We start from the raw sequence: 40,376 nt of genomic DNA, 5'->3' as shown, positions 1-40,376 counted from the left end.
AAGCCGATGGCGTAGCACTTGCGCGTGGCATTTTATATAACCCGCATTGGCCTTGGCATGCAGCTGCAGAGCTTGGCGCTACAGTAACAGCACCTAAACAGTATTTACGCTCAAGCCCACATGGGCAGCCATCTCCAATTAAATAAAACACGCCCTAAGCAAAACCCAACCCGCGTTTGCGGGTTGGGTTTTATTATTTTTATAAAGTAGAGACACACATGACTCAAACAGGCGTTTCACCACAACCACTTAGCAATACACTCGTTACTATTATTGCTTTGTGTTGTGGCCTTATTGTTGCCAATATTTACTACGCTCAACCTATTATTGAGTTACTCGCCCCAGAGGTGGGATTAAGTGCGCACAGTGCTAGCCTTATCGTATCGCTTACACAAATAGGCTACGCTTTGGGGTTGTTTTTTTTAGTGCCATTAGCTGACTTAGTTGAAAATAAAAAGCTCATGTTGATCACACTTGGTGTGTCATTTTTAAGCTTAGTGGGGACTGCACTTGCTGACTCACCTAATGTAATGCTTATTTTATGTTTAATGATAGGTATTAGCTCGGTTTCTGTTCAGGTGCTTATTCCGCTTGCTGCACATTTATCGTCTGACGAAAAACGCGGGCAAGTCTTAGGCAATATTATGGCTGGCCTGTTGTTAGGTATTTTGCTGGCAAGACCTATATCGAGCTTAATAGCCGATCACTTTGGTTGGCGTGCTGTATTTTACTTTGCAGCAGGGTGTATGGTGTTTATTGCAGGCGTAATTTATTTTGCTATTCCAAGCAGGCAACCTACCCATAAAACAACGTATTTTAAGTTATTAAAATCGCTTAAACAGTTAATGATAAGCCAACCAGTGCTGCGCCAACGATCTCTTTTTCAAGCATTAATGTTTGCATCGTTCAGCTTATTTTGGACAAGCGTACCGGTTGTGCTTGCCCGTGAGTATGGTTTATCTCAATCAGAAATAGCACTGTTTGCACTAGTGGGTGCGGCAGGTGCTGTAGCAGCACCCATTGTTGGGCGTTTGGCAGATAAAGGCTATACACATCAGGTATCGTTACTGGCCAAAGTAATTGCAGCAGTGTGCTTTTTACCAAGCTTATTTGAGCTACCTTACGGAATTATAGTATTGGCATTAACCGGTGTGTTTATTGATTTTGCTGTGCAGGCCAATATGGTATTGGGTCAACGTGCAGTGTATGCACTAGAGCCACAAAGCCGTGCGCGTTTAAATGCTATTTACATGACTAGCATATTTGTAGGTGGCGCAGTAGGCTCGCTTATTGCCAGCCCATTATATGAAGCGGGTGGTTGGACAGGTATTGCACTGGTTGCTACGGGGATGCCGCTTATTTCGTTGATTGGCTATTTGCTTACAATTAAAAAGCAAACTAAGACGGTAAGCTAATTACGTTGCTACAAAAAAGCCACTGCTTATGCGGTGGCTTTATTTTTTAGGATTAGTCGATTACAGTTTTTACTTAAGCAACCTGCTTTTTTGCATTTGAAAACGAGCTACCAACAGATGCAACAATTACAAGTAAAATAGCGAGCCACTGCCATAAAGTAAGTAACTCACCCAGTATAATAAACCCCGCGAGCGAGGCTATTGCAGGCTCTAAGCTCATCATTACGCTAAACCCTTGCGATGGCATGTTACGCAGTGCAACCATTTCAAGTGTGTAAGGCAATGCGCTTGATAAAATAGCAATGCCAATACCCAATGGGATAATTTCCCATGTAAACGCGGCGCTTTGTAAAATACCGCCATAAGGTACTAGCACTATAGCGGCAACGGTCATTCCCAATGCGACAGTTGCTCCACCAGAGCTTTGTGTGCCCGTTTTTTTACCAAATAATATATAAGCAGCCCAGCAAGCACCTGCACCTAAAGCAAGTGCAACACCCAATGGATCAAGGCTGTCTTGGCCGCTCATATCAGGAAGTAAAAGCAAAATACCGGCAATAGCACAGGCAACCCAAAATAAATCACGTTTACGGCGCGATGAAAATAAGGCAACGGCCAGTGGGCCTGTAAATTCAAGCGCTACACCTATGCCAAGTGGAATGCGTTCAATGGCGTAATAAAACAAAATGTTCATGCCGCCTAAACTTAAACCATACACAATTATAGGAATACGATTACCCGTAGTAGGTAAGTGTTTCCAAGGTTTAAACACTAAGCAAAGTATTAGGGCAGAAAAACCAAGCCTAAGGGCAGTTGTACCTTCAGGGCCAACAATAGGAAAAAGCTGTTTTGCAAATGACGCGCCCGTTTGAATGGTCATCATTGCAAGCAGTACACACACGATAGCCAGTAAATAACTTTTTGAAGATGCTCGCATTTTTATCCTTGAGTTGAGTAACTCTATCAATTAGTTATGTAATGCAGGGAGTATAAAAGCTAAACCCGCCCAATATTAATGGCGGCATAGTATCTTTTTTTAAATTTATAGGTAAGTGTTTGCGACCAAAACAGCGCAATTAATATAATATTAAATAGGGTGGGTAAATAAAGTAAGAGGTAAAGTTAGCAAACAGGTGCTTGCTAACTTTAATCAATTGGTTAAAAGGCCCTAATGGGCACTTTTATTAACTAAGCCATCAAGAGAGTAAAGGCCTCGTTTTTCATTATTTTTGCGTTTAATTTCTTCAAGTGCGCGCGACTCTACGGCATCAAATAAAGCATTAATTAAGCGATTAAAATGTTTGTGCATTGCGCTGCGAGCTGCATTTGCATCATGAGACTTTAGGGCTGTATAAATAGCGGTGTGTTCATCCATAACGCATTCGTTATTGTTTTTACATACACTACTATAGTCAGCAACAATTTGTGGGTTTGTTAAACGTAAATCCCACAAGTTAGATACTGCAAATTCAAGTGCTTTATTGCGTGTTGCTCGCGAAATTATTTCATGGAACTCACGGTCAGCTTGCTCAACATAAAGGCCTTTTTCCATGGCGATTAATGTTTTATTTAGTTGCTCTAATTCTTCTTCTGTAATGCTTTGAGCAGCTAAAGCGGCAATTTCGCCTTCAATTAATGCACGCGCTTGCGTAAGTTCAAATGCACTGATCTCTTTTGATTTTATAGATGTATTTTTTTGTTCTACTACGTATACACCAGAACCGGTTTTAACTTCAACTCGGCCACGTACTTCTAATGCGATAATAGCTTCTCTAATGGTAGGGCGACTTACATCAAACATTTCTGCAAGTTCACGTTCAGGTGGTAAACGACTCCCAGCAGAAAATTCGCCTTGATTTATTAAAGACTCAATTTTATCAACTATGCGCCAAAATAAGCGACGATTACCCATACTTTACCTTCATTACCTTAAGGAATAATGGCCTCTGGGGCCTAAAAGTCAAAACCAACTGTTAATACCAGAGGTTACCTCAAAATTCACTATTATGTCAAAATTCTAACGCGATGTTATGGTTAAAAACCACTATACACCAATGGTTGCATTCTTGTATTACCAATTTAGTTCAAAATAATGCAATTGGCCAGCTTGATTGGTAATGTTTTTATGTGTTAGGTTAGCTTTAAGGTTATTGAATAATAAATATTGGTAATAAACTGAGTTTAGGTTGTCAGTGTTAAGTTTGTTGTAGAAGTATTTGATTGCCCACGGATGGGGATCGCTATTATTTAAAAGTGTTTTGTAAAATGTGTAGTTGTACGAGAGCTATTTAAGCTTTCTTCTGGGCGTTAACTGTCGTTGGTTAACGCCCATAATTTTATTTAATTAGTCGTTAGGGTACACAACCCCAAGCTGTTTGCGCGCTTCATCAAGAACGCTCATTACGTTACTGGCTAAAATATGTGTATTAACGGGTGACTCAAAAATATTTTGCTTCACTAATGACATAAAATGCTCAACTTCGTATTTCATAAACTGCTCATCAAATGGCTGGGATATAACCTCTACGTCACCATTATTAGCAATAAACTCCATCTTTTTTAGTTGCGATACAGCTTCTATACGTATGCGCCCAAGCTCGCCTTGTATTTCGGTTATGTTGTCGCCTTGCGATATTTTGGAGTAACTAATAACGGCTTGTTTATCTGCGTAGTTTAGTAATACATCGCCCGCACCATCTACACCTGTATCAAGTAATATGCCACTGGCACTCACGCTTTGCGGCGCTCCCCAAAGTGCAATTAATAAATACAGTGGGTAAATCCCTAAATCAACCAAAGCACCATTAGCAAACTCGGGTAAAAACGTATTTGGACGTTCGCCATTTTTGTATTTATCGTAACGCGATGAATATTGACTGTACTGGCCAATATATTTACGTGGTGTGCCAATTTTTTCCATTGCCTTTTGCAGGCCTGCAAAGTTAGGCAAGTGAGTGGTCATCATGGCTTCCATGTATAGGCGCTGATGCTTTTTTGCTGTAGCTATAATACTTGCAAGCTCTTTAGAATTGGCTGCTGATGGTTTTTCGCCAAGGGCATGTTTACCTGCTTCTAGGCACATAACAGCGTATTGTTTATGTAAGCTGTTAGGGGCGGCTATGTAGACAGCATCAACATTTTGATCTTGGCAAACTTGCTCGATTGAGGTGAAAATTTTTGCTTGTGTATTTTGTGGGTGTTTTGCTAAAAACGCTTCACCGCTTGATACTGCGCGCGAGCACACCCCATATAAATTAAAATCGTTTAACGTATTTGCAGCGGCTAACAGTGTGTCGCTAATAAAATTGGTGCCAACAATAACAAAGTTCATGCTCACTCCTTAGCTTAAATAAAAATAATAAGAGTGTTTAGTTTAACATTTTTTTAGTTCTATATGCTTTAGGGCGTGTTGATCTTTGGTGGTTGAATTTACAGCAGACTGTTTGGTTTTTAGGCAAGGCAGAGCCTATGTAGTGTGGTTATTCCCCATAAATAGGCGATAACGCAGCATAAAGGCCAAACATGCGCTGCCCTATGGGTTCTTTCTAGGGACGATTGACTCTTTGTTGCCTACATGGATGTAGGTAAGTGGCGTGAGCAGGACGCGGAAGCTTTGCTCGATTTTTACTTAGCCCACTAGGTTACAAACCTCGCGCCGCGATTAAATCGCCCCTAGATTGAACAAATTTCAATCCACAAAGTTCGACACGCCCTAGGAGAGCAACCAAACCAGCGTTTTACATTAACACTTAGCGTTGCTTGCTCCTGATACCCTAAAAGCTCAGATATAGTCGATATTGTAAATTGGTTTTGCGCTAAGTAGTGTTCAGCTAAAGCGCGGCGAGTGGCATCTTTAAGTTTTACAAAGCTCGTATTATGTTTGATAAGTTCTCGATGCAGAGTACGCGGGTGCATACCCAGTGCAGCTGAAATAGTTTGGTTACTGCATTGATAAATAGGAAGCATAGGCCTAATTAGTGCACTAACTTGGTTGGGCAATGGTTGGGTGTGTTCTTTGTTTTTTGCCAAGAAGTTTAGCGCTGCTTGTACTTTATTTAGTTCAGGGTGATCAAGCTCAAGAGTTAAATCACTTTTTGAGATTACAATACCAGCGCTGTTGCGATGCTCTATAACGTTACAACCAAAGTAAGTGTTATAGGCACGAGTATTAGTACTTAATTTTTTTGGTAAAAATATATTAATTGGTTTGCAGCGGTTATTACTCAGCTTTTTAATAACAGCCAGTGCTAAACCAATGGTGAGCTCAATTACTTGGCTTATGTGCGGTAATGGTTTTAAATTAATTTCGAATGATAAAAATACGCTTTTATCATTCTCTAATGGGTGTGAGTTTAAGCTAAGTGCAGGGCTGTGCAAATGAAGGTATTTAATAACCCAAGTAAGTGCATCACCTAAATTAGTACTGCTTTTAGCTGCTATTGCAATATGCCCTAAAATATCAAAATTTTGTCTACTTGCGAGCTTAAGGCCAAAACTAGAGCAATCGAACTTAAAAGCACAGTATTCTAATAGCCCAGCGTAATCTCGATAAGGTAAGTATTGGTTATCGAGATTTTTAAAGTCAACGTTATTAATATTACAGTTTTGCATTATTTCATGCGGATCGCCGCCAAATTCGCTAATTAGCGTATCTATACCTTGTAATGACGTGGCTCTGATTAGGCTGCTCATGGTTAACCTCAAATAAATGATGTCTAAAAATATCAAGTTTTGTTGGGTTTTTCTATGCACTATTACTATTAAGGCCATTTAACACTTTTATTAAGGTACACCATGAACAATACAACATTTGATTACATTGTGATTGGCGCAGGTAGTGGCGGCTGCGTTATGGCATCGCGATTGTCTGAGGATAAAAATGTAAGTGTGTGCTTAATTGAAGCAGGCGGTAGTGATAACAGTGTATTTGTACAAATGCCAGCAGGCATAGCAGCGAGTGTGCCTTATGGCATAAATAGCTGGCATTACAATACGGTCCCACAAAAAGAGCTTAATAACCGCTGTGGTTTTGTGCCGCGTGGCAAAGTGCTGGGTGGGTCGAGCTCGACTAATGCAATGGTTTATATAAGAGGTAATAAGTACGATTACGATAATTGGGCACAGCTTGGTAATGAAGGCTGGGATTTTGATAGTTTACTCCCGTACTTTATTAAAGCTGAGAACAATAAAGCGTTTATAAATAATGAGCTGCACGGAACAAAAGGCCCGCTACATGTACAAGAGCTAAATAATCCAAGCAATATAAACCAATACTTTTTAAATGCCTGTGCTGAGCAGGGCGTTAATTTAAGCGACGATATAAATGGCAAAGAGCAAAGTGGTGCGCGTTTATCGCAGGTAACTCAGCACAATGGCGAGCGTTGTAGTGCAGCAAAAGCATATTTAACACCGCATTTAAACCGCCCCAATTTAACGGTATTAACCAATAGCCACGTTAATAAAATAAATATAACCAATAACATAGCGCAAGGCGTGCAAATAGAGCGTAACAAAGAGGTTATTAATTTACGTGCTAAAAAAGAGGTAATACTTAGTGCTGGCGCTATTAATTCGCCGCAGGTATTAATGCTTTCAGGTATTGGCCCTAAAGCTCAGCTAAGCGCACATAACATTAAAGTTGAGCACGTACTTGAAGGCGTTGGCGCTAATTTACAAGATCACTTAACGGTAGTGCCACTTTATAAATCAAAAACAAATAAGGGTACCTTTGGTATAAGCCCACTTGGTATTGCGAGCATTATTAAAGGCTGCATTAACTGGTTTAGTAAGCGAGAAGGGCGATTAACCAGTAACTTTGCAGAGTCGCACGCGTTTATTCAATTATTTGAAGGCTCGCCAGCGCCCGATGTGCAACTAGAATTTGTGATTGGGCTGGTGGACGATCATAGTCGTAAATTACACACTGGGCATGGTTACAGTATACACAGCAGTATTATGCGCCCTAAAAGCCGAGGTACTATAACATTAGCCGACAGCAACCCGCGTAGTGCTCCACTTATTGACCCTAATTACTTAAGCCACCCAGACGACTTAGCTGTAATGATTGCTGGCCTTAAAAAAACACTCGCTATTATGCAAAGTAAAGCTTTTGATAACATACGCGGTAAAATGATCTACCCGCTTGATATAAATAATGATGATCAGTTAATTGAATTTATACGCCAAACGGCAGATACCGAGTATCACCCAGTTGGTACATGTAAAATGGGGCAAGATCCAATGGCAGTGGTGGATACTAATTTGCGAGTACACGGGGTAAGTAACTTACGCGTAGTCGATGCGTCGATTATGCCTACCATTATTACCGGCAACACAAATGCACCTGTAATTGCGATTTCTGAAAAAGCAGCTGATTTAATTAAACAGGCAAATGTTTAATTGAATCAACTTTAGTAGGGCTATTAATTAGCTATAAAATTCATTTAGCCATTGTTGCCAATCGCTTTCAAGGTGCAGCATTTGCTGATGCTTTTTAGCATTTAGATGCTTGATTTCGTCCTCGCTTGCCATATAGGGTCCAACGCGGCAAAGAGGGCAGTGGTTTGGTGTTAAGTATGCTGGCTTTGTGAGGCGTGAGCTTAATTCGCTAGTGTGTGTATTAATACCTTTTTGGCTGAAAACGTAAGTGATACCGCTGGTGTCTTTTACGTGTTTATCACGGTCAACATTACGAATTTTGTAACCTTCAAAATGACTAATATCAAATGGGATTTGGCCTAAATAATCAGCGTTTAAACCGTTATTTAAACTCCCTTCTATATTCCATTCTCGATAAGGTTTTACATCCTTTGAAGTGATGTAGCACAGCATTGGGCCATTTTTATCAAGCGCGTATTCGTTAGCATATTTAATAAATTGATGTAGTAAAGCGCGGTTTAATACGTTCATACTGGTTTGGCGCGTGTTATTTTCAAATGCTTCACGGCCAACAAACGCAGGTATAAGCGGAAACTGAAAAATAACCACATCAAAGCTGTGCTGGCTTTTACTTAGAGCTTGCCAACACGCGGGGTTTGTTATATCAAAACTATTAAGTACCTCAACGTTATGCGCTTTTAGGTTGCTAAGTGCATTGTGCTGATACTTTTGCTCAATAGTAGTTTGGTCATCGTAAGTGGATGCAACCAAAGCTTTTGGCGATAGATGAGTGTAAATAGCGTTCGAAAAAGATAAATCGCCATCGCCTACGGTGAGTATTCGCCATTGAGGATTTAAATACATAATTAAAGCGGTTTAGTTGGTGTGTTATCGGCATCAGGCGTACTTTTTTGAGACTGCGCTGCAAGTAAACGATGAAACGCAAGTCTGGTTTTTAACCCTTCAATGGCGATTTGTTTAATAATAAGATTAAAGGTAATTAAAATGGCAAAGGCAATATGAATAGGCCCGTGGGTAAATCCTGCATTTGTATCGTAAAGCATTAAACCGAATAGCAAAAATAAGACAACCAAGAAAATTTCGAGTAATTGACTTGAATAAAAACTCAAACGACCTTCACTTTTATGATCTTTTTTTATGCGGATAGCACAAAAAAAGGGGATCACTTTGATTTTAAATGCCGCGTTTTTTTCTACGTAGTTTTCGCCAAGTTCATCGAGTTGTTGGCGTAATTGGTCAATCATGGTGTGTCCTCAAATAACAGTGCGCGGATATTACCTTATTACTGTGCAACATTTAAGTTTACAGCTGCTATTTAGGATAAATACTCATACCAATAGTTAGGATGTGACAAACAAACACAACAGAGGTCAGCACAAAGCGCATTTTTTGATAATCTTTATGATAGGTTTGCCATTGCGGCGTGGCTTTTTCAAATAAAAGTACTAGCCAAAAACTAGCACCTAGCCAAGCCAGTGCCCACTCTACAGGTAAAAATGATAAAAATGGAACTGGGATAACAGGTAATACCGCTTTAATTGCATCGCTATAGCTTTGCTCTCCGGCACGCCACAAGTTACCTGACATAAATGCTAAAATGCCAATACTGTAAAAAGTAAAAAACTCTAAGTTAAGGCTATTACTGCCAAACATAAGCGGCCAACCCACACACCCTAAAAACGGGATTAAGCCTAAGTAACCTAGTTGTATGTGGTTAACAAATTTTTCCATTACAGCGTGCCTTATGTTTAATGACTTATTTGAAGCGCGGCTATTGTAGCAGTATTGCGATTAGCGATCTTAATAATTCGCCAGCGTTTACAATTCAAATAATGCTTACGGTAAAAGAGATTATATAGTTCAATCCAAAAAACCGATTGTTTTAATCTAAACAATCAATTTTATTTAATTTCTCATTAGCCTTATTGTATTAACCAAGCCAACGCAGAAGGTCGTTTTAAACGAAAGCGTTGATTACTTTTTAAATACATTAAATATAGATGAGGAAATACCATGAGCACTTCATTAATCAATACAAAATTACAACCATTCAATGCAACCGCTTACCACAACGGTGACTTTGTAGAATTGTCTGAAAAAGATGTTCTAGGTAAATGGTCAATCTTCTTCTTTTACCCAGCTGATTTTACGTTTGTATGTCCTACTGAACTTGGCGATGTTGCAGATCATTACGCACAACTTCAAGAGATGGGCGTAGAAGTTTACTCAGTATCTACTGACACTCACTTCACTCATAAAGCATGGCACGATACGTCAGACACAATTGGTAAAATTACTTACCCAATGATTGGCGACCCAACAGGACGTATTACTCGTAGCTTTGGCGTAATGATTGAAGAAGAAGGCTTAGCACTTCGCGGAACATTTGTAATGAACCCGGAAGGCGAAATTAAAATTATCGAAACTCACGATTTAGGTATTGGCCGTAGCGCTAAAGAACTAGTTCGTAAAGTACAAGCTGCACAATACATTGCAACTCACGACGGTGAAGTTTGTCCTGCATCTTGGCAGCCAGGTGAAGACACACTTGCACCTTCACTAGACCTAGTTGGTAAAATCTAAGTATAGATTTATTCCTACTATGAGGGCAGATAACTGCCCTTAAATCAACGAACATCCGTTTGTTGGTGCCTCCTATATCAATATACTTGTTTAAGCACATGCATTATTTGGCATGGGAGGCTTGCTGTTTAAATTTTCCTAAAAGGGTTAAGCCATGTTAGATAACAACATAAAAAATCAATTAAAAAGCCATTTTGAATCGCTTACTCAACCTGTTGAGCTGCTTATTGCCTTGGATGACAGCAAAAAATCAGCAGAGGTAGAAAGCTTAGCGAACGATTTAGCTTCACTGAGCGATAAATTTACGGTAATAAACAACCCAGATACAAGCGCGCGTCGCCCGTCGATGGTTGTACATTCACCTATTAAAAACACTCATATTACGTTTGCAGGTGTACCAATGGGGCACGAATTTACAAGCTTAGTGTTAGCACTTTTACATACTGGCGGACACGCAAGTAAAGCTAAAAGCGAAGACATTGAGCAAATACAATCGCTCACTCAAGAACTCAACTTTGAAATATACATAAGTTTAAGTTGCCAAACGTGCCCGCAAGTAGTCCAAGCACTTAATACTATGGCAGCGACAAACAGCAATATTAAAGCGACCATGATTGATGGCGCATTATTTCAAAGTGAGGTAGAAGAGCGAAATATTTTAGCTGTACCGGCTGTATATTTAAATGGCGAACCATTTAGCCAAGGTGCACTAAGCCTTACCGACATACTCAATAAAGTAGATAGCAAAGGGGCACAGCGCCAAGCTGAATCGCTAAGTAAAAAAGATAAATTTGATGTACTTGTAATTGGTGGCGGGCCTGCTGGCGCATCGGCTGCGATTTACTCAGCACGAAAAGGGTTAAATACAGGCATTGTTGCCGACAGGTTTGGTGGACAAGTTGCAGATACATTAGCAATAGAAAACTTTATTTCGATTAAGGCGACAGAAGGGCCAAAGTTGGTTGCCCAGCTTGAAGAGCACGTTAAAGAATACGATGTAGATGTAATGCATAATCAGCGTGCAGCGGCACTTGGCTATAACAATGGCTACGAAATTACACTAGAAAATGGCGCAGTACTTAAAGCTAAGTCGCTCGTACTTGCCACCGGTGCACGTTGGCGCGAAATGAACGTACCAGGGGAGCAAGAATATCGCGGCCATGGTGTGGCATATTGCCCACATTGCGATGGTCCTTTATTTAAAGGTAAACCTGTTGCCGTAATTGGCGGTGGTAATTCAGGTATAGAAGCGGCAATCGATTTAGCTCATATTGTGCAAAGCGTTACGGTACTTGAATTTGCAGACACATTACGTGCTGATGAAGTGCTTATTCGTAAAGCTAAAAGCATGGCTAATATTACTATTATCAAAAGTGCACAAACAACCGAAGTACTTGGAGATGGTAAAAAAGTAACTGGCTTAATGTACACAGATAGAGTGTCGGGAGAGAGCAAAGAGCTTGAACTTGCCGGTATATTTGTACAAATAGGCTTAATACCTAATACGGAATGGTTAAAAGATAGCGACCTTGAATTAAGCAAATTTGGTGAAATACTGATTGATGCTAAAGGCGCAACTTCATTACCAGGCATTTACGGCGCGGGGGATGCAACCAATACTCCGTTTAAACAAATTATTATTGCAATGGGCAGCGGTGCAACAGCAAGTTTAGGTGCATTTGATTATTTAATTCGCCACTCTGAAGAAGCTGATCAAAGCGCTGCTTAATGTAATTAGTAAAAACTCTCTTGATATAACAGCAAGGCTACACCCATAGCTGTTTGTTAACCCAAGCCGCCCTTCTCCAAAGGCGGCTTTTTTAATGCTTAAGAATTAGCACACGATTTAATCGCACCCACCGCCAGAATCACCGCCGCTACAATGTGTATGAGAGTGCGATGAGTTACTGCTAGAGGAAACTGATGAGTCACTGCCAGTATAAGCGGATGATCCACGTGATGACTTAGCACTGATGAATGTAACTAACAGCAATATGCCTGATACGATAATTACCGTTATTGATGACCCCCATTGCTCAGTGGAAACGCCTTTAAATATTGCTAAACAAAGCACCGTAAATAGTATTGTTCTTATTATACTTTTCATTTTATATCCTTATTTAACCAATAAGTTAACTATAAACGTTAACTAACGTTAGCCGTATGCTCAAGCGCATTAATAACTGCTTTTTCGAGTATTGGTAACTTAAAAGGTTTTGATATAAACATATCCATGCCAGCTTGTTTACAGGCCAGTTTGTCTTGTGATGAGGTATTTGCTGTTAAAGCCACTATGTAAGTTTCTTCATCTGGACAGATTTTTTCTGCTCTAAGTTGTTTTGTTGCCTCAAATCCATCGAGTATGGGCATTACGCAGTCCATAAAAATAAGGTCATAATGTTTTTGGCGACATTTTAATACTGCATCTTGGCCATCAACGGCTGAGTCTGCTTTAATATTCAACTTATCTAGCGAGGCATGTAAAACTAATCTGTTAATGTCGTTATCATCAACAACAAGTACAGATAAGTCACTGCCGTTAGTGTCTAAGTTTGATTTAAGGCTTTCTTGTTTTTGCTCTTTACCTGGCTCTATAGGAATATTTACTAAAAACGTAGTGCCTTTATTAGGTGTACTTTTTACCTTTATTTTGCCGCCCATATATTCAACAAGCTCTTTTACTATTGCAAGCCCAAGGCCTGTGCCACCTTTTGAATTTTTAGCATCTACTTCTTGAGAAAAAGGAGAAAACAGTGACTCTAAAAAGCCTTTACTCATTCCGCGGCCTGTATCAGACACTTCAATGTTTAAACTTAACTTAGCTTTTACTTTAGAAAGGCTGGTGTTTAGTGTAACTGAACCATTTTCAGTAAATTTAAGTGCATTACTCAATAAATTAGAAACAATCTGGCTTAGTCGAGTATTGTCACTAAAAGCCCAGCAGTCATCATCAATTGTATTATTTACTTGTAGCGTTACATGCGTATTTTTAAATAGTGGTGTGTATAAAGAAGTTAAATCGGTAAAAATTGTTTTTAACAAAAAGTCAGTAGGCTCTAGCTTTAGCTCACCATGATTAATTTTAGAAAAATCGAGCACCTCATTAATAATACTAAGCAAAATATCAGCACTTCTAAGTGCTATTTTTATTTTTTCAGCACGTACTTCTTCACTATGTTCATCAATTAATGTGGTTAGCATGCCTGTGATGCCGTTAAGAGGGGTTCTTAATTCGTGGCTGATTTTAGCAAATAGCATGCTTCTGTCTTCAAGTAAGCGCTCTGCTTGAGCTTGCTTTTGTTTAAGCTCTTCTCGAAGCTTGACTGACTCGGTTACATCTTGGCAGGTGCCAAATAATCGGACACATCGACCTTCATCAAATTCGGCCTCACCAAAGGTAGCCACCCATAAGTGTTTATTTTTAGCGGTTATTACTTCTAGCTCTAAATTCCATTTTTTGCCTTTTTCTATGGCTAATTCTACAGCGCGAGTAATGCCTTCACGACTTGGGCCTTCTTTATAAAACTCGATTGCAGAATTCATTTGTGGTTGAAATTGTTCATCTACTTCATGTATGAGGTATGTTTGTTCGCTCCAGGTGATTTTGTCAGAGATTAAATCAACTTCCCAGGTGCCTATATTTGCAACGTGCTCTAGCTTTAATAAGGTATTACTATTTTTTATGAGTTGTTCTTTAGTTTGTGCGCGAGCAAATTCCGAGCCTAGCCATTGCGCAAATAATTCGATGTAGTCGTAAGCATCATCGTTAAAAGCGAGAGAGTCTTTTGCGGATGAAAAGTTGACGGTACCAAATATTTTATCACCAATTTTTATTGGCGCGCCAATATAAGACTCTAACTGAAAGTTTATATAACAGGGGTGGTTTGCAATTGCGCTTTGAGAGGCTTTATGAAAAGCAAGTGCGGAACCAGCCGATAGCGTATGTACACAATATGTACCTTGTAAGTCAAACACAGTACCGGGTAAAAGTGAGTTGTCGGGGGTTATGGCATATAAAACGGTATAACTGTTTTCATCTACTTTACTAATAATGCCTAGCTCTAGCTCTAATACTTCTAATCCAAAGATTAAAAGTTTATTGATTTTGGTTTGAAAATCAAACGACTGATTCGAAACTATATCGTGAAAACGTCTTAAAAAATTCAAAAGAAAACACCCCGTAAGCTTTTGTTCAATTTATACAATATAAAAGCCAATTAAAGGCATATTTATTAATTACCAAGTAAGTTTAGCAGTTTTTATCGATGATAACTAAAACTGATGTGTACACTTTAGACTTATAACCTTATGTTTTGTAGAATAATAGAGCATTAATATAACGCTGAGTGTAATGATGATTATATAATGCTCAGTGTTTTATATTTAGTAGGTTGAGTTTGGTGTGTACTCAGGATTTATATCGCCGCCAACTTCTTCCGGGTCTACATCGTTAATAAGTAGCGTTTCACGTACAGCTTCAATGTGATCAAGTACGCTTTGGTAGCGCTCGCCATATTCATACTTTGTCACTTCAATCGCTTTAGGCATGTAAGTAAAGGCTATTTTAAGTGCGTGGAGTGCTTCTTCGTTTATTTTTTCGCTCATAATGTTCTCTTATGTGTAGGCTATAGTTAATAAAATAACACCAAATACGATTCGGTAAAGACCAAAACTAACAAAAGTGAAATTTTCTAGAAAGCGTATGAATAGTTTAATAGTAAAGTAAGCGACTATAAAAGACGTTAAAAAACCCACAGCAAGGGCAGTTAGATCATCTAAGCTAAACAGTTGGTAATGTTTAAGTAAGTCGTAGCCTGAGGCTGCTGCAAGTACAGGTAAGCCAAGTAAAAATGAAAATTCAGCGCTGGCTTTTCGGTTTAAACCACACAGCATGGCACCAACAATAGAACTCCCAGCACGACTAGTCCCAGGAACTAACGCAAATACTTGTGCTACGCCAATCCAAAGAGCTTGTTTATAAGTAACTTGGGTTACATCGGTAGTTGTGCAGTGAGTCTCTTTATAATTGCGCTCTAATAGTAAAAAAATCACACCGCCTACAATAAACATAACACCTACTACTGGTACGCTAAACAGTGTTTTTATTACATCACTAAATATAAAACCAATAATACCCAAAGGAATAAATGCAATGGCAACTTTCACCCATAAATTGAAATGTTTAGGGCTAAACTTATCTTTATAGTTGGCTAGTACCGCTAAAATGGCGGCAAGTTGGATAATGACTTCGAAGGCGAGGTTAGCGTCTGTTGATTCAATGCCTAACCACTTTGACGCTACAATTAAGTGCCCAGTTGATGATATGGGTAAAAATTCTGTTATACCTTCAATAATACCTAAAATAATCGCGTTAATTATATCCACGGTTTACTGCTTCCTGAAAAATTAAAAAGCCCGAACTCGGCTTAACTGAAATGACGCATTACTGCGTACCTAAATTGCGAGGCGTAGCATAAAAGCTCTTAAGGCAAACCAACAGTGTTTTTAGACTTAATTTGTTTAATAAATTGCATTAAACATTAAATGCACAATATAATGGCAATTGTTATCATTTGCATATACTGTTTTGTATATGTTTGGGCAAATTTACTGAGCGAATAATGAATAATAAAAAAACGTTTACAGCTACACGGCGAAGGCACTTAATTGCGTGTGTATTAGCGCTAGTTACTGCGGTAATAATGATCCCGGGTATGACAACCTATTTACCATTTCAAATGAATGAACAAATATTACTGCCTATTTTACTCTTTCCTGTTATTTGGACTGCGTTGTTTATTTATGCGTATTTAGCGCAAAAAGTATGGCAACCTTTTGTAGTCATGATTGCATTGTGTGTATTACATGGTTTATTGAGTTTTTGGGCGTTAACGCAGGGGCAGGGATGAAGTCGATTACTTTAAAAAAGCTATTTTTATTACATAGCTGGGTAGGAATTATTACTGCGGTAATGCTATTTATTGTTGCATTTAGCGGCGCATTAGCAGTTCTGTCGCGACCTGAGTTAAAAATATGGGCTAATCCAGAACTACAATCTAGCCAATACGTTGCCAGCGCGCAAATTAACCGACTAGTAAACGAATACCATAAAAAAGTACCTAGTGAATTTGGCGAAAACATTCATGTGTTTTTACCAAGTGGGCATAACTTTCATTTGTTAACGTTGGTATTTGAATCTCACCATGGCGATGAAAATTACGACCAAGAGGTGGCCAGAGTATTTCAATTTCATCCCGATACGTTGACGCTGGAAAATACTTACTATGGGCCTAGTAAAGAGTTTTACGCCAATAAAAAAACGGATGCGCCAACTTATATAGGTGAATTTCATGCAGATTTGCATTTAGGGCGACCAATTGGGTTAATACTCACTGGGTTTTTAGGTTTAACGCTTTTAGTAAGTGCAGTGACAGGCTTGTTTATTCATCGCAAATTGATAAAAGAGCTCTTTACGTTTAGGCGAGATAAAGGGTTAGATATTGCAGTAAGCGATGCTCATAAGGTTATAGGTATTTGGGGCAGCGTATTTAATATTGTGATTGGTTTTACAGGATCATTTTTAGGGCTCGCGACCATTATTTTACTACCAGCAGCTGCGTTTGTGAGCTTTGGTGGCGATCAAGATAAGTTAATAGAAACGTTTACCGCTATTCCTGAGCCTGTAGTTAGCCACATTAAGCAACCTACAAAAATAGACACTATTTTAGAGCATGCTCATAGTCGTTACCCTGAAGCAATAATTAGAGATGTCACAATAATGGCGCATAACGATGCGAATGCGCAGGTATATTTGCGTTTGTTAGGTGGCGAGGCTGTTGCTTCTCAGTTACTGCATTATCAGGGCAATGGTGAGTTTGTACAGTCGATGAGTAGTTTTGGTGATATTTCAGGTGTTTCAATAAAAATAATTGAGCTGATGTTTCCGCTGCACTTTGGAAACTTTGCAGGGGTGTTTGTCAAACTGCTTTGGGTATTACTTGGTTTAAGTACTGCGCTTTTACCTATTTCGGGCATGATGATGTGGCTAGCAAAGCGTACACGTGGCAGTAGTCCTTCACTGAGTATGCAGGCATATGCACGCTGGAATCGCTTTATTATTGGCAGTTGTGGAGGTTTGGTATTAGCAAGCTTTTTGCTATTTCCTGTGCAAGTTGTACTTAATTATACCGTTATTGGTGTGGCGCAAAATAGCTTTTTTGGACCCGTGTTTTTTTATACGTGGTTGGCATGGTTACTCTTAAGTGTATTACCCATAGATTATAAAAACTATTTCAAGCTGACTCTTTTACTATGCGGTGCTTCGCTTGCTTTGGTGCTGCCACTTAACATCCTATTTGGCGTGAGCAATGTTATTAACCTTAATAGCTCGCTTGTTGCGGTAGTAGATATAAGTTTTATGGTGGTGGGTTTCGGGTGTATGTTTGGTGCCTTAAAAATAAAAAACACACAAAAATTACAAGTTGAGGTACAACCCGCATGAACGAGCTACTAATTACAATTGCGATGGTGAGTTTACTATTAATGATGCTCAATATACGCAAAAACACACTTACATTATTGGTTAAAACATTTTTAAGTACACTGCTATTTGGTTTAGCGCTGATATGTTTTATGAGTGTTTACGGTATTTTAGGCGGTGCAATATGCACCGTTGTGGGAGCTATGTTAGCTGGTTTACTAACCGCAGTTATTGCAGGTAAAGCACCGCAATTATTAGGTTAAATAATGCAGCTATTTAGCTGAAAAGGCCTTTGCAGTATTAACTCCCATGTTGTAACCACTATTAAGTATTTCAAACTTTTTAGTGGTACGCCCAACTTTAAAATTAGCCGGTGGTGCAATGATATTGATTTTGCAGTCACTAGGGCGTGTTAATAAATTAAAGCCAGGTACAGATCGCGAAATCAACTGTTTTCTGGTAAGGTTTGGGTTACAAGGCTTTGTTAATAATAAAGAATAAGTATTTATGTTTGACCCTAGCGTAACCATTTTTGAAAGCACACAGAATCAGCTTGCAGAAAGTCCTCTTTGGCACCCTATGCTGAATACTTTTTTTTGGGTCGACATAAATAAAAAATTACTTTTAAGCAAAAAAATACACAGCGAAAGCCAACTAAAAACAATTAATATGCCCGATACACTCAGTGCAATAGCGTGGATTGATGAGCAGCACTTGTTGCTAGGTACAAGTACAGGTTTATACAAATACCATATTAATTCGAGCACTCGCCATCTTATTTTTAATATTGAAAATACAGAGCTAAATAGGCGTTCAAACGACGGCCGCGCTGATCCATGGGGTGGCTTTTGGTTAAGTACAATGGACGTAAATGCTAAAAAAGCTGATGGTAAAATATACCGTTATTATAAACGCCAGCTTAAAGTCGTTGTAAGTGGTTTGAGTATCCCAAATGGATTGTGCTTTGATAAGCCACGTTTACGCGGTTATTACTGCGACTCTTTAACGAGTTGTATTTATGTATTAGATTTGGATGAGCAAACTGGCGAACCTTGCTCTGAGCCACGTGTTTTTTATCAATTTAATAATACTAATGTTGACCCCGATGGCTGCGTGACCGACCAATTAGGTAATTTGTGGCTAGCTGTGTGGGGAATGGGGTGTGTTATATGTTTATCCCCAGGCGGTGAGCTAACTAAAACAATCAAGCTTTGTGCAATAAAACCGACATGCACTGCATTTGGTGGTGAAAATGCTGAGTTTTTACTTGTAACATCGGCATTTGATGAAACGATTAATAATACTGCTAGTGAACAAGGCGCTGTATTTCAAATCTCAGGCATAAAAAACGGGCAGTTTGAGCCGCCCGTTTTACTGTAATCTCAGTACATGTGCTGATTACCATGATAGTGAGGTTATTCTTTTAAGCTTCGATTAGCTGAAGTTTTATCTATAAATAGAATAATAAGGTAAAGGCTATCTTTTTTCGTTAATTGGTATTTACCAAAGCGCTCGGTTAATCATCAAATTATTTTTTAGATTCATATAGTTATTTTTTAAAACTGGCTATTTTATTTCTGCCTGTTTCTTTTGCGTTATAAAGGGCTATGTCGGCGTTATTTATTACTTCTTTAGGTGTTGTTTTTTGATTGGGTATAAGGCTATAAAATCCAATACTCAAAGAGAGGTAATTACTAGCACTTGAAAAATTATGTTCAATTGCGAGTTCTGCGATTTTTTCCTGAATAAGAACAGCAAACCTTTGACAATGATCTGTGTCGACTGCAGGTAAAATTATCGCAAATTCTTCACCACCGAAACGAGCGGCTAAATCACCTTCACGTTTACAAAGATCATGCAGCGCTTTGGCAACTTGTTTTAACACTTCGTCACCGAGCTGATGCCCGTAGTTATCGTTATAACGCTTAAAAAAATCAATATCACACATTATTAAACTAATGGGTTCTCTATTACGTGCGCCGCGCTTAATTTCGCATTTTAAAGTTTGATCAAAACAGCGTCTGTTAGCAATGTTTGTAAGGCCATCAGTATTAACTTGTTTGTTGAGTTTATGGTTGGCATTAATGAGTTGCTGCTGAGTTTTTTGTAGCTCTTGCTTGTAATTTAAATTTTTGAAAGCATTAGCAAGCATTTCACCTACTAACCTTAGGCGAATAAGGTCTAAATCAGTCCAGTTTCTCTTTTGAACAACGCAATCACAGCCTATAAAGCCAACGAGCTCTTTGTCATAACGTAACCCGATGCAAAGTACTGATTTTATTTTTTGTCGCTGAAAAATTATTTTTTCGCTCGTTGCTTGAATAGGTAACAACGTTACATCGTTAACTCTAAATAAGTGAGTACGGGCCATTAAAGTAAAAAAATAAGGGAGATCACTTTTTGGAAGGTCCTGTAAGTCGTCTTTAAATGCTTGTATATCGTTATTGACCCATTCGTGAGTGTTATTTATTGTTTTACCGTCCTCGGCAAACTTAAATAAATAACTTCTATCTGCGTGGCATACGGTACCAATAGCTTTTAATGCATAGTTGATATGCTTATCAACGTCGTCGTTTTGAATATCAATTAAGTCAGTTGATATGTTCGAAATAATATTATCAAAATCATATTGTTCTTCGACATTGTTATTTAATATATCAATGATAATAATTGAATGTGAGTTAGGTAATTTTGCAAATTTTACATTGAGTAGTAATTTAGATGTTTGTTTTGATAAAGCAAACTGGCATTGATTATTTGCTGTAAAATAGTCTAAGAATAGATCTTCGATTAACAGTTCTTTTTTACTGTGGTGATTGGTTAAAGTGATATGTGCAAAATCGTTTTTTTTAAAATGTGGTTGCTCTTCTAAGTCAAATAAACTCAGTGCCTGACTGTTAACTTTGAATATATCTTCATTGGCATCATAAAGTAATATACAAAATGGCAGTAACTTCATGTTTTGCCACATTTCATCTGATCGGTTATTACTCACTTAACTCTCCATGTGCTTAAGCCACAATTAAATTGTTATCTATTGTATTTTTATTGTTTTTACCTACTAATTATTAGCACATTTTTTTTGATTTACTAAGTTTTTAGTGCGTTTGAGGGCAGTACGTATTATAATTGATACTGTATATCATTACCCTTTCTACTCTAAGCCATCTTTGGCTTATTTGCACTTTAAGTATAGGTTATTCAAGCATTTCATGACAGAAATCACTACACATCAAGCTTCTCGTCGTCGGTTACTTATTGCGCTAGCAATTACGTGTTCGTTTATGGTAATTCAGGTTATAGGTGCTTATTATTCTAATTCGCTTGCTGTACTTGCCGATGCGGGGCATTTGTTTGTTCACAATAGTTCGTTATTCATCGCACTGATTGCATCAAGTCTCGCTATTCATTTTGCTAAAACCTATAACGATGGTCATCAAAGAGCTGAGCTTCTAGGCGGTCTGGTGAACGGGTTTTTATATCTAGCAATAAGTTTAATTATTTTGTATGAAGGTGGTGAGCGCTATATACACCAGCATGAAGGAAATGAGCTGGCTATTAATAGTTATTTAATGTCGGTTATTGCTGCTATTGGTTTTTTGTTTCATGGTGCTGCTGCATGGGTTTTATATAAAGGCCGCAAAGCGAGTATTAATGTTTACGCGGTATTTTTACATTCATTCTTTGATTTGATTTCGACAGTATCGACATTTGTGGCTGGTATTCTTATATATTTTACGGGCTGGGTTGTTATCGATATTTTATCGAGCATGTTAATCGCCTCTTTCGTGTTGTTTACCGGTGTTAAGGTCATTATTAGTTGTATAAAAGGTTTACGCTTAAATAAGGCCAAACTCCCTAAAGTAGCAGATATTGAAAGTGAGATTACAGATATGGAGCATGTTCACAATGTCCATAACGTCACTGTCACGCGAAAATATAAGGGTGTAGTAGTAGGCGCACACGTTGTCCTTAAAGAACATTGTACTATTGAAAAACACGATGAAGCATGTCGTATGAAAGTAGAACAACTGTTAGCTGAAAAATTTAATGTACACAATAGTGTATTACAAATTGAAAGCCACGAATGCCATCACATTCATTAATACAAATTAATATAAAAGCGTGTAAAACTGATTAGCACGCTTTTAATGTTTTAAATCAAATCAATGATATTGCTAAAACAATCGCTTTTACGTAAGTCTTTAGCATCCATTGGCCTTGCAAAGTAGTAACCTTGCAGTACATTGCATCCAACTCCAGCTAAAAAGTTCATCTGTTCGCGCGTTTCTACTCCTTCTGCAATACAGTAAAGATCTAGGTTTTCGGCCAATGAAAGAATGGTCTTAATAATTGACTCATCACCTTTATCTATACCAATACTGTTTACAAAGCTTTGATCTATTTTAATAACATTAATAGGAAATTGGCTCAAATAGGTGAGTGACGAGTAACCTGTACCAAAATCGTCAAGTAGTAATTTAAAGCCAGCAGCTTTTAAGTTATGTAGCTGCTTGGCTGCTTTGAGTTTATCTTCTAGTAAAATACTCTCTGTTATTTCAAGTCTTAATTGTCTTGGATGAACTTCAGAGTCCGCTAATATAGACATTAACCTTTGGGTTATGTTTGTTTTTAAAATGTGTTTAGGCGATAAGTTTAAAGATATGTAAAACAATGGGTTTTCGCTGAGTATAGGTGCAAGTTCAATAAGAGCTCGTTGCAATGCTTGCTCAGTAAGGAGTTCTATTAAACCGGTTTCCTCTGCGACAGGAATAAAAAGTGCAGGAGATACTAACTGTCCTTGATTGTTCCAGCGCATGAGTAACTCCACGCCATTTATCGTTTTTTCTTCTATGTCGATGATAGGCTGATAGTGATTAAAAAATCGGTTGTCTTTCACTGCATCTTTTAAATCATTTTCGAGCAGTAACTTTTGTTTTATCAGCTCATTCATTTCATCGCTAAAAAACTTAAAGTCGTTTCTACCGCCTTGTTTAGCGTGCATCATGGCTACATCGGCATTACGGATAAGTAAATCGGTGGTTACAGCATCGAATGGGTATAAAGCAACGCCAATACTGGCTGAAATATTAATAGAGAAGTCTTCAATAATTACTTTATTGGCTAACTCATTACTAATTTTTCTTACTGTATCGCGAAGAGACTGAAGCGATTTTATATTTTGAACCAGCACTAAAAATTCATCACCACTTTGTCGGCCAAGTTTTGCGTTTGCGCCGAGCATACCGTTCACTCTTTGGGTAATATTACACAAGAGCTTATCGCCAACTGCGTGGCCAAAAGAGTCATTAACAGGTTTAAACTTATCTAAATCAATAAATAATAATGCGCATTGTGTATTACTTTCATCGGCATATTTAATCGCTTTTTCAATGTTTTGATACATTAAACTACGATTTGGGAGATGCGTTAGAGGATCAAAGTTAGCCAAATAGCGCAATTCGTTTTCAGCACGTTTTTGCTCGGTTAAATCTGTAATAACCACCACATAGTAACTTGCAGTATCTTTTGTAACTGCTGTGGCACTTATATGAATTGGATGTTCGTTATTTCTTGCTGTTTTTATATAAGCATCACTTTGCCAGTTTTCTGTCGGTTTTAATTTTTTTAAAATACCAGCAAACTCTTTACACTTATCTTTACCAATCGCTTTTATGAACAATTTAGGACTAATTTTAGTGGCTACTTTTTCATTTGAAAATGTTTCAATAAAACTGTTGTTTGCAGAAAATGGCATTAAATGTTTATCGAGTATAAGGAGCCAGTCATTTATTTGGCTGAACGCTTCACCTAAAATTTTTGCTTGTTGCTCGTTAGCACGTTGCGCTGTGATATTAGTATATATGCCAGAAACATATAACGGCTCATTTGTTTGAGGATCATATATAACTTGACCTGTATCTTGATACCATAACCAATGGCCATCTTTGTGCTGTAAGCGATAGGTTGCTTGCCAGTTTTGTTGTTTTTTGTATTTGAAGTAGTTTTCCCATTGGTTTTCAAAACGACGTCGATCATCAGGGTGTATTAGCGCCAAAAATTGTTCTATGTGTACGCGTACAGGCAAGCCTGTATAGCCTAATTCAATTCCTCTGAGCGTGCTTACGGAAGCATCTTTAAAATTATAATCCCACACGCCACTTTTGTTATTTTTAAGCGCGAGCTCTGTTTGCTTTTGCGAATGAATAGTCGCTCTATGAGCTTGTTCTATTGCAACTTGGCGGCTGCGGTATTGCCAAAAAATAAAAAACAATACGGCTAGTATTAAGGCTATATAGGCGGCAATAGCAAAGGGCGACTTCCATGGAGCGTAAGCTACGTTGATGTTAAGCGTGGCTGGTTCGCTTGTAACAATACCATCACGATTATGTGCTGATATTTTTAGTGAGTAACTACCCGGTTGGAGCTTTGTGAAAAACACTTGATTAGATTGTAAGTCTTCATATGTAAGAGACGTTGGCCCTAAAAGGGTAACTTTATAATACGCTTTGTCTATATTGGGGTAAGAAAAGTTAGAAAAACTAACCGTCAACCCCATATCTTCATAACTGAGCTCAAGTGGTTGGCTAAGATATTGATGAGGGTAATAATTGAGCTCTTTGGTAAAAAGATTTATATCGGTAATCGCTACATTATTTTTTTTAAATAACTCTTCTTCATCAAAGTCTAGAGGGTCAAAGAGTAAAGCTCCGACATTGCTGCCAAAAATTAGCCTGTCATCATTTAACGTTGTTGCAGCTATAGGAGTAAATTGGTTTATATTCAATCCGTCCTTTACTGAATAACTCACCACAATGAGTGTATCTAGGTTTATTTGGTATAAACCATTGTCGGTACTTGCCCATAAAAAACCATTTTGATCAGGAAGTAATGAATAGATAGAGTCAGTATTAAATGAATTTTTTAATCCTATGTAGTGTTTTCTCTCATAAGTAACTGGGTCAACACCAATTAAGCCTTCCTGGGTGGTTGCCAACCATAAAGTATTCCGTTTTGAGTCTAAGTAAAAGTTTTCTACAGTGTAAAAAATATCTTCTTTAGGGTTAAAAGACTGAAATATAGTCGTTAAAGTTTTCGTTTTTTCGTTGTACCTAAAAAAACTTTTTGATGTACCAAGCACAAACTCTTCAGGATGTGTGTCGAGGTGTTTATAAAAAGCGTAAGAAAATAAAGGGTCGACTTGCTCTTTGAGTCCCTTAATAATTCTTGTTTTTCCGGTTGTTTCATTAAAAAGATAAAAGTTATCATCAGACATAAATGCATATGTGTCTGCAGATAATTGGGAAAAGCCAAATAAGTTTGATCGGTTAATTACATCATTCTCTATGTCTTGGTTTTCAATAACTTTACCTGTTTGCTTATCAAAAAGTTTGAACCCGTTGAAAGTAACAAGCCAAAGGAATTGATTATCGCCAATTGAAGACGGAAAAATATCATAAACGGCAGATGCTCCATATATAGCTTTTGAGTCGGTCGAGCTTAAATATACTTTACTTTTATTTGTAACTTGGTCGTAGCGCGCAATACCATCTTCGGTCCCTAGCCATATAATATTATTTTTATCTTGATAGGCAGCATGAACAGTATTATTCCCAGGTAAAAAAATATGTTTAAACCGTTGAGTTTTGACTGGCCAAGTAAACACTCCTTGGGTTCTAGAAGCTAGCCAAAGTACACCCGATTTATCAATCATTAGGTCGTTGATTGAGTTTTCACTAATATTAAACTTACTTTTTTCATAATTTAATATGAACTCTAGTTCTTTGGTTTCACGGTGATAACTAAACAATCCACTTTCGGTTGCTACAAACTCCCCGTAAACAGTATTGGCATAATCCCATATATTATAATCAGGGATTAACGTTGTAATATTTGCTGCAGATATATTTTTGTTATTATCGAATGCTAATTGATACATGCCTTCAACAGTACCAACAAGTAATCCTAATTCATTATCAACACTTAAGAATTTGACGTTTACATTATCTATCGTATTTTTTTCAGGGGGATGAAGAGAGATTTTTACAAGTTCTGAATTATCTATATTTGCCGTGTATAAGCCATCATTTGTACCAATATATAAAGTGTTTTTATATATCGTTAATGACCTAATGTAGTCACCTTCATTTGGTAGTGCTAGTTTAAGTGCAAAGCGTTTGCTCGTCTCATCAAATGTATATATTTGACCATCTATGGCGAAGTAAAAAGTATTTTGTTTTTGGGTCATCGCGGAGATTGGAGAAAACATCTTTTGTTCTTTATCTATTTGACCTGAATAGATTTTTTCGGTTTTTAAAGTGAGGGGATCTATTATAAACGCACCAGAAAGATCAGTTGAAACGATAATCTTTCCGTCTTCGGCTTTAAATAACGCATAAATATAGTGTTTATCTAAGCCAAAGCCACCATTAAAAGTTTTTACTTTATACCCGTCAAAGCGATTTAAACCTTGTTGGGTAGCTATCCAAATATAGCCAATTTCGTCTTCTTGTGTCTGCAAAACGTAACTTTGCGAGAGACCTTCGTCAGTAGAAATACGTTGTAATTGTTGAGCATAGTTCTGTGATGCAAAAGTACATTGAATGCATAGTAAAAAAATAATGGTGATAGGAAAAAAAACTTTGCTCAAACGCACTTATAAACACTCTCAGTGGAGGATAGGATGATACTTAGCTAGATAGTAAATATAGCATAAGTTTTTATTTTTTAATTACAAATAATATACGTAAAGTTAAAAGTTCTATTTTCAAATAGTGAGCTAATCTAAATAGATAACAGTTAATGTTCATGAGGAGAGTATAGTGGTTTTATCTAATATTGATGTAAAAAACAGCGTATTATTAATAATAGACTTACAAGAGTTGCTTGCTCCTGCAATTAAAGATTTTCCGAATATTTTAAAAAGTACATTGCAGTTAGCGCAGGCAGGTATTATTCACGACGTCCCGGTCTTAATAACTGAGCAATATGTCAAAGGGTTGGGCGCGACTAATCAGCAAATTAAAAATACATTACCTAATGCTATGTATTTTCATAAAACGTACTTTAGTGCATGTGCAGAGCTTGGCTTTATTGATAAGTTAAAAAGCCATGATAAAAAGCAGGTTGTTGTTGTGGGCACTGAAGCGCATGTGTGTGTTTTACAAACATGCTTAGATTTAATAGAAAATGGTTTTGAGGTTATTGTCGTACACGATGGTATTGGCTCGAGAAATCCGCAACATAAAAACTTGGCAGTTGAGCAATTACGCCAAGCGGGTGCGGTAATTTCATGCGCTGAAATTGTTATTTTTCAATGGACAAAAAAAGCAGCAACGCCTACGTTTAAAAAAATACTGCCTATAATTAAGTAGACCACATGTATATAATGTAAATCAAATGTATTACTTTTTGGTGTGTCGGTAGTTTATTATTGTGTTCAGTGAACTGAAACTCGTTTTTACACGTATATTGCAGACTGCTTTATAAAACAACAATGCAAACAACAATTTTAAGGTTTTTATGTCTAGTATTGGCCGGTTATTTACAATTATTTTCAGTCTTTTGTTTGTCGAGTCTATCGCTATTGGCTTGTATTTCGACACATTAGCGCAGGCTTTTATGATAGGTTTGCCATTGTGTTTATTACCTATATGGCTTTTAAACACACAAGGGGACAGCCCTGTTACCCCGCATGTGATAGCTGCAGCCATAATGATGTTTTCTTTTTTGCACATACAACAAACTTTTGGGTTGATTGAAGTCCATTTTGAAATATTTATTTTAATGCCCATGTTAATTGTTTTTGTACAGTGGCGAGTGTTTATTACTGCAATTGTATTCGTGGCAGTTCATCATTTGTCTTTTTATTATTTACAAACTCAAAATACAGGATTTTATGTATTTGATCCTGACAGGCTTGCTTTTACTACGGTGCTTATTCATGCTGGATACGCAATAGTTGAAGTGTTAGTTGCAGGCTACATTGCCATAATGTTGCAACGCGAACGTCGTGCAGCTCTGTCTTTAAGTTATGCAACAGAGCAAATAATGAAAGACCCTGAAAACATAAAACTCTCTCTTCGCGCTGATGATACTAAAAGTGAAGCTGTAGCAGGTTTTAACACGTTACTAGATTACTTATCGGATGTTATTAAGCAGGTACAAACTCAATCTGAATCACTGCAAAAAAACTCACAAGAGCTTATACATGTTCATGATCAGTTGGCGGGTGGTGCAGTGCAGCGTACACAACAAACTGATGATATTGCTAATTCTGGCGCTCAAGTTGCTAATGGTTTTAAACTTGTAGAAGAAGAAAGTGAGGTGCTAAAGCGTCAAGTCGACCACATTACACAAGCTGCGAGCGACGCATTAAAAGAAGTTCTTCAAACAGATGCTAAAAGTAGAGAGCTATTAACACTACTTAACCATACTGAAGAAAAAATAAACCTCTTAGTGGCTGCGGGTGATGTTATTTCAGGTCTTCTAAATGAGATATCAGGTATTGCTGAGCAAACAAACTTACTTGCTTTAAATGCAGCTATTGAAGCTGCCCGTGCAGGCGAACATGGTCGAGGCTTTGCTGTTGTTGCTGATGAGGTAAGATCTTTGGCTAACCATAGTAAAGCAACAACAGATAAAATTAGTCTAACATTAAAAGATCTTGTTAATAATAGTAAAACGTCAACACAATCAATGAGTCAGTGTGTGAATTTTGTAGTTGATTTAACAAGTATTAGTGCTGCAATGAAAGAAAATATTTCAGCAATGAGCGAGCAAATAGCCGCAGTATCTTCAAGTTCTGATTCAGTTGCGCAAGTTGTAGCTGAGCAGGCAGGTAATACTGAATTAATAGCGAGCAGTACTGATACTATGCGACAAAATCAGTACCAAGATACGCAAATAGTGCAGCAGTTAACCGCTAAGGTGCAGTTAATCGATGTCAGTATTGATGTGTTAGAGCAAAGCATTGCCAAGTTTAAATAAATCTAACTCTTTCGTATTTTCGCTTATAGCTACATGGCTTATTTGTGTTGTTGCAGGGTTAGTTTATTTTCAATTAGAGCAGCTTAAACCGTTTGATAGCTCAAAAATTTTAATGCAAAAACATTGGTTTAGTAATTTTAAAAAGCAATTGGATTGGATTGATAGTGGTGAGCCGTCTTTAGTGCTTATAACAGAAAAAAACTGCGGGTGTACTATACAGGCTAAGCCACATATTTCATCGCTAACTTCTTTTGCTACGAATAAAGGCATGAAGATTGTGGAAGTTGAATTAACACCAATTCTTAAACACATTATTCCGGCAACGCCTGCTGCTGTTATTATTAACAAATCGGGTGAATTTGTTTATGCAGGGCCGCTCTCCGAAGGATTAGCTTGTGCTCAGGGAAGTGGTTTTGTTGAAACTGTGGTCACTAATTTAGCTGCAGGTTTTAACTCAAACCTCTTAATTACACAAACCAAGGGATGTTACTGTGTAAATAATGCATAAATAACGTGCAGAAAAAATTAAAGCTCGCACTTAAATTAACAGTTGCGAGCTTTAATATTTATTAAATTGTAACTAAGCCATAAATACCTAATGACACAAACACACAAGCAGCAATAGCACGTACGGTGTTTAGAGATATTCTTTTTAGTAATGCATTTCCGGCGTATATAACAGGGACATTAGCAATTAGCATACCTAACGTGGTTCCTACCGTTACCCAAAACACAGACTGATATTGTGCGCCTAGCAACACCGTCGCTATTTGTGTTTTATCACCAATTTCTGCAATAAAAAATAATACAAAAGCGACTAAAAAAGCTCCGTAGCTATCATATTTACTACTTACAGCTTCGTCCTTGTCTGGAACTAGCAACCAAAGTCCAACTACAATAAAGCTTATGTTTACAAGCCAAGGTAAATATTCAGAAGAAAAACTATTACTTAACCACAGCCCAAACCATGCTGATAAACCATGATTGAGTAAGGTTGCGGCTAAAATACCAAGAATAAGCGCGCCTTTATTACGAAAGCGGGCGGCTAATAGGAGCGATAAAAGCTGGGTTTTATCGCCTATTTCGGCAAGTGTGACAGTGACGGTTGAGGTTAAAAAAACTTCCATTATTGATTCTTACAGGCGGGNCCCGCCATGAGGATAGTGTCTACCTAGGTCTCGCCGATAACGCTTGCTACAACATTACAAACTTACCATGCACTTGAGGTGCAATTATGTTGATAAGTTTACTCATTACTGAGCGGGCTACTCCCCTAAGAGGCGTGCATTATTCCACAAAAATTTTGTGCGGTAAATATTAAGAATCATGCATAGTTAATTTATTCGGGAGTAATAACGTTAGCTTTTGGCAATTAGTTGATAGTCAGGAAAGTGCGATAAGCGGTCGGTCAGGGTTAATTATTATTAGCTAATAGATACTATGAGGAAACTTTTCCCTTTTACATAGTGAAATAAACTTCAACAATCATAATGTTTATAGCTGGCAATAGATTACACTATTTGCTATTAATATAAGTTCATTAAATAAGGATGTTTTCGCGCTAAAGTATGGGAAGTGTACTCTGATAAAGTTGTTATATCTCAAAAGGAGTTGAGTCATGCGGATTTATTGTTTAGCTCTATATTTCTTCTGTTCGGCTGTGTTTGCCACTAGCTGCTATATTACCGAAGAGCAACGCACTGAAAATAGCATCAAATACCAGGATCAAGTCGAAATCGAGATAACACTTTCAGATTCAGATTACTCAGTGATGATATCAATTCCTTCTCAAATAGGTGAACTCCCATTTCAAGGAGTCTTCCTTGTTACTGATAGCCTAGAGGACCCAACATTTTTCACTCAGCTTCAATCTTTCGAAGAAAATGGAAAAAATGTAGCCTGGTACACAATAAATACTGGTTTAATTCGCCGTCACTTTATCGTGGCTAGCTTCGGTGAGTGTAGTATGGATGTCTTCAGGGAAGTTTTATACCATGAAATATAACAAAACCACTCAATGCTCTCGCTTCACTCGCTAGGACGCTAGGTATACAAGGAGGTCCTGTGAATTTAAATCAAGTTACGTTACCTGTAAATAACATGGATAAAGCTACAGAGTTTTATCGTGCTCTAGGTTTTACTCAAATAGTTGATACACCTCATTATGCACGTTTTGAATGTCCTGAAGGAAATTCAACTTTTTCATTATCTTTAGAAAGCTCTGACTTTAAGAGTTGTACTGTTATCTATTTCGAACACGAAGAGTTAGATAGTTGGGTTGCTCAATTAAAGTCTAAAGGTCTTAATTTCGATCAAGAGCCAACGGATCAGAGTTATTTGTGGCGAGAAGCTGTTTTATATGATCCGTCTGGTAATAAAATTAAACTTTATTGGGCAGGCGAAAACCGCCTTAATCCACCTTGGCGTGTCGAAATGCGCACCTAACAACACGTCCTGAGGTGGACGACCAGTAAAATTTAGCTATTAATTGCGAACTTTAAAAATGGTGAGCCTTACTTATTTTAGCCAACAGCAATTTGCCGCTTAAGACAGCGTTCTGCGCTTAGTCTAGTTCGGTTGTGATTCACTATTAGGAGTAAACTTTGAATAAAGGGATTTTGTTATTTTTACTCACCGTACTTTGTACCATCAATTCTGCGAACTCCGCAGAGACAACTTGGAAAACCCAAGGTTATGGTTACGTTTTTCATACTGTGGACAATAAAACAACAGCCTTTGATTTAACAACTAAGCATTGTTTGGAAAACCACTTTATCACCGATGAGTTTGAACAAATCTCGTTCATTGAAGAAACACAAAAAGTGAATAAATATACTCGCTTACTTAACTTTGGTGGTTTGTTTCCGTTAAAGCTAACGAAATTAGATAGTTTACCCGCTCAATGTCAATCCGAAAAAATTGTTAGTATTAAAGACAAAAACTACGAATTTAATGCCAGTATTGTTCTTGACGTTCTAATGAATAATTTTGAAGAGCACTATGCATTTTCAAAAGATAAAGATATTAATTGGGTTGAGCAGAGAAAACTTTGGCAAAAAAGAATAACCTCAAAAACTACGCAAGATGAGCTATTTAGTATCATTGATGACTTTCTTAAAGAATTACGCGACGGTCATGCCATATTACTCAATCAAGAACTTGATAGGCTTTCACATTACTCACCAAGAAAGTGGTCATTTTGGGGTGAATTAAAAGCGCACTCAGTAAATTACCCTGAATACTCAACTTACTGGGAATTACATACCGCATTAATTGAAAAGTCTCAAGGAAACATTAAGAATTACATTGATAAAAACTATTCCACTCTTCAATATCACGATAATTTTACCTTAGCAAAAACGCCTCAAAATATTGCCTATTTAAAAATAAGTAACTTTGATGATTTCTCAAATAATGACGTAAAAGCAACAAAAGAGGTTATGGAGATATTTACGCCTATCATCAAACAAAGCAATGGTTTAATTATTGACTTACGTTTTAGTATGGGTGGAAGTGACTTAGTGGCATTTTCTATTTTATCTTACTTAATAGATTCAGAATTAGCCTTGGGGGGTAAACAGTTTAAAACATCGACAGGTTACAGTGAACTTCAAAAAATTGTTGTCGCTCCATCAAAAATTAATAATTACACAGGAAGCATTGTTGTTCTAATTAGTCAAAAAACACCTAGTGCGGCTGAAGTATTTCTTTTGGGTTTACAAGCAAGGGGCAATGTTACTTTTATTGGTGAAAGAAGCTACGGAGCTTTTAGCGATACGTTAACAAAAGCTTTGCCTAATGGGTGGGGGATCACATTATCAAATGAAAGGTATCTCAATTCTCATGGGGAAAATTATGAAAACATTGGATTGCCTGTAGATCATGAATTTGTATTTCTTAATGTGAACAATATTGAAAGCGGAACAGATGTGCAGCTTAATGAGGCAATTAAAGCTTTTAGATAGGTGCATTCGGCGTATAACAAGGCGTAACTAATGTCCGCTGTTGGCACTTTTGCGAAGTTCGGTAGAAATTAGGATGACATCCATATTAACTGGGATAGCTTTGTTTGTTCAATTAAGGTGGTTGTCTGGTTTAATTTTTAATTGCATTAAGGCAATTGCTTTTATTGCATGACCTAATTAAATTATCTTTATATGGCCCCCTTAATCGCTTTTCATTAAAGTTATTATTCGGCAACTTATCTCGAAAAAACGGTAAACAGGGAATTTTATGAACTACCTAAAAAAGCTAAGGCTCCTCGCCATAATCATTTGTCTCTTGCCTCTATTTTCTGCCAATGCTGTCATTGTTAAAGAACACATAATTAACTCTAAGACGTTGGGAGAAAAGCAAAACGTCACCGTTTATCTGCCAGATAATTATGGTGACTTTCCGGATTATAAATATCCAGTTTATTATTTTCTGGATGGCAAATATTACAAGGACATGATTCAGGGGGTTATGTCATCCTATTACGAGAATGGTTTGGCACCATCCATGATATTGGTTGCAATTGAAAACGAAAGCAGAATTAGGGATTACACACCGACTGAACATGTCGAATACAAACAAGGTGGTGGTGCGGATGTCTTTTTGGATTACATAGAGAGAGAGCTGATTCCCTTTGTCGATAAGCACTACCAAGCCTCTGATTTTAAAACCTTAAATGGACACTCTCTTGGCGGGCTTTTTTCTTTGCATGCAATGCACTCCCGACCGGGGCTGTTTACTGCCCATGTAGCATTAAGTCCTTCTATCCACTGGGGCAATAAAGTCACATTGCCTAAACTGAAAAGGTACCTGTCTTCACAAGACAATTTGAATCAGTTTCTTTATGTCAATCTAGGAGATGAAGGCTTTCAGGTGATTGACGATTCGGCAATAGCTATGCGTGAGGGATTTTTAGAATTAAAGGCATTTCTAGAAGAAACCAAACCCAACGGCCTCAGATTTAAGATAGAACATTTGCAAACGCTGCCCCACGTAGCGACGCTAATGACTGGTCTGGTTAATTCCACCAATGAATTGTATCGCAACTGGTCAGTACCTTTTAGAGTTTTTACAGAGGGACCTGAAGGTTTTGATAAGCATTTTAAGCTGCTGTCGCAAGACTTATTCCAGGAGATCAAACCTCGAAAAGGTGCGATCAATTTTGCTTCATATTATATTACAGGGCTTGATTCGCCCGAAAAAGGCATGGAGCTGTTGCAATATAACGCAGGGCTTTATTCAGATTCTGCATGGGTGTTGCTTAATCTGGCCAAAGGCTACGAAGAGAGAGGGGATCAAGATAAGGCTAAACAGCAAGCTATGCTGGCTCTTGGGAAAATCAAAAGCCATGAAGAAAACCTCAAAACCACTATCGATGAGTTTATTGCGGGGTTTGATACAGAGGAATAGATATGTAGGTATGCTAAAGGAGTCAACCCTTGATTTTATGTATCAAAAAACAACACCGCCCCGAATTGGCACTTTGGCGAAGTCCGCCTAGAGCGAGGAGCGGACACTGAAAAGTTAAATTTATTACTACTTCTTTGAGTAGGAGCCTAATTTTGTCCGATAACATTATTAAACGCCGCTTTGGGGAAAAATAACATGCTTAATATCTGGCTATTTTAATTACTTGTTTACAAAGGCAATTATTGGTGAAATTATCGGGATATGTAATATACGCCGTTTTGGTGTGTTATGAACCACCAAAATGGTGTTCAATAAGCTGTTAGGGTTTACGGAGAAACTGGTGCATATCAAATCTATTATTTTTATTATTTCACTTTTATCGTTTTCATCATTTGCAAATGATATTAGTGAATTCTGGGCAGCCGAGCCTGAATATTTAAAAGTTGTTAAAATCAATGTGTCCCAACTTTATAATAAAAATCCTGATTTACATGTCCTCGAATTTTCGATTAAACGTGACACTACAAAAATTGAAACAGACAATGAGTATTTTATTTACCTTAAAGCACTAGATAAAGCAGATATAACCTTAGATCCCGATCCTAATGTTCAGGCTTGGGCAAAATCCGAAGGTATTGAGGCAAATGAAATTGCTGTTTACAGTGCGATCTTCAAGTTACCCAAAGGTGAGTTTAAGCCTTATATGCTATCGGTCATTCAATCTCGTGCTTTTTTAAATAATAAATGGGCGGAGTTGGTAAAGCCCTAACAAAGCAAATCAACTAGGACACGTAACAGTTGGCAACGTTTCGCTACACAATTTTAGCCAACCATTACTTAGCCTGTTATTTAGGCGTTGGTATGACTCCCACTGTCAAGTTAAACGCACTGATCCCTGCCTAACTTTTTAAGCCATAATTACTTTAGCTCGAATTAGAGCGAGTTAATACATAGGATGAAGCAAGTAATGTCGTCGGTTATCTTGCTGATATTCGTTGGTTATTACTATTTCTAGTAACAGAGCAGACCTTACTTATTGCGTCCTGTGGCGGTCACCGATGGCACCTGTCTTCAGTCTATGTTCGTGGTTCAATGCAGCGTTAGCTACATTGCCATCCTAACGCCGTCGGTGGTTGTGCCACACCCGATGCTTGATCCCATGCATTAACTCTAATTCGTTTATCATGCGGGTACTCTTGCCAATCTAAGTTTTGTATTCACTGGCGTAAGCACCACTTCTTTTGCAATAGCCCATATGTACGCAATCATTTCTCGGGCAATGGCGGTAACAACCAGATTGTAGTGTTTCCCTTTGGCTATCATTTTGTTATAGCGTTTGCAGAGCCTAATCTGTGCTTTCCACGCAATATCAATAATGTCCTTTGGTAAGCCTTCTTGTCGTTTTTGCATATCGGTCGATATATTTGCCGCATACCTATAAGTGTGTGCACCTTCCACAAGAAGGCGTCTTGCTCGGCCATTTCCGCATTTTGTGATGGCGCCAATATGGCGTTTGCCACCACTCGAGTGTTCACTGGGTACAAGACCGAGATAACTCATTAATTTACGGGGATGGTCGAAACGCGATAAATCGCCAAGCTCAGCAACAACGCCGGTGGCGACCAACAAACGGACACCACGCATAGCTTGTATTGCTTTGACAACAGGATAATAACGCCACTGGTGAACGTGGTGTGTTAGTTCATTGTCTAGCCGTTCAAGTCGGCTTATTCGTTCGGTAATTGTGTGTAAAAACTCTTGTAAGACGATGTGCTGAGCGGGGGGGCAGCACAAGCTCAGTAAGCCAACGTAAATGTTTTTGTGACCAATTCGCAGTGCCTTTGTAATTGATATTATTGCGAAGCAACAGCGCCTTTAATTAATATTTAGCATCTTTTAAGTCCTTCATTGCCACTTCGCGTGCACGAGATAAATCGCGTACAGCTTCATCTTCAGGCTCGGGAACATAGATAGGTGTTAAATCTTCAGACTTAAGTAATTTAGCAAGCTTAAGAGCATCACGTTTATCGGTTTTAATCTTCTCACCAGGTTTTTTAGGAATAAGAGAGGGCGCCACCACGTAACAGCAATGGCCGAGGCTGGTAATTAACCTGTAAATCCAATAACCACATGGGCCTGCTTCATAAACAAAATGAAGTGTTGCGCCAGGGTATTTCGGTTCGAACTGACGAACAAGCTTTTGAACGGCCACTTTGGAAGACGAAACTCGGCCAAGATGAACAGGTTGCGCACCTCTATGTTCTTCAATATAGGCGACTTCATTGAATTCTTTATGTGTATCAAGACCGATAAAAAGTATGCTATGTTTATTCATGTTAGCCTCTGCTGTTTAGTTAATTGACAAACTAATTATGGCTCTGGCTTTGAATTAAGCTAACCCACGAAAAGCGGAGGCTAACACCGTGTGGGAGTCATTATGTCTATGTTTTTTTCAAACTATGAGTAAATTTAAAGTTTTGTTAATTCCAGTAGCTACTTTACTAGGAGCGCTATTAGGTTATTTTCTAGCACCGCCACAACCACTTTATCCCTTTGCAGGTGAAAAGCATGAACTTGAACTCATTTACTATATTGAGCTTCATATAATCATTTATTTAGGTTTCTTTTCAGCATGCTTCACATTTTTATCTTCTAAGCTCCTCAATACTTCCATAAGTTTAGCCATAGGTTCATTAATTTCAGTTGGTTTATTTATTGGCTCAATAGATGATTTAAGGAGCGGAGCTATACCTTATTACAGTTTTCGCGAAATAGTTGTATATATTGTTGGTTGTATTTCTTGGTATGGTATAGTTTATTTGTTAAGTAGCTTTTCTAATAAAAACAAAGTGGTATAAACACATAACAAGACGTTAAAGGCTTCCATTTTGGGCCTCCTAGGGGTAAAGTGAAAGAATAGATAGTGATTAATAGTGTTTCTCGCAGGTCTTATAGATAGTCGACTTTACGACAACCCCTGAGTATGCGTATTGAAACAAATTACTCCTGTTGATCCAAAGTCTTGTTACAAACATTAATTGTTTCCGCTCAAATATTGGTAATCAACAGAAGCATATTCCATGTATTAATGAGATAGGTAAATACATTAATTAATGGAACGGAGTAACTATAAGTTACTCAAACGGACGCTAAACAGTTGGCTAGCTTCGTTCCTCGCAATTTTAGCCAACAATTTCGCGCCGCTTAGTAGGCGTTAGGTACTTCATAGTGTTTAGGTGTAATTTTCAAGTTTTATTGATATCAATTATTGGAATGCCATTCATTGCATCAGCGCAAGATGATAAATTGTGCGAACACTTAATTTCCTTTGCTAGCAAATCAAAAGTCGGCAAACCTTTAAAGGTAAAATTGATTAATGATTTGGCTAACTTCTCAAAGAGCTGTGAACATAATGAGACAGAGGAAGGTAAGGAGTTCTGCAATTACTTAATAAAAAACACTTCAACTGAATTTATGGATATTAATCTATCAAGAGTGCTGAGTTGTAGTGTAAATGATTTTAATCTTGGTAGTGTTCACCTAAATAAAATATCAGGTGAATTTTCAGTATTTGAAACACCTAGACTAAACCAAGACATTACATTGAATATAAACTTTTCAATTGGCGACGATGTAATAAATGACTTTATAGAAATCAAGACTGAGAATGAGAATGAGCCTGTAGAATAAGTACCTCACAAGCGCATGAAATTCGACTTCACAAACTGTCCGATTTTTTGCGAAAAATAAACGGTGCAAAAATACGTCCAACATGTTCCGCAATTTATGCGGGCGTTATGTAACTATGAGTAAACTATGAAATTTGTATTCTTATTAATCTTTCTTTCTATTAATGCGCACGCAGAAAAATCGAATTTGAATGATGTTGTAAATAAAATTAAATCTGATAAAAGCTATACAATTTTAAGTACTCAATGTCCCACTGAATTCTTTCCTGAATCGGGTGTACTTTATAAAAACCATATAGATTACTGCTCAACTAATCTTAATTCATGCTTAAAACTATGTAATGACGGTGACGCTAATTATTGTTTATCGTTAGCAAATTACACTCAGGGCAAAACCGAAGGTGAATATTATTCTGAAGCTTTATTTTCAAAATCTTGTAAATTAGGCCAAGTTAGCGCATGTACAAATAGAGCTTCAGGCTTAATTAAATATAATGGTGATTCATCTTTAATCTGTGCAGTTAAGACTTTTGAACTTTCTTGTTCTAAAAATGATGCGTGGGGCTGTACAATGTATGGGGCTTATTTGGCTCAAGGTAAAGGCGTTGAACGAGATTTTGATAAAGCTTTAAAAGTGCTTGAGGTTGGTTGTCAAAATGGAATTCAAGATCCTGCTTGCCAAAACGCACAAAATATTAGCAATCAAATTAAAGCTGTATTATCTAAAAGTGAATGAAATAGGGCGTTACATAACAAGATAATTGGACTCCCAACTTCTACACTTAGGTAGAAATTTTTTTTCGGAGTTCAATTATGAATAAGTTAAGACTTGGTGTCGATTTAGCTCATAAATTAATACAAGTTTGTAGTTCTACAAATAATAAAGTGCACTCAAATAATGAGATGACACTGCAACAATTTAGTGATTACTTGGTATCGCTTAGCCCTTCAACGATTATTTTTGAGGCCTGTGCGAGTGCTAATTATTGGCATCAATTTGCAACTTCACTTGGTCATAATTCCTTACTAATATCTGCGCGATTAGTTATGTCTGTTCGTCAAAGTCAAAAAACAGATAAAAACGATGCTTTGGCTGTTTTACAAGCATCGCTGTTACCAGATGTTCACTTTATTACTGCAAAATCAATTAATGAACAGCAAGCGCAATCAATGTTCAAATTGAGAGAGCACAGTGTTAAACAAAAAGTAGCGCTTAAAAATCAACTCACAGGTTTACTGCGTGAATTTAATATAAGCAGTGGTCGCTCAATAAGTTAGTTTGTAGGTACAATCCAAGATACATTGGAAGATGCCGAGAATGGTTTTTGTGATGCATTTAGAAAAATGCTTAAAGTATCATTGGATTTATATTTAACGTTAATTGAAGCAATCGCGACCTATGATTTAGCATTGGCTGAATGGGTTGATGAAACACCAAGCTGTAAAAAACTAATGCGCCTAGAAGGGGTTGGGATTTTAAATGCCATTCATTTTTTTATTAATTTGTCGTCGGGTGAATTAGCCAGGTTTAAAGCGGGCAAAGATGCCGCTGCTTGTATAGGTTTGACAACGACTCAGCACAGCTCTGGTGGTAAAGTAAGTTTAGGTAGAATAAGTCGGCGTCGAAATACAACATTACGTAGTTTACTGATTACAGGTGCAATGGCTGTCATCCAACAAGTTGTTAAGCGAGAGCCAAAAACAAGTAAAGAGCGCTGGCTTAAAGCGTTAATAGAACGACGAGGAAAAAAGTGTGCAGCAGTCGCATTAGCCAATAAAACGGTTAGAACCGCTTTTTCTTTAATCAATAATAAAACAGAATATAAAGCTGTTTTATTATAAAAAAATCAAACATCAGCTTTAGCTAAATTAACAACATGTTAGACGACACAGTATAGCCACAAGAGCGAAAAGCTCGTTAACAAGAAGAGTGCTCTAACACGCGAAATTATCTTGGAGTCGAGGTAGCGCCTCATTTAGAACTCGTACATAAGAAAGCGAATTTATTTAGTTAAAATAGTTGTTGAAAAATGGGAGTCCACATAAGTGACTATGAAGCCACCGTCCGCAATTGGCACAAACCGGAAATCACCCCTCCATAAATTCCGTATTTATACATTAAGGTTTTTAAAGCCTTAATGTAATTAATTTGCAACCATTCAAATATTTAGCTAAACCGAATTTTACTTACATTTAAAGTGGGCTTTAATTAACAAAGCTCGATTTATGTACTATACTTTATTTCAATTTAGGCTTTTTCAGCGGTTGAAAAATTTCGACTTAAGTGGCGCGGGCCAAAAAAAATTCAAATAATACACATTTTTTCAAATAACAATTGATAACCATTTTCGTTTAGATTAGTATGCACATACTAAATGAAATTGAGAGTGGTTTGTATTCATGTATATTTGTCTATGT

The 40,376-nt window shown here is 37.6% G+C and carries 35 protein-coding genes, 5 pseudogenes and 1 riboswitch (1 of these 41 only partly in view); of the genes and pseudogenes, 23 read left to right on the top strand and 17 right to left on the bottom strand.

Going from position 1 to position 40,376, the window contains the following annotated elements; translation table 11 throughout:
- Positions 1 to 146 (top strand): annotated as a pseudogene (locus L656_RS1000000123175) (oxidoreductase); the annotation flags it as partial.
- A 72-nt stretch (positions 147 to 218) separates the two neighbouring features.
- Entirely contained in the window at positions 219 to 1,415 is a 1,197-nt protein-coding gene (locus L656_RS0120365) for an MFS transporter (protein ID WP_024600587.1), read from the top strand.
- Positions 1,416 to 1,488: 73 nt separating this feature from the next.
- Here L656_RS0120365 and L656_RS0120360 read toward each other — a convergent pair whose 3' ends face one another.
- The 4 genes from L656_RS0120360 to L656_RS0120345 all read right to left on the bottom strand — a co-directional run bounded on the left by L656_RS0120360 (position 1,489) and on the right by L656_RS0120345 (position 6,107).
- Positions 1,489 to 2,352 (bottom strand): EamA family transporter, encoded by an 864-nt coding sequence (locus L656_RS0120360; RefSeq protein WP_024600586.1) that lies wholly within the window; start codon positions 2,350 to 2,352, stop codon positions 1,489 to 1,491.
- Positions 2,353 to 2,583: 231 nt separating this feature from the next.
- Positions 2,584 to 3,327: a FadR/GntR family transcriptional regulator gene (locus tag L656_RS0120355; RefSeq protein WP_024600585.1), complete on the bottom strand. Its 744-nt coding sequence runs from the start codon at positions 3,325 to 3,327 to the stop codon at positions 2,584 to 2,586.
- A gap of 432 nt (positions 3,328 to 3,759) precedes the next feature.
- Entirely contained in the window at positions 3,760 to 4,746 is a 987-nt protein-coding gene (locus L656_RS0120350; RefSeq protein ID WP_024600584.1) for a Gfo/Idh/MocA family protein, read from the bottom strand.
- A gap of 341 nt (positions 4,747 to 5,087) precedes the next feature.
- A complete protein-coding gene (locus L656_RS0120345; RefSeq protein ID WP_024600583.1) occupies positions 5,088 to 6,107 on the bottom strand; it encodes an AraC family transcriptional regulator in 1,020 nt (339 codons plus the stop codon).
- Between the two features lie 102 nt (positions 6,108 to 6,209).
- On the opposite strand from L656_RS0120345, the gene L656_RS0120340 reads away from it, so the two are divergent.
- Positions 6,210 to 7,814: a GMC family oxidoreductase gene (locus tag L656_RS0120340; RefSeq protein ID WP_024600582.1), complete on the top strand. Its 1,605-nt coding sequence runs from the start codon at positions 6,210 to 6,212 to the stop codon at positions 7,812 to 7,814.
- 27 nt (positions 7,815 to 7,841) lie between these two features.
- On the opposite strand, the gene L656_RS0120335 is transcribed toward L656_RS0120340, so the two are convergent.
- The 3 genes from L656_RS0120335 to L656_RS0120325 form a co-directional block, all read right to left on the bottom strand.
- Positions 7,842 to 8,657 carry a class I SAM-dependent methyltransferase gene (locus L656_RS0120335; RefSeq protein ID WP_024600581.1) on the bottom strand — a complete coding sequence of 272 codons (816 nt, stop codon included), beginning with the start codon at positions 8,655 to 8,657 and terminating at the stop codon, positions 7,842 to 7,844.
- 2 nt (positions 8,658 to 8,659) lie between these two features.
- On the bottom strand, positions 8,660 to 9,058 hold the full coding sequence (locus L656_RS0120330) for a hypothetical protein (protein ID WP_024600580.1): 399 nt from the start codon (positions 9,056 to 9,058) through the stop codon (positions 8,660 to 8,662).
- 67 nt (positions 9,059 to 9,125) lie between these two features.
- Positions 9,126 to 9,545, bottom strand: coding sequence for a DUF3429 domain-containing protein (locus L656_RS0120325; protein ID WP_024600579.1), 420 nt, complete (start codon positions 9,543 to 9,545; stop codon positions 9,126 to 9,128).
- A gap of 282 nt (positions 9,546 to 9,827) precedes the next feature.
- On the opposite strand from L656_RS0120325, the gene ahpC reads away from it, so the two are divergent.
- Both ahpC and ahpF read left to right on the top strand, forming a co-directional pair.
- Positions 9,828 to 10,397, top strand: coding sequence for an alkyl hydroperoxide reductase subunit C (gene ahpC, locus L656_RS0120320; RefSeq protein ID WP_008134426.1), 570 nt, complete (start codon positions 9,828 to 9,830; stop codon positions 10,395 to 10,397).
- Between the two features lie 154 nt (positions 10,398 to 10,551).
- Positions 10,552 to 12,126, top strand: a complete 1,575-nt coding sequence (gene ahpF, locus L656_RS0120315) for an alkyl hydroperoxide reductase subunit F (protein WP_024600578.1) — start codon at positions 10,552 to 10,554, stop codon at positions 12,124 to 12,126.
- A 117-nt stretch (positions 12,127 to 12,243) separates the two neighbouring features.
- On the opposite strand, the gene L656_RS1000000122910 is transcribed toward ahpF, so the two are convergent.
- From L656_RS1000000122910 to L656_RS0120295, 4 genes are all read right to left on the bottom strand, one after another.
- Complete coding sequence (locus tag L656_RS1000000122910) at positions 12,244 to 12,504, bottom strand: hypothetical protein (RefSeq protein ID WP_076915785.1); 261 nt, start codon at positions 12,502 to 12,504, stop codon at positions 12,244 to 12,246.
- A gap of 38 nt (positions 12,505 to 12,542) precedes the next feature.
- On the bottom strand, positions 12,543 to 14,564 hold the full coding sequence (locus L656_RS0120305) for a hybrid sensor histidine kinase/response regulator (protein ID WP_024600576.1): 2,022 nt from the start codon (positions 14,562 to 14,564) through the stop codon (positions 12,543 to 12,545).
- 216 nt (positions 14,565 to 14,780) lie between these two features.
- Positions 14,781 to 15,002, bottom strand: coding sequence for a hypothetical protein (locus L656_RS0120300; RefSeq protein ID WP_007375621.1), 222 nt, complete (start codon positions 15,000 to 15,002; stop codon positions 14,781 to 14,783).
- A gap of 9 nt (positions 15,003 to 15,011) precedes the next feature.
- Entirely contained in the window at positions 15,012 to 15,782 is a 771-nt protein-coding gene (locus L656_RS0120295; RefSeq protein ID WP_024600575.1) for an undecaprenyl-diphosphate phosphatase, read from the bottom strand.
- 236 nt (positions 15,783 to 16,018) lie between these two features.
- Between L656_RS0120295 and L656_RS0120290 the strand changes: the two genes are divergently transcribed.
- Genes L656_RS0120290 through L656_RS0120280 form a run of 3 tightly spaced genes read left to right on the top strand, consistent with a single transcriptional unit; the run spans position 16,019 to position 18,140 of the window.
- The gene (locus tag L656_RS0120290; protein ID WP_024600574.1) at positions 16,019 to 16,306 is read left to right on the top strand and encodes a hypothetical protein; all 288 of its coding nucleotides are present in this window, start codon (positions 16,019 to 16,021) and stop codon (positions 16,304 to 16,306) included.
- Positions 16,303 to 17,898 carry a PepSY-associated TM helix domain-containing protein gene (locus tag L656_RS0120285; RefSeq protein ID WP_024600573.1) on the top strand — a complete coding sequence of 532 codons (1,596 nt, stop codon included), beginning with the start codon at positions 16,303 to 16,305 and terminating at the stop codon, positions 17,896 to 17,898. Before L656_RS0120290 ends, L656_RS0120285 begins: the two co-directional genes overlap by 4 nt.
- Positions 17,895 to 18,140 carry a hypothetical protein gene (locus tag L656_RS0120280; protein ID WP_024600572.1) on the top strand — a complete coding sequence of 82 codons (246 nt, stop codon included), beginning with the start codon at positions 17,895 to 17,897 and terminating at the stop codon, positions 18,138 to 18,140. The genes L656_RS0120285 and L656_RS0120280 overlap by 4 nt, the downstream gene beginning before the upstream one ends.
- Before the next feature lie 9 nt (positions 18,141 to 18,149).
- On the opposite strand, the pseudogene L656_RS1000000123550 reads toward L656_RS0120280, so the two are convergent.
- Positions 18,150 to 18,284, bottom strand: a pseudogene (locus L656_RS1000000123550) (DUF6363 domain-containing protein); the annotation flags it as partial.
- Between the two features lie 100 nt (positions 18,285 to 18,384).
- On the opposite strand from L656_RS1000000123550, the gene L656_RS0120270 reads away from it, so the two are divergent.
- Positions 18,385 to 19,257, top strand: a complete 873-nt coding sequence (locus L656_RS0120270) for an SMP-30/gluconolactonase/LRE family protein (protein WP_024600571.1) — start codon at positions 18,385 to 18,387, stop codon at positions 19,255 to 19,257.
- A 38-nt stretch (positions 19,258 to 19,295) separates the two neighbouring features.
- Here L656_RS0120270 and L656_RS1000000123545 read toward each other — a convergent pair.
- Together L656_RS1000000123545 and L656_RS0120265 are read right to left on the bottom strand one after the other, a co-directional pair.
- Positions 19,296 to 19,397, bottom strand: a pseudogene (locus L656_RS1000000123545) (paraslipin); the annotation flags it as partial.
- A 29-nt stretch (positions 19,398 to 19,426) separates the two neighbouring features.
- Positions 19,427 to 20,872 carry a diguanylate cyclase domain-containing protein gene (locus tag L656_RS0120265; RefSeq protein ID WP_024600570.1) on the bottom strand — a complete coding sequence of 482 codons (1,446 nt, stop codon included), beginning with the start codon at positions 20,870 to 20,872 and terminating at the stop codon, positions 19,427 to 19,429.
- Between the two features lie 217 nt (positions 20,873 to 21,089).
- Between L656_RS0120265 and L656_RS0120260 the strand changes: the two genes are divergently transcribed.
- Positions 21,090 to 21,983 (top strand): cation diffusion facilitator family transporter, encoded by an 894-nt coding sequence (locus L656_RS0120260; RefSeq protein ID WP_024600569.1) that lies wholly within the window; start codon positions 21,090 to 21,092, stop codon positions 21,981 to 21,983.
- 50 nt (positions 21,984 to 22,033) lie between these two features.
- Here L656_RS0120260 and L656_RS0120255 read toward each other — a convergent pair whose 3' ends face one another.
- Positions 22,034 to 26,533, bottom strand: coding sequence for an EAL domain-containing protein (locus L656_RS0120255; protein WP_024600568.1), 4,500 nt, complete (start codon positions 26,531 to 26,533; stop codon positions 22,034 to 22,036).
- 166 nt (positions 26,534 to 26,699) lie between these two features.
- On the opposite strand from L656_RS0120255, the gene L656_RS0120250 reads away from it, so the two are divergent.
- The 3 genes from L656_RS0120250 to L656_RS0120240 all read left to right on the top strand — a co-directional run bounded on the left by L656_RS0120250 (position 26,700) and on the right by L656_RS0120240 (position 29,374).
- A complete protein-coding gene (locus L656_RS0120250; protein ID WP_024600567.1) occupies positions 26,700 to 27,251 on the top strand; it encodes an isochorismatase family protein in 552 nt (183 codons plus the stop codon).
- A 148-nt stretch (positions 27,252 to 27,399) separates the two neighbouring features.
- Positions 27,400 to 28,866: a methyl-accepting chemotaxis protein gene (locus L656_RS0120245; RefSeq protein ID WP_024600566.1), complete on the top strand. Its 1,467-nt coding sequence runs from the start codon at positions 27,400 to 27,402 to the stop codon at positions 28,864 to 28,866.
- Positions 28,850 to 29,374 (top strand): DUF6436 domain-containing protein, encoded by a 525-nt coding sequence (locus tag L656_RS0120240; protein ID WP_024600565.1) that lies wholly within the window; start codon positions 28,850 to 28,852, stop codon positions 29,372 to 29,374. Before L656_RS0120245 ends, L656_RS0120240 begins: the two co-directional genes overlap by 17 nt.
- Positions 29,375 to 29,435: 61 nt before the next feature.
- On the opposite strand, the gene L656_RS0120235 is transcribed toward L656_RS0120240, so the two are convergent.
- Positions 29,436 to 29,993 carry a TMEM165/GDT1 family protein gene (locus L656_RS0120235; protein ID WP_024600564.1) on the bottom strand — a complete coding sequence of 186 codons (558 nt, stop codon included), beginning with the start codon at positions 29,991 to 29,993 and terminating at the stop codon, positions 29,436 to 29,438.
- Between the two features lie 56 nt (positions 29,994 to 30,049).
- Positions 30,050 to 30,152: riboswitch (yybP-ykoY riboswitch) on the bottom strand.
- 332 nt (positions 30,153 to 30,484) lie between these two features.
- On the opposite strand from L656_RS0120235, the gene L656_RS0120230 reads away from it, so the two are divergent.
- From L656_RS0120230 to L656_RS0120210, 5 genes are all read left to right on the top strand, one after another.
- Positions 30,485 to 30,871 carry a hypothetical protein gene (locus L656_RS0120230; protein ID WP_024600563.1) on the top strand — a complete coding sequence of 129 codons (387 nt, stop codon included), beginning with the start codon at positions 30,485 to 30,487 and terminating at the stop codon, positions 30,869 to 30,871.
- Positions 30,872 to 30,930: 59 nt separating this feature from the next.
- A complete protein-coding gene (locus L656_RS0120225; protein ID WP_024600562.1) occupies positions 30,931 to 31,311 on the top strand; it encodes a VOC family protein in 381 nt (126 codons plus the stop codon).
- A 158-nt stretch (positions 31,312 to 31,469) separates the two neighbouring features.
- Positions 31,470 to 32,831, top strand: a complete 1,362-nt coding sequence (locus L656_RS0120220) for a S41 family peptidase (protein ID WP_024600561.1) — start codon at positions 31,470 to 31,472, stop codon at positions 32,829 to 32,831.
- A 268-nt stretch (positions 32,832 to 33,099) separates the two neighbouring features.
- Positions 33,100 to 34,269: an alpha/beta hydrolase gene (locus L656_RS0120215; protein ID WP_024600560.1), complete on the top strand. Its 1,170-nt coding sequence runs from the start codon at positions 33,100 to 33,102 to the stop codon at positions 34,267 to 34,269.
- 340 nt (positions 34,270 to 34,609) lie between these two features.
- Positions 34,610 to 35,038, top strand: a complete 429-nt coding sequence (locus L656_RS0120210; RefSeq protein WP_024600559.1) for a hypothetical protein — start codon at positions 34,610 to 34,612, stop codon at positions 35,036 to 35,038.
- A gap of 413 nt (positions 35,039 to 35,451) precedes the next feature.
- Here the strand turns inward: L656_RS0120210 and L656_RS01000000122475 are convergent.
- A pseudogene (locus L656_RS01000000122475) lies at positions 35,452 to 36,604 on the bottom strand (IS110 family transposase).
- Between the two features lie 124 nt (positions 36,605 to 36,728).
- Between L656_RS01000000122475 and L656_RS0120200 the strand changes: the two are divergent.
- The 5 genes and pseudogenes from L656_RS0120200 to L656_RS0120180 form a co-directional block, all read left to right on the top strand.
- On the top strand, positions 36,729 to 37,127 hold the full coding sequence (locus tag L656_RS0120200) for a hypothetical protein (protein ID WP_024600558.1): 399 nt from the start codon (positions 36,729 to 36,731) through the stop codon (positions 37,125 to 37,127).
- 415 nt (positions 37,128 to 37,542) lie between these two features.
- Positions 37,543 to 37,959 carry a hypothetical protein gene (locus L656_RS0120195; RefSeq protein ID WP_024600557.1) on the top strand — a complete coding sequence of 139 codons (417 nt, stop codon included), beginning with the start codon at positions 37,543 to 37,545 and terminating at the stop codon, positions 37,957 to 37,959.
- Between the two features lie 126 nt (positions 37,960 to 38,085).
- Positions 38,086 to 38,694 (top strand): tetratricopeptide repeat protein, encoded by a 609-nt coding sequence (locus L656_RS0120190; protein ID WP_024600556.1) that lies wholly within the window; start codon positions 38,086 to 38,088, stop codon positions 38,692 to 38,694.
- Between the two features lie 77 nt (positions 38,695 to 38,771).
- Positions 38,772 to 39,800 (top strand): annotated as a pseudogene (locus L656_RS01000000122470) (IS110 family transposase).
- A gap of 558 nt (positions 39,801 to 40,358) precedes the next feature.
- Positions 40,359 to 40,376: the start of a (2Fe-2S)-binding protein gene (locus tag L656_RS0120180; RefSeq protein ID WP_002960627.1), read on the top strand. Its footprint extends 177 nt past the window's final position; only the first 18 of its 195 coding nucleotides appear in the window; its start codon is at positions 40,359 to 40,361; its stop codon lies beyond the right edge, outside the window.

It is taken from the genome of Pseudoalteromonas sp. TAE56, from assembly GCF_000497955.1.
Lineage (GTDB): Bacteria > Pseudomonadota > Gammaproteobacteria > Enterobacterales > Alteromonadaceae > Pseudoalteromonas.
Note: the sequence above shows the minus strand (reverse complement) of the source record. Positions and strands in the feature narration are given on the sequence as shown.

Bases quoted from the DNA above. Each gene is read 5' to 3' on its own strand.
- L656_RS0120365 (WP_024600587.1), top strand. From the start codon at position 219: ATGACTCAAACAGGCGTTTCACCACAACCACTTAGCAATACACTCGTT.
- L656_RS0120360 (WP_024600586.1), bottom strand. From the start codon at position 2,352: ATGCGAGCATCTTCAAAAAGTTATTTACTGGCTATCGTGTGTGTACTG.
- L656_RS0120355 (WP_024600585.1), bottom strand. From the start codon at position 3,327: ATGGGTAATCGTCGCTTATTTTGGCGCATAGTTGATAAAATTGAGTCT.
- L656_RS0120350 (WP_024600584.1), bottom strand. From the start codon at position 4,746: ATGAACTTTGTTATTGTTGGCACCAATTTTATTAGCGACACACTGTTA.
- L656_RS0120345 (WP_024600583.1), bottom strand. From the start codon at position 6,107: ATGAGCAGCCTAATCAGAGCCACGTCATTACAAGGTATAGATACGCTA.
- L656_RS0120340 (WP_024600582.1), top strand. From the start codon at position 6,210: ATGAACAATACAACATTTGATTACATTGTGATTGGCGCAGGTAGTGGC.
- L656_RS0120335 (WP_024600581.1), bottom strand. From the start codon at position 8,657: ATGTATTTAAATCCTCAATGGCGAATACTCACCGTAGGCGATGGCGAT.
- L656_RS0120330 (WP_024600580.1), bottom strand. From the start codon at position 9,058: ATGATTGACCAATTACGCCAACAACTCGATGAACTTGGCGAAAACTAC.
- L656_RS0120325 (WP_024600579.1), bottom strand. From the start codon at position 9,545: ATGGAAAAATTTGTTAACCACATACAACTAGGTTACTTAGGCTTAATC.
- ahpC (WP_008134426.1), top strand. From the start codon at position 9,828: ATGAGCACTTCATTAATCAATACAAAATTACAACCATTCAATGCAACC.
- ahpF (WP_024600578.1), top strand. From the start codon at position 10,552: ATGTTAGATAACAACATAAAAAATCAATTAAAAAGCCATTTTGAATCG.
- L656_RS1000000122910 (WP_076915785.1), bottom strand. From the start codon at position 12,504: ATGAAAAGTATAATAAGAACAATACTATTTACGGTGCTTTGTTTAGCA.
- L656_RS0120300 (WP_007375621.1), bottom strand. From the start codon at position 15,002: ATGAGCGAAAAAATAAACGAAGAAGCACTCCACGCACTTAAAATAGCC.
- L656_RS0120290 (WP_024600574.1), top strand. From the start codon at position 16,019: ATGAATAATAAAAAAACGTTTACAGCTACACGGCGAAGGCACTTAATT.
- L656_RS0120285 (WP_024600573.1), top strand. From the start codon at position 16,303: ATGAAGTCGATTACTTTAAAAAAGCTATTTTTATTACATAGCTGGGTA.
- L656_RS0120280 (WP_024600572.1), top strand. From the start codon at position 17,895: ATGAACGAGCTACTAATTACAATTGCGATGGTGAGTTTACTATTAATG.
- L656_RS0120270 (WP_024600571.1), top strand. From the start codon at position 18,385: ATGTTTGACCCTAGCGTAACCATTTTTGAAAGCACACAGAATCAGCTT.
- L656_RS0120260 (WP_024600569.1), top strand. From the start codon at position 21,090: ATGACAGAAATCACTACACATCAAGCTTCTCGTCGTCGGTTACTTATT.
- L656_RS0120245 (WP_024600566.1), top strand. From the start codon at position 27,400: ATGTCTAGTATTGGCCGGTTATTTACAATTATTTTCAGTCTTTTGTTT.
- L656_RS0120235 (WP_024600564.1), bottom strand. From the start codon at position 29,993: ATGGAAGTTTTTTTAACCTCAACCGTCACTGTCACACTTGCCGAAATA.
- L656_RS0120230 (WP_024600563.1), top strand. From the start codon at position 30,485: ATGCGGATTTATTGTTTAGCTCTATATTTCTTCTGTTCGGCTGTGTTT.
- L656_RS0120215 (WP_024600560.1), top strand. From the start codon at position 33,100: ATGAACTACCTAAAAAAGCTAAGGCTCCTCGCCATAATCATTTGTCTC.
- L656_RS0120200 (WP_024600558.1), top strand. From the start codon at position 36,729: ATGAGTAAATTTAAAGTTTTGTTAATTCCAGTAGCTACTTTACTAGGA.
- L656_RS0120195 (WP_024600557.1), top strand. From the start codon at position 37,543: ATGCCATTCATTGCATCAGCGCAAGATGATAAATTGTGCGAACACTTA.
- L656_RS0120190 (WP_024600556.1), top strand. From the start codon at position 38,086: ATGAAATTTGTATTCTTATTAATCTTTCTTTCTATTAATGCGCACGCA.